Origin of the sequence: Thiothrix eikelboomii, from assembly GCF_900167255.1 — a bacterium.
GTDB lineage: Bacteria > Pseudomonadota > Gammaproteobacteria > Thiotrichales > Thiotrichaceae > Thiolinea > Thiolinea eikelboomii.
In genome coordinates this window covers 1-55774 of record NZ_FUYB01000023.1, presented here as the reverse complement: position 1 = coordinate 55774, position 55774 = coordinate 1, and the positions used below count along the sequence as shown (strand labels likewise).

At 46.6% G+C, this 55774-nt stretch carries 60 protein-coding genes; 32 read left to right on the top strand and 28 right to left on the bottom strand.

Annotated features, from left to right (window positions below):
• The first annotated feature begins 1 nt into the window (after position 1).
• The 20 genes from rpsM (at position 2) to B5D50_RS17235 (ending at position 16995) form a co-directional block, all read left to right on the top strand.
• Complete coding sequence (gene rpsM, locus B5D50_RS17330) at positions 2–358, top strand: 30S ribosomal protein S13 (RefSeq protein ID WP_078923915.1); 357 nt, start codon at positions 2–4, stop codon at positions 356–358.
• 23 nt (positions 359–381) lie between these two features.
• Positions 382–789 carry a 30S ribosomal protein S11 gene (rpsK, locus tag B5D50_RS17325; RefSeq protein WP_078923914.1) on the top strand — a complete coding sequence of 136 codons (408 nt, stop codon included), beginning with the start codon at positions 382–384 and terminating at the stop codon, positions 787–789.
• Positions 790–804: 15 nt separating this feature from the next.
• A complete protein-coding gene (gene rpsD, locus B5D50_RS17320) occupies positions 805–1425 on the top strand; it encodes a 30S ribosomal protein S4 (protein WP_078923913.1) in 621 nt (206 codons plus the stop codon).
• Between the two features lie 36 nt (positions 1426–1461).
• Positions 1462–2466, top strand: coding sequence for a DNA-directed RNA polymerase subunit alpha (locus B5D50_RS17315; protein WP_078923912.1), 1005 nt, complete (start codon positions 1462–1464; stop codon positions 2464–2466).
• 35 nt (positions 2467–2501) lie between these two features.
• The gene (rplQ, locus tag B5D50_RS17310) at positions 2502–2882 is read left to right on the top strand and encodes a 50S ribosomal protein L17 (RefSeq protein ID WP_078923911.1); all 381 of its coding nucleotides are present in this window, start codon (positions 2502–2504) and stop codon (positions 2880–2882) included.
• A 137-nt stretch (positions 2883–3019) separates the two neighbouring features.
• On the top strand, positions 3020–3397 hold the full coding sequence (locus tag B5D50_RS17305) for a hypothetical protein (RefSeq protein WP_078923910.1): 378 nt from the start codon (positions 3020–3022) through the stop codon (positions 3395–3397).
• Positions 3398–3406: 9 nt separating this feature from the next.
• Positions 3407–4369, top strand: a complete 963-nt coding sequence (gene bioB, locus B5D50_RS17300) for a biotin synthase BioB (protein WP_078923909.1) — start codon at positions 3407–3409, stop codon at positions 4367–4369.
• Between the two features lie 206 nt (positions 4370–4575).
• Complete coding sequence (gene mnmG, locus B5D50_RS17295; protein WP_078923908.1) at positions 4576–6471, top strand: tRNA uridine-5-carboxymethylaminomethyl(34) synthesis enzyme MnmG; 1896 nt, start codon at positions 4576–4578, stop codon at positions 6469–6471.
• The gene (gene rsmG, locus B5D50_RS17290) at positions 6471–7091 is read left to right on the top strand and encodes a 16S rRNA (guanine(527)-N(7))-methyltransferase RsmG (RefSeq protein WP_078923907.1); all 621 of its coding nucleotides are present in this window, start codon (positions 6471–6473) and stop codon (positions 7089–7091) included. The genes mnmG and rsmG overlap by 1 nt, the downstream gene beginning before the upstream one ends.
• Before the next feature lie 22 nt (positions 7092–7113).
• On the top strand, positions 7114–7908 hold the full coding sequence (locus tag B5D50_RS17285; RefSeq protein WP_078923906.1) for a ParA family protein: 795 nt from the start codon (positions 7114–7116) through the stop codon (positions 7906–7908).
• On the top strand, positions 7902–8771 hold the full coding sequence (locus B5D50_RS17280) for a ParB/RepB/Spo0J family partition protein (RefSeq protein WP_078923905.1): 870 nt from the start codon (positions 7902–7904) through the stop codon (positions 8769–8771). The genes B5D50_RS17285 and B5D50_RS17280 overlap by 7 nt, the downstream gene beginning before the upstream one ends.
• 131 nt (positions 8772–8902) lie before the next feature.
• Positions 8903–9181 (top strand): 30S ribosomal protein S20, encoded by a 279-nt coding sequence (gene rpsT / locus B5D50_RS17275; protein ID WP_078923904.1) that lies wholly within the window; start codon positions 8903–8905, stop codon positions 9179–9181.
• 74 nt (positions 9182–9255) lie between these two features.
• Entirely contained in the window at positions 9256–9861 is a 606-nt protein-coding gene (coaE, locus tag B5D50_RS17270; protein ID WP_078923903.1) for a dephospho-CoA kinase, read from the top strand.
• Positions 9862–9920: 59 nt separating this feature from the next.
• On the top strand, positions 9921–10670 hold the full coding sequence (zapD, locus tag B5D50_RS17265) for a cell division protein ZapD (protein WP_078923902.1): 750 nt from the start codon (positions 9921–9923) through the stop codon (positions 10668–10670).
• 11 nt (positions 10671–10681) lie between these two features.
• The gene (locus B5D50_RS17260; RefSeq protein WP_078923942.1) at positions 10682–10987 is read left to right on the top strand and encodes a DUF1244 domain-containing protein; all 306 of its coding nucleotides are present in this window, start codon (positions 10682–10684) and stop codon (positions 10985–10987) included.
• 17 nt (positions 10988–11004) lie between these two features.
• Positions 11005–11241, top strand: coding sequence for an exodeoxyribonuclease VII small subunit (locus tag B5D50_RS17255; RefSeq protein ID WP_078923901.1), 237 nt, complete (start codon positions 11005–11007; stop codon positions 11239–11241).
• Positions 11241–12122 carry a (2E,6E)-farnesyl diphosphate synthase gene (gene ispA / locus B5D50_RS17250; RefSeq protein WP_200807131.1) on the top strand — a complete coding sequence of 294 codons (882 nt, stop codon included), beginning with the start codon at positions 11241–11243 and terminating at the stop codon, positions 12120–12122. The genes B5D50_RS17255 and ispA overlap by 1 nt, the downstream gene beginning before the upstream one ends.
• A 54-nt stretch (positions 12123–12176) precedes the next feature.
• Positions 12177–14069, top strand: coding sequence for a 1-deoxy-D-xylulose-5-phosphate synthase (gene dxs, locus B5D50_RS17245; RefSeq protein ID WP_078923900.1), 1893 nt, complete (start codon positions 12177–12179; stop codon positions 14067–14069).
• 109 nt (positions 14070–14178) lie between these two features.
• Positions 14179–14817, top strand: coding sequence for a DoxX family membrane protein (locus B5D50_RS17240; protein WP_078923899.1), 639 nt, complete (start codon positions 14179–14181; stop codon positions 14815–14817).
• 297 nt (positions 14818–15114) lie between these two features.
• Positions 15115–16995, top strand: coding sequence for a peroxidase family protein (locus B5D50_RS17235; protein WP_159448671.1), 1881 nt, complete (start codon positions 15115–15117; stop codon positions 16993–16995).
• A gap of 54 nt (positions 16996–17049) precedes the next feature.
• Here the strand turns inward: B5D50_RS17235 and B5D50_RS17230 are convergent, their stop codons facing one another.
• From B5D50_RS17230 to B5D50_RS17220, 3 genes are all read right to left on the bottom strand, one after another.
• A complete protein-coding gene (locus B5D50_RS17230; RefSeq protein WP_078923897.1) occupies positions 17050–17550 on the bottom strand; it encodes an invasion associated locus B family protein in 501 nt (166 codons plus the stop codon).
• A gap of 46 nt (positions 17551–17596) precedes the next feature.
• Complete coding sequence (locus tag B5D50_RS17225) at positions 17597–18259, bottom strand: lysozyme inhibitor LprI family protein (protein ID WP_078923896.1); 663 nt, start codon at positions 18257–18259, stop codon at positions 17597–17599.
• Positions 18260–18362: 103 nt separating this feature from the next.
• Positions 18363–18848, bottom strand: coding sequence for a paraquat-inducible protein A (locus B5D50_RS17220; RefSeq protein ID WP_159448670.1), 486 nt, complete (start codon positions 18846–18848; stop codon positions 18363–18365).
• A gap of 122 nt (positions 18849–18970) precedes the next feature.
• Here B5D50_RS17220 and gloA point away from each other — a divergent pair, with 122 nt between their 5' ends.
• Both gloA and B5D50_RS17210 read left to right on the top strand, forming a co-directional pair.
• On the top strand, positions 18971–19357 hold the full coding sequence (gene gloA, locus B5D50_RS17215) for a lactoylglutathione lyase (RefSeq protein ID WP_078923894.1): 387 nt from the start codon (positions 18971–18973) through the stop codon (positions 19355–19357).
• A gap of 14 nt (positions 19358–19371) precedes the next feature.
• A complete protein-coding gene (locus B5D50_RS17210) occupies positions 19372–20280 on the top strand; it encodes a GIY-YIG nuclease family protein (protein WP_078923893.1) in 909 nt (302 codons plus the stop codon).
• Here B5D50_RS17210 and B5D50_RS17205 read toward each other — a convergent pair.
• Positions 20265–22076, bottom strand: a complete 1812-nt coding sequence (locus B5D50_RS17205; RefSeq protein WP_078923892.1) for an endonuclease/exonuclease/phosphatase family protein — start codon at positions 22074–22076, stop codon at positions 20265–20267. The genes B5D50_RS17210 and B5D50_RS17205 overlap by 16 nt on opposite strands.
• A 135-nt stretch (positions 22077–22211) precedes the next feature.
• On the opposite strand from B5D50_RS17205, the gene B5D50_RS17200 reads away from it, so the two are divergent.
• Positions 22212–22607 carry a DUF3461 family protein gene (locus B5D50_RS17200; protein ID WP_078923891.1) on the top strand — a complete coding sequence of 132 codons (396 nt, stop codon included), beginning with the start codon at positions 22212–22214 and terminating at the stop codon, positions 22605–22607.
• Here the strand turns inward: B5D50_RS17200 and B5D50_RS17195 are convergent.
• Complete coding sequence (locus tag B5D50_RS17195) at positions 22604–22837, bottom strand: RND transporter (RefSeq protein ID WP_078923940.1); 234 nt, start codon at positions 22835–22837, stop codon at positions 22604–22606. The genes B5D50_RS17200 and B5D50_RS17195 overlap by 4 nt on opposite strands.
• Before the next feature lie 148 nt (positions 22838–22985).
• Between B5D50_RS17195 and B5D50_RS17190 the strand changes: the two genes are divergently transcribed.
• Positions 22986–24149 carry a benzoate/H(+) symporter BenE family transporter gene (locus tag B5D50_RS17190; protein ID WP_078923890.1) on the top strand — a complete coding sequence of 388 codons (1164 nt, stop codon included), beginning with the start codon at positions 22986–22988 and terminating at the stop codon, positions 24147–24149.
• Between the two features lie 103 nt (positions 24150–24252).
• Here B5D50_RS17190 and B5D50_RS17185 read toward each other — a convergent pair whose 3' ends face one another.
• Genes B5D50_RS17185 through B5D50_RS17160 form a run of 7 tightly spaced genes read right to left on the bottom strand, consistent with a single transcriptional unit; the run spans position 24253 to position 30782 of the window.
• Positions 24253–25416 carry a MalY/PatB family protein gene (locus tag B5D50_RS17185; RefSeq protein ID WP_078923889.1) on the bottom strand — a complete coding sequence of 388 codons (1164 nt, stop codon included), beginning with the start codon at positions 25414–25416 and terminating at the stop codon, positions 24253–24255.
• A 36-nt stretch (positions 25417–25452) separates the two neighbouring features.
• On the bottom strand, positions 25453–26355 hold the full coding sequence (yddG, locus tag B5D50_RS17180; RefSeq protein ID WP_078923888.1) for an aromatic amino acid exporter YddG: 903 nt from the start codon (positions 26353–26355) through the stop codon (positions 25453–25455).
• A gap of 14 nt (positions 26356–26369) precedes the next feature.
• Positions 26370–26555, bottom strand: a complete 186-nt coding sequence (locus B5D50_RS20670; protein WP_234975921.1) for a BBE domain-containing protein — start codon at positions 26553–26555, stop codon at positions 26370–26372.
• A 56-nt stretch (positions 26556–26611) separates the two neighbouring features.
• Entirely contained in the window at positions 26612–27796 is a 1185-nt protein-coding gene (locus tag B5D50_RS17175; RefSeq protein ID WP_234975920.1) for an FAD-binding oxidoreductase, read from the bottom strand.
• Positions 27797–27819: 23 nt separating this feature from the next.
• Positions 27820–28962, bottom strand: coding sequence for a choline ABC transporter ATP-binding protein (gene choV / locus B5D50_RS17170; protein WP_078923887.1), 1143 nt, complete (start codon positions 28960–28962; stop codon positions 27820–27822).
• Complete coding sequence (choW, locus tag B5D50_RS17165) at positions 28963–29814, bottom strand: choline ABC transporter permease subunit (RefSeq protein WP_078923886.1); 852 nt, start codon at positions 29812–29814, stop codon at positions 28963–28965.
• Positions 29815–29837: 23 nt separating this feature from the next.
• Positions 29838–30782: a choline ABC transporter substrate-binding protein gene (locus tag B5D50_RS17160; RefSeq protein ID WP_078923885.1), complete on the bottom strand. Its 945-nt coding sequence runs from the start codon at positions 30780–30782 to the stop codon at positions 29838–29840.
• Positions 30783–30929: 147 nt separating this feature from the next.
• Here B5D50_RS17160 and betB point away from each other — a divergent pair, with 147 nt between their 5' ends.
• Positions 30930–32396, top strand: a complete 1467-nt coding sequence (gene betB / locus B5D50_RS17155) for a betaine-aldehyde dehydrogenase (protein WP_078923884.1) — start codon at positions 30930–30932, stop codon at positions 32394–32396.
• A gap of 124 nt (positions 32397–32520) precedes the next feature.
• Here betB and B5D50_RS17150 read toward each other — a convergent pair whose 3' ends face one another.
• Both B5D50_RS17150 and B5D50_RS17145 read right to left on the bottom strand, forming a co-directional pair.
• Positions 32521–33978 carry a DegQ family serine endoprotease gene (locus B5D50_RS17150; RefSeq protein WP_078923883.1) on the bottom strand — a complete coding sequence of 486 codons (1458 nt, stop codon included), beginning with the start codon at positions 33976–33978 and terminating at the stop codon, positions 32521–32523.
• A gap of 105 nt (positions 33979–34083) precedes the next feature.
• Positions 34084–36030, bottom strand: coding sequence for an alkaline phosphatase D family protein (locus B5D50_RS17145; protein ID WP_200807130.1), 1947 nt, complete (start codon positions 36028–36030; stop codon positions 34084–34086).
• 109 nt (positions 36031–36139) lie between these two features.
• Between B5D50_RS17145 and B5D50_RS17140 the strand changes: the two genes are divergently transcribed.
• Positions 36140–36823, top strand: a complete 684-nt coding sequence (locus tag B5D50_RS17140; protein ID WP_078923881.1) for a response regulator transcription factor — start codon at positions 36140–36142, stop codon at positions 36821–36823.
• The gene (locus B5D50_RS17135) at positions 36804–38204 is read left to right on the top strand and encodes a sensor histidine kinase (RefSeq protein ID WP_078923880.1); all 1401 of its coding nucleotides are present in this window, start codon (positions 36804–36806) and stop codon (positions 38202–38204) included. Before B5D50_RS17140 ends, B5D50_RS17135 begins: the two co-directional genes overlap by 20 nt.
• An 11-nt stretch (positions 38205–38215) precedes the next feature.
• Here the strand turns inward: B5D50_RS17135 and B5D50_RS17130 are convergent, their stop codons facing one another.
• The 4 genes from B5D50_RS17130 to B5D50_RS17115 form a co-directional block, all read right to left on the bottom strand.
• A complete protein-coding gene (locus B5D50_RS17130) occupies positions 38216–38482 on the bottom strand; it encodes a helix-turn-helix domain-containing protein (protein WP_159448669.1) in 267 nt (88 codons plus the stop codon).
• Between the two features lie 117 nt (positions 38483–38599).
• Entirely contained in the window at positions 38600–39370 is a 771-nt protein-coding gene (locus B5D50_RS17125) for an autoinducer binding domain-containing protein (RefSeq protein WP_078923878.1), read from the bottom strand.
• Between the two features lie 57 nt (positions 39371–39427).
• Complete coding sequence (locus B5D50_RS17120) at positions 39428–40114, bottom strand: class I SAM-dependent methyltransferase (RefSeq protein ID WP_078923877.1); 687 nt, start codon at positions 40112–40114, stop codon at positions 39428–39430.
• A gap of 25 nt (positions 40115–40139) precedes the next feature.
• On the bottom strand, positions 40140–40703 hold the full coding sequence (locus tag B5D50_RS17115; RefSeq protein WP_078923876.1) for an N-acyl amino acid synthase FeeM domain-containing protein: 564 nt from the start codon (positions 40701–40703) through the stop codon (positions 40140–40142).
• A 202-nt stretch (positions 40704–40905) separates the two neighbouring features.
• On the opposite strand from B5D50_RS17115, the gene B5D50_RS17110 reads away from it, so the two are divergent.
• Positions 40906–41298, top strand: a complete 393-nt coding sequence (locus B5D50_RS17110; protein WP_234975919.1) for a hypothetical protein — start codon at positions 40906–40908, stop codon at positions 41296–41298.
• A 38-nt stretch (positions 41299–41336) separates the two neighbouring features.
• Here the strand turns inward: B5D50_RS17110 and B5D50_RS17105 are convergent, their stop codons facing one another.
• Genes B5D50_RS17105 through B5D50_RS17070 form a run of 8 tightly spaced genes read right to left on the bottom strand, consistent with a single transcriptional unit; the run spans position 41337 to position 50893 of the window.
• On the bottom strand, positions 41337–41765 hold the full coding sequence (locus tag B5D50_RS17105; RefSeq protein ID WP_200807129.1) for a RidA family protein: 429 nt from the start codon (positions 41763–41765) through the stop codon (positions 41337–41339).
• A gap of 17 nt (positions 41766–41782) precedes the next feature.
• On the bottom strand, positions 41783–42616 hold the full coding sequence (gene kynA / locus B5D50_RS17100) for a tryptophan 2,3-dioxygenase (RefSeq protein ID WP_078923874.1): 834 nt from the start codon (positions 42614–42616) through the stop codon (positions 41783–41785).
• Positions 42613–45432, bottom strand: coding sequence for a kynureninase (gene kynU / locus B5D50_RS20390; RefSeq protein ID WP_159448668.1), 2820 nt, complete (start codon positions 45430–45432; stop codon positions 42613–42615). Before kynU ends, kynA begins: the two co-directional genes overlap by 4 nt.
• A complete protein-coding gene (locus tag B5D50_RS17090; protein WP_078923873.1) occupies positions 45432–46598 on the bottom strand; it encodes an acyl-CoA dehydrogenase family protein in 1167 nt (388 codons plus the stop codon). Before B5D50_RS17090 ends, kynU begins: the two co-directional genes overlap by 1 nt.
• Entirely contained in the window at positions 46599–47411 is an 813-nt protein-coding gene (locus B5D50_RS17085) for an enoyl-CoA hydratase family protein (RefSeq protein WP_078923872.1), read from the bottom strand.
• Positions 47389–47859, bottom strand: a complete 471-nt coding sequence (locus B5D50_RS17080; protein ID WP_078923871.1) for a MarR family winged helix-turn-helix transcriptional regulator — start codon at positions 47857–47859, stop codon at positions 47389–47391. Before B5D50_RS17080 ends, B5D50_RS17085 begins: the two co-directional genes overlap by 23 nt.
• Positions 47856–48611: an SDR family NAD(P)-dependent oxidoreductase gene (locus tag B5D50_RS17075; protein WP_078923870.1), complete on the bottom strand. Its 756-nt coding sequence runs from the start codon at positions 48609–48611 to the stop codon at positions 47856–47858. The genes B5D50_RS17080 and B5D50_RS17075 overlap by 4 nt, the downstream gene beginning before the upstream one ends.
• Positions 48608–50893, bottom strand: coding sequence for a bifunctional salicylyl-CoA 5-hydroxylase/oxidoreductase (locus tag B5D50_RS17070; RefSeq protein ID WP_078923869.1), 2286 nt, complete (start codon positions 50891–50893; stop codon positions 48608–48610). Before B5D50_RS17070 ends, B5D50_RS17075 begins: the two co-directional genes overlap by 4 nt.
• Before the next feature lie 179 nt (positions 50894–51072).
• On the opposite strand from B5D50_RS17070, the gene B5D50_RS17065 reads away from it, so the two are divergent.
• Together B5D50_RS17065 and B5D50_RS17060 are read left to right on the top strand one after the other, a co-directional pair.
• Positions 51073–51879, top strand: coding sequence for an alpha/beta hydrolase (locus tag B5D50_RS17065; RefSeq protein WP_078923868.1), 807 nt, complete (start codon positions 51073–51075; stop codon positions 51877–51879).
• 76 nt (positions 51880–51955) lie between these two features.
• Positions 51956–52843 carry an Rpn family recombination-promoting nuclease/putative transposase gene (locus B5D50_RS17060; RefSeq protein WP_078923867.1) on the top strand — a complete coding sequence of 296 codons (888 nt, stop codon included), beginning with the start codon at positions 51956–51958 and terminating at the stop codon, positions 52841–52843.
• 200 nt (positions 52844–53043) lie between these two features.
• On the opposite strand, the gene B5D50_RS17055 is transcribed toward B5D50_RS17060, so the two are convergent.
• A complete protein-coding gene (locus tag B5D50_RS17055) occupies positions 53044–53712 on the bottom strand; it encodes a class II aldolase/adducin family protein (protein WP_200807127.1) in 669 nt (222 codons plus the stop codon).
• Entirely contained in the window at positions 53702–54253 is a 552-nt protein-coding gene (locus B5D50_RS17050) for a chorismate--pyruvate lyase family protein (RefSeq protein WP_078923866.1), read from the bottom strand. Before B5D50_RS17050 ends, B5D50_RS17055 begins: the two co-directional genes overlap by 11 nt.
• 348 nt (positions 54254–54601) lie before the next feature.
• Here B5D50_RS17050 and B5D50_RS17045 point away from each other — a divergent pair, with 348 nt between their 5' ends.
• Both B5D50_RS17045 and B5D50_RS17040 read left to right on the top strand, forming a co-directional pair.
• On the top strand, positions 54602–54787 hold the full coding sequence (locus B5D50_RS17045; protein WP_159448667.1) for a type II toxin -antitoxin system TacA 1-like antitoxin: 186 nt from the start codon (positions 54602–54604) through the stop codon (positions 54785–54787).
• On the top strand, positions 54788–55774 hold a 987-nt coding region (locus tag B5D50_RS17040), incomplete at its 3' end, for an RNA-guided endonuclease TnpB family protein (RefSeq protein ID WP_143594405.1).

The window sequence follows — 55774 nt, the reverse complement described above, 5'->3', positions numbered from 1 at the left end:
AATGGCTCGTATTGCGGGTATTAATCTTCCTGTAAATAAACATGCAGTTATTGGTTTAACTGCTATTTACGGAATTGGGCGTCCGCGCGCTCAAGACATTTGTAAAGCGGCTGGCATCACGCCGCAAACTAAGATTCGTGACTTGAGCGAAGAAGAACTTGAAAAAGTTCGTGCTGAAGTTGCTAAGTTCCTGGTTGAAGGTGACTTGCGTCGTGAAATTTCCATGAACATCAAACGTTTAATGGATATGGGCTGCTATCGTGGCGTCCGTCATAGACGTGGTTTGCCAGTACGTGGACAACGTAGCAAAACTAATGCTCGCACCCGTAAAGGGCCGCGCCGTCCAATCCGTAAGTGATCAGGTTACAGGATAGTTAAGTCATGGCAAAACAGCCAACCAAAAAGAGCGCTGCGAATGCACGCGCTAAGAAGATTAAAAAGACGGTTACTGATGGTGTTGCACACATCTTCGCGTCTTTTAACAATACTATTGTTACTATTACCGACCGTCAAGGTAATGCCTTAGCATGGGCGACTGCAGGTGGTTCAGGTTTTCGTGGCTCACGTAAAAGCACGCCATTCGCAGCGCAAGTTGCCGCTGAGCGTGCGGGTACTGCTGCTAAAGAATATGGCCTGAAAAATCTGGACGTTGAAGTGAAAGGTCCAGGTCCTGGTCGTGAATCTGCAGTGCGTGCCTTAAATAATGTAGGCTACAAAATTACCAACATTACGGATGTAACACCCATTCCTCATAATGGTTGCCGTCCGCCTAAGAAGCGTCGTGTGTAACGGGAGCAGTTAACAATGGCAAGATATATTGGACCGACCTGTAAACTGAGCAGACGCGAAGGTACAGATCTGTATCTCAAGAGCCGAGGTGTGTCTCTTGAGAAAAAATGTAAGTTAGATAAAAAGCCGGGGCAACATGGTGAAGGCCGTGGTCGTCTATCTGACTACGGTGTTCAGTTACGTGAAAAGCAAAAAGTACGTCGTATTTACGGCATTCTTGAGCGTCAATTCAGTAACTACTTTAAGAAAGCGGCTCAACAAAAAGGCTCTACGGGTGAGAACCTCTTGCGCTTACTTGAAGGCCGTTTGGATAATGTCGTTTATCGGATGGGTTTCGGTGCAACTCGTGCTGAATCACGTCAATTGGTAAGCCATAAAGCAGTTTTAGTGAATGGCAAAGTCGTTAATATCGCTTCTTATCAAGTGAAAGCAGGCGATTTAATTTCAGTACGTGAAAAGGCTAAAAAGCAAGTTCGTGTGCAAGATTCAATTAAAGTTGCTGAGCAGTTAGGTTTCCCGTCGTGGGTGGATGTTAACGTGAAGGAATTGCAGGGAACTTATAAGTCTGCGCCTGATCGTGCAGATCTACCAGCTGAAATTAATGAGTCACTGATTGTTGAATTGTACTCTAAGTAATTTTCAACCGACTCGTCAACGATTACAGGGACTAGCATGACCTCAAAAACGATTGATTTACTGAAACCACGTAATGTCCAGGTTCAGGAGTTGGGGCTAAATACATCCCGTATCACTCTAGAGCCATTGGAGCGCGGTTTTGGACACACGCTGGGCAATGCCCTGCGGCGTATTCTGTTGTCCTCGATTCCGGGCAGTGCAATTACGGAAGTCCAAATTGCGGGTGTTGTGCATGAGTACACAACGATTGAAGGTGTGCAGGAAGACGTCGTTGAAATCCTGCTCAATCTGAAAAAGTTAGCTGTGCGCTTGAACTCACGTGATGAAGCGACTTTAACACTGAAGAAAAAAGGCAAAGGTCCGGTGACTGCTGCTGACATTGAATTGGATCATGATGTCGAGATTATTGATCCTCATTATGTCATTGCGCATATCACTAAAGATGAGGTTGAGTTGGAAATTAATCTGACCATTACGAGTGGTCGTGGTTATCAACCTGCTTCGATTCGGCGTGGGCCAGATTCTCCAGAGTTACCTTTAGGCACTTTGGTCTTAGATGCTAGCTACAGCCCTATTTTACGTGTTGCCTATAATGTAGACAGCGCGCGGGTTGAGCAACGCACCGATATGGACAAGCTCATTGTTGAGATTGAAACCGATGGCTCGATTGATGCGGAAAACGCATTAAGCATGGCTGCGCAGATTCTGCAGCAGCAATTGGCCGTTTTCTTTGATCTGCATATTGAAGAGCCGATTCGTCATATCGACAATCAGCCTGAGGTTGATCCGGTATTGTTGCGTCCGGTGGATGATTTAGAACTTACAGTGCGTTCTGCTAACTGCTTGAAAGCCGAGAATTTATTCTATATCGGTGATTTAGTGCAGCGCACAGAAACTGAACTATTAAAGACGCCAAACTTAGGTAAGAAGTCTTTAACGGAAATTAAGGATGTGTTGGCTTCTCATGGTTTAACTCTGGGAACTAAGCTGGATAATTGGCCGCCTGCTGGTCTCGATCACAAAGATAGTAAAGTAGGTTAACTGCCTCGTTAACCTAGCGCCTGAAGGATTTTAAAATGCGTCATCGTAAAACTGGTCGTCAATTAAGCCGTAACAGCAGCCATCGTAAAGCTCTGTTACAGAGCCTGACCAACTCATTGTTACGCCACGAAGCGATTAAAACTACTCTGCCCAAAGCAAAAGAATTACGCCGTGTTGCAGAGCCTTTAATCACTCGCTCTAAAGAAGACTCGGTGCATAACCGCCGGATTGCTTTTGCACGTTTACGTGATGAAGCGGTTGTCGCGAAGTTATTCACTGAGTTAGGCCCACGTTATCAACAACGTCCGGGCGGCTATTTACGGATTATTAAGTGCGGTTTCCGTGCGGGTGATAATGCGCCAATGGCTTATGTCTCTTTAGTGGATGGTGCTGGCGAAGCTCAAGTTGCTGAATAAGCCTTAGGCTCAAACGCTAAAAATAAAAAGCCGGTTTAATAACCGGCTTTTTTCTTGCAAGCTATTTGTTCTGTATCATTGACAGAGCGACCCAGCCTACTAGACTTAAGCACTTTCTAATCAAGGATACGGCTATTATGAGTACTGAAACCGAAGTGATTACCGCTGAAAGTTCACGCAAGACCGCGCGGATTTTCTATTTCGGGAATATCCTTGCGGTACTGATCCCTTTTCCGTTTTTTATTCTTTGGTTTGGCGCTTCCATGTTTGTTTATGCGATGTTCCGCCATCATCCTAATCCACGAGTCGGTTATTACACACAAATAGCTGCCTATCATTACTATGGTTTAGCGGGCTTGTTAGTACCGATATTAACCTTTGCGCCCGGTGATTTTTTTGTTAAATATTGGCTGCATTTGTGGATAGTTTGTGCAGCTGTGATTATTCCGCTAGCTATTGTGCAGATTCTGAAGATCAATAAAGAGCAGTGGCAGGATGTTAAAATTGAAAAGTGAGGTTTGAGTGTGACTGAATTACGCCATGATTGGAAGCTGGAAGAGATTCAAGCTTTATTTGCCTTGCCTTTCAATGATTTGATGTTCAAAGCTCATCAAATTCATCGCCAACACTTTATCGTGAATCAAGTGCAAATTAGTACGCTCCTCAGTATTAAAACGGGTGCTTGCCCTGAGGATTGTAGTTATTGCTCGCAAAGTGCACGGTACGATACCGATTTGCAAACTGAGCGTTTGATGCCCTTAGATGAAGTGATTAATGCAGCAAAAGCCGCTCAAGCTAATGGTGCAACCCGCTTTTGTATGGGGGCTGCTTGGCGTAATCCCACTGACAAAAATTTAGAGCGGGTGATCGACATGGTTAGTTCGGTGAAAAATTTAGGGATGGAAACCTGTGTCACTTTAGGGATGCTGACTGATCGCCAAGCACAACGCTTAAAGCAGGCAGGCTTGGATTACTATAATCATAATCTGGACACTTCACCGGAGTTTTACGGTCAGGTCATTACGACCCGTAGCTATCAAGATCGCTTGGATACGCTAGACTATGTACGTAATGCAGGCATTAATGTGTGTAGTGGTGGTATCTTAGGGATGGGTGAGACTGAACGGGATCGTGCACGACTGTTGCAGCAATTAGCCAACATGGCGCAACATCCTGAATCGGTGCCGATCAATGATTTAGTGCGGATTGAAGGCACGCCCTTAGCCGCGAATGATAAATTAGACCCCTTGGATTTTATTCGGACGATTGCGGTGGCACGAATTATGATGCCAAAGTCTTATGTGCGCCTATCTGCAGGGCGTACCGAAATGAGTGATGAAACCCAAGCATGGTGCTTTTTTGCGGGTGCGAACTCGATGTTTTATGGTGATCGCTTGTTGACAACGGATAATCCAGACGAGAACCATGATATGCAACTGTTTGCGCGTTTGGGTATTCAACCCGAGGCAGCTACTAGTAGGGGATAAAGTTAAGGTTTAGCGGCTACTCACTCGTGTTGCCCTGTTTGATTGTTGAAGTCTTATCAGATTCAACAGAAAAGCGTGACCGAACTGAGTTAAGCCTTGCAGAGATTTATGCAGGTGTTTTTACAGCTTGAGTTCGAAAGGGTTTGAGGCTGAGCTGGCTAGTCTTTAGAATAGAGTGTTTTGACTAATGCGGTTAAAAGTAAGTAATGCGTTATCCCCAAACCTTTGATGTGATTGTAATCGGTGGCGGCCATGCTGGTACCGAGGCAGCCTTAGCAGCAGCTCGTATGGGGCAACGCACACTTTTACTCACCCATAATATCGAAACCATAGGGCAAATGAGCTGCAATCCTGCGATTGGTGGGATTGGTAAAGGTCATTTAGTCAAAGAAGTCGATGCCCTCGGTGGGGCGATGGCACATGCGGCGGATCGGGGCGGGATTCAATTTCGTATCCTCAATTCCAGTAAAGGCCCTGCCGTGCGGGCAACTCGCGCTCAAGCGGATCGCGTGCGGTATAAAGCTGCGATTCGGACTATGGTTGAGAACCAGCCTAATCTACAAATTTTCCAGCAAGCGGCGGATGATTTAATCATTGAAGGTGAGCGTGTTGCGGGTGTGGTCACGCAAATGGGGGTGAGCTTTAGTGCTCGTGCAGTGGTACTGACGACGGGTACTTTCTTAGGTGGCAAGATTCATATCGGTTTGGAGAACCATTCCGGTGGGCGCGCAGGTGATCCACCCTCAATCGCTTTGGCACAACGGCTGCGTGAATTGCCTTTTCGGGTAGACCGCCTAAAAACCGGTACTCCACCCCGTATTGATGCGCGCACGATTGATTTCTCTAAGTTGCAAGCCCAACCGGGGGATACACCCACTCCAGTATTTTCTTTCTTAGGGAAAGCGGAAGAGCATCCCCCTCAAATTCCTTGTTATATCACTTATACGAATACACTTACCCACGACATCATTCGTGGCGGTTTAGATCGTTCGCCCATGTATACTGGGGTGATTGAAGGGATTGGTCCGCGCTATTGCCCCTCAATTGAAGATAAGGTGGTGCGCTTTGCTGATAAAGACCGACACCAAATTTTCCTTGAGCCAGAAGGCTTGGATACTCACGAAATTTATCCGAACGGAATCTCCACCAGTCTGCCGTTTGATGTGCAATACGCTTTAGTACGCTCAATGGAGGGCATGGAAAAGGCCCATATTGTGCGCCCCGGCTATGCGATTGAATATGATTTTTTTGACCCACGTGATTTAAAACCGAGTTTAGAAACTAAGCTGATTCAAGGCTTATTCTTTGCAGGCCAAATCAATGGCACAACAGGCTATGAAGAGGCCGCCGCTCAAGGTTTATTGGCAGGCATGAATGCAGGTTTATATGTGCAAGAGCGTGAAGCTTGGTATCCATTGCGTGATCAAGCCTATTTAGGTGTATTGGTGGATGATTTGATCACCTTGGGTACGAAAGAACCGTACCGAATGTTTACCAGCCGAGCCGAGCACCGTTTGCTGCTTCGTGAAGATAATGCAGATTTGCGTTTAACCGAACAAGGGCGTGCCTTAGGTTTAATCGATGATGAACGTTGGGCTGCTTTTTGCATCAAGCGGGAAGCGATTGAGCGTGAACAACAGCGCTTGCGTACCACGGTTTTACAGCCGAGTCATTTGAGTGCTGAAGAGGCGCAGCGCGTCTTTGGTGATGCCTTGGCTCGTGATTATAAGTTATATGATTTACTGCGTCGCCCCAATGTGAGCTATGCGAATTTGACCAGTTTGGAGTCGGTAGGAACGACGGTGACTGATCCGGCGGTGGCTGAGCAGGTCGAAATTCAATGTAAATACGCAGGCTATATTGAGCGGCAACAGGATGAGATTGATAAGCAACGTCGCCATGAAGAAACGCGCTTGCCGGTTGATTTTGATTATAACAAAGTCAGTGGCCTCTCCAATGAAGTGCGTCAAAAATTAATCGCGCAACGCCCAACCAGCCTTGGGCAAGCTTCACGGATTCCGGGGGTGACACCCGCCGCCATTTCCTTATTGTTAGTGCATTTGAAAAAGCAGTCTTTAGCTGCCTTGCGTGAGAGTGCTTGATGGCAATAAGTTGGTCGGGTGTTCCGGCTGAGTTAGGCTTAGTGCTGAATACTCAGCAGGATCAGCAATTACAGCAGTATATTGAGCTGCTGCTGCGTTGGAATAAGGTTTATAATCTCACAGCGGTGCGTGACCCTGAGCAAATCCTGCCCTTACATCTTTGGGATAGCCTGAGTGTTGTCCCCTTTATTGAAGCAGAGCCTTGCTTAGATGTCGGAAGTGGTGCAGGTTTGCCGGGCATCCCGTTAGCAATTATGCGCCCCACCCAGCAATTCACTTTGCTCGATACCAACGGTAAAAAAACTCGCTTCATCCAACAGGCTGCATTAGAGCTAGGCTTGACTAATATTCAAGTGGTACAAGTACGAGTTGAACAGTGGCAGCCAAAACAAAAGTTTGCGGCCATTATTAGTCGAGCTTTTGCCTCGTTAGCTGATTTTGTTACTGTCAGCGGCCAGCATTTGCAGGCAGCGGGTCGGCTTTATGCTATGAAAGGGCGGTATCCTGATACAGAAATTGCCGAACTACCCCGAGGCTGGAGTTTAGCCTCGAGTCATCCATTAAGCGTCCCCGGCTTAAATGCTGAGCGCCATTTACTAGAACTTACCCGTACTGCTTAGGCAGTGCTTGACTGAGATAAGCATGAGCAAGGTAATTGCAGTTGCCAATCAAAAAGGTGGGGTTGGCAAAACCACGACCAGTGTAAACTTAGCCGCTTCGTTAGCAGCCATGCAGCGTAAGGTCTTGCTAATTGATATGGACCCACAAGGAAATGCAACCACAGGGATGGGCTTGGAAAAGCATAATCAGCTGGTTTCGCTGAATGAGGTACTGCTCAATCAAGCGCAGATTCATGAAGTGATTCAATTTATTCCTGAGTTAAAGCTGAGTATGTTGCCCGGTACACCCGATTTAACTGTCGCTGAAGTCGAGTTAATGCGACAAGATCGACGTGAGTATCGTTTACGTGAGGTGCTTGAGCCTTTACGCGAGCAATTCGAATTTATTTTCATCGACTGTCCACCGTCGTTAAATATGCTGACAGTGAATGCCTTGGTGGCGGCGGATAGTGTGCTTATTCCCATGCAATGTGAATATTTTGCTTTAGAGGGTTTAAGTGCGTTAGTGAATACCATTGATGAAATTCAAAATTCCGCCAATACGGAGCTGACGATTATGGGGCTAGTGCGTACCATGTTTGATCCACGCAGTAATCTCGCCCGCGATGTATCCGATCAACTGCAAAGCCATTTTAAGGATAAAGTCTATAATACCTCGATTCCACGTAATGTCCGCTTAGCTGAAGCGCCTAGTCATGGTTTACCCGTCTTAGAATATGATAAAAACTCGCGGGGGGCTTTAGCCTATTTAGCTTTAGCGGCGGAGATGTTACGGCGTAACGGTGCCAGTATGCCGCAAGAGGCTGCCTCATGGTAAAGAAGCCGGGCTTAGGGCGGGGCTTAGATGTGCTGTTAAGTTCAGCCCGTAAATCGACTCCACCAGAAGATGAAGTGGTGTTACTGAAGCTCCCTGTTGAGCACATTCAGCCGGGTATTTATCAACCCCGCAGTCAAATGGATGCCCAAGCCTTACAAGAGTTAGCGGATTCGATTAAAGCTCAAGGCTTGGTACAACCGGTAGTGGTCAGGCGTTTGACTCTAGGGGGTTATGAGTTAATTGCTGGAGAACGGCGTTGGCGTGCTGCTCAATTAGCAGGCTTAACTGTGATTCCAGCGGTGATCCGCGAGATTCCTGATCAAGCTGCCGCCGCGATGTCGCTGATTGAGAATATTCAGCGCGAAGATCTCAATTCCTTAGAAGAGGCATTAGCTTTGCGGCGTTTAATTGATGAATTCGGTTTAACGCATCAGCAAACCGCAGAGGCCGTCGGACGCTCGCGGGCGGCTATCACTAATTTATTACGTTTATTAGAACTTAGCCCAGAAGTAAAGCAGCTGTTAGAGCAGCGTCGTTTAGACATGGGGCATGCCCGTGCTTTATTAAGCCTTGCACAAGAGCATTTACAAATTCAGGTGGCACATAAGGTTGTGCAGCGCCAATTATCCGTGCGTGAAACAGAGCGCTTAGTCAAAAATCTGCTTGAAGGCAAGCCCGCTCGCAAAGAGTCAGTGATTTCGGTGGATATTCAGCGCTTAGAACAGCAGTTAGCTGAACAATTAGGCGCGAAAGTTGCTATTCGCTATAATAAGCGTGGACGCGGTACGATGGTGATTGAATACAATAATCTAGATGAATTAGATGGAATTTTGAGCCATCTACGGCCTGTAGATGAGGTGTAGACGACGAATAGACTGAGCTGACTCACCATTGGACTCTTTTTTTAAACTCTATTCGATTAATCCTTGAAGCGAGCTTTGAATATCTGCATAATGTGCGGCTTAGTTTTAGATCGGTTTTGCGGAGAAGACCCTTGCCTAATATAAAGTCAGCGAAAAAGCGCGTTCGTCAGGATGAAAAGCGCCGTATGCATAATAAACACCTGCGTTCACGCATGCGCACTTCTGTTAAGGGCGTTCTGAATGCAATTGCTGCAGGTGATCGTGAAGCTGCGTTAGCAGCCTATCAAGCTGCAGTACCAGTGATTGATTCAACAGCGGATAAAGGCATTATTCATAAGAATAAAGCGGCACGCTTCAAAAGTCGCTTGAATGCTCACATTCGTGCGCTGCAGGCACCGGTCGCTGCTTAAGCTAGCGCTGGTGTGTAGCAACCAGTTCCTAGGCCGGTTTGGAAACAAACCGGCCTTTTCGTATTGAGATTCTCATGTTGAAAGTCGGTTTGACAGGCGGGATAGGCTGTGGCAAAAGTACTGCAGTTACGCTATTTCGTGGTTTAGGTGTGCCGATTGTCGATGCGGACCAGATTGCACGCGAAGTCGTCCAACCCGGTGAGCCAGCCTTATTACAGGTGGCTAAGGTGTTCGGTGCGGCAGTGCTCACCGCTGAGGGTGAGTTAAATCGTGGATGGCTGCGAGAATTTATTTTTAAAGAACCGAAGGCGCGGACTCAACTAGAAGCTATCTTGCATCCTATTATTCATAAGCGAATTGGACAAGCGATGCAGGTTGCGTTTGAATCAGGGGCGGCTTATGTGTTGGTTGATGTACCCTTGCTAGTCGAACAGGGTTATCAAACGCTATTTGATCGGATTGTGGTGGTCGATTGCTTACCGCATCAGCAGCTTGAGCGGGTGAGAGCAAGGGATCAGACGGCTGATAGCCAAACCCAGCAAATTATGCAAATACAGGCATCACGTGATTTAAGGCTGCAAGCGGCCAGTGATCTATTAGATAATACTTCGACCCAAGCCGTACTGGAATTCCAAGTCAACCAACTTCATAAGAAATTTCTCGGTCTCTCCAGTAGTTAATTTGCCGTTTAGGCAGGTTTATTTTAGTATTTAACGTTAATCTTATTGAGTTAGGCCTTATGACCATCTACGAACAACCGCTCAATGAAAAGATCAGGCTTTTCCTGCGGCTTGAGTTTTTGGTTAAGCGCTTTCGCTATCATCTAGTGCAAGCGGATCAGGCGGATACTTTAGCCGCTTTAGATATTCTCTTGGATTTGTATAATCTATCCGCTCGGATTGATATTAAAAGTGATGTGATCAAGGAATTAGATCGCGTTGCCCAATCAGTACGGCGTGATTTCGATGTTCAAAATCAACAAGATCAAACCCTCGAAGCCCTCAATCAGCATGCTAATGAGCTGTACCATTTACGCGGAGCTTTAGGTCAACACTTACGCTCACACATTTTTTTCAGTAGTTTAAGGCAACGTACTTCTTTGCCCGGTGGTATGAATGGGGTCGATATTCCGCTTTTGAATCAATGGCAAGAGCAAGAGGCACAAGTGCGAGTTGCCGATTTAGTGAGTTGGGGTCAACCTTTTGTCATTGCATCCGATGCGATTTCCTATATTCTGAATCTCATGCGCACTTATTGTGATGGCGAAGAATACACCGCCCGTGATGGCTTTTTTCAAATGTCTTTGGGTTTAACCAAGGCCTATCAGTTATTACAATTAGAGTTGCCTGCGAATAAAAATATTTACCCAGAAATCAGTTCGGGCAAGCAGCGCTTTTCTCTGCGGTTTGTGGAGGTGGACATGCTGTCAGAGCGTGGGAAGCAATTGCCGGAAGATGTCACCTTCCGTCTGAAGTTATGCGCGTTTTAAAGGATCAAATGATGGATGAACAGACTCGCTTAGAAATAGAGGCAGCGGCTTGGCGTAAATTAGTTGGACACTTCCAAAAACGCACGGATGTGCAAAATATTGATTTAATGAATCTGGCCGGGTTTTGCCGTAATTGCATGTCAAAATGGTATCAGGGCGCTGCCAACGAACGCGGAGTAGCTTTGGATTATGAGCAGGCGCGTGAGCTTATTTATGGCATGCCTTATACTGAATTTAAAGATCGTTACCAACAAGTAGCAAGCCCTGAGCAATTGGCTGCTTATGCTGCAGTCCGTCCCGAACAAAAAACGGAATAAGGGTTGCAGTGTGATTTATGGCAAAAAAAGAAACGACTAAGCCAGATTTCGAACAGTCTTTGCAAGAGCTAGAAGCACTCGTGCTAAGAATGGAGAGTGGTGATCTTTCTTTAGAAGCTTCCCTCAAAGAGTTTGAGCGGGGCGTACAATTGACTCGCCAATGTCAAGCAGAACTCACGGCTGCTGAGCAACGGATCAAACTGTTGGCAGCGGATGGTACACACACTGAGTTTAAAGAAGATAAGGCGCAGTGATGGTGATTAGTCCTGCTTTGCAAGCGTATCAAACCCGTATCGAGGCCGTTTTAGAGCGGGTCTTGCCCTCGGTTGAAATCTTGCCTCAGCGTTTGCATACGGCGATGCGCTATTCGGTGTTGAATGGTGGTAAGCGTATGCGCCCTTTGCTGGTTTATGCAACGGGTGAAACTTTGGGCTTAGCCCCAGAAATTTTAGATTTTCCAGCTGCAGCCATTGAACTGATTCATGTGTATTCGCTGATTCATGATGATTTGCCCGCGATGGATGATGATGATTTGCGGCGTGGTAAGCCTAGTTGTCATTGTGCCTATGATGAAGCGACGGCTATTCTAGCAGGCGATGCGCTACAAGCTTTGGCCTTTCAATTGCTGACTCAAGCCGATGAACCCATCTCGGCTCAGCAACGTCTACGCATGATTCAGCAGCTGAGTATCGCTTCCGGTTCACGCGGCATGGTGGGTGGGCAAGCGATTGATTTAGCGGCAGTTGGTCAAGCCCTAACTGAGCTTGAGCTTGAGCAAATGCATATCCATAAAACTGGGGCTTTAATTCGTAGTTCAGTCCTGTTAGCGGCTTATGCTGCACCGGCTTTAGTTGAGCGGCAGCTGATACAACTGGATCATTATGCCAAGTGTTTAGGCTTAGCGTTTCAAGTTCAAGATGACATCTTAGATATAGAAAGCGATACTCAGACTTTGGGTAAGACACGTGGTGCTGATGCGGCAGCTGGCAAACCGACTTATCCTTCAGTGATGGGAATGAGTGCGGCTAAGCGCAAATTAGATGAATTATATTTAGAAGCAGTCGCTGCTTTAGAGGGGTTGAATGCCCCTTTATTATTGGAAATCGCTGAGTTTACCGTTAAACGGGTGCGGTAAGTGTTAGCCAACCCTTACTGCTAGTAAAATTATTCGTATTGAGTGAGGTCGCGCATGCTTGAATCTATCCAGTCGCCAGCTGATTTGCGCCGTTTGGAAGCGGATGCCTTGCCTGATCTCTGTCAAGAAATTCGTGATTTTCTTCTCAGCAGTGTTTCGACAGGTGGTGGGCACTTTTCGTCTAATCTAGGTACAGTTGAACTTACGGTTGCCCTGCATTATGTCTTTAATACCCCGCAAGATCGCCTCGTTTGGGATGTTGGGCATCAAGCCTATGCGCATAAAATTCTGACGGGTCGCCGCGAGTTAATGCATAGCATTCGCCAAGCCGAGGGTTTGGCGGGTTTTCCTAAACGCAGTGAAAGCCCTTACGATACCTTTGGGGTGGGGCATTCGAGTACTTCGATTGCAGCGGCATTAGGGATGGCATTAGCCGCTAAGCAAAAAGGCGAAGCTTGGCAAGCGATTGCTGTGATTGGCGATGGGGCAATGACAGCGGGTATGGCTTATGAAGCGCTCAATCATGCAGGTGATTTGGATGCGGATTTGTTGGTCGTTCTGAATGATAACGAAATGTCGATTTCACCGAATGTGGGTGCCTTACGTAAATATCTGACGCGGTTACTCTCAGGGCGTATGTATTCGAGCATGCGCGAGAATGGCAAGAAAGTCTTATCCAGTAGTAAATCGCTTTCCAAACTTGCCAAGCTCACGGAAGAGCATATGAAGGGCATGGTGCTACCCGGTACTTTGTTCGAGGAAATGGGCTTTAAATATTATGGCCCGATTGATGGGCATGATGTGAGTGAGATGGTCAGCGTGATGCGCAATCTCAGTCAGATTAAAGGCCCACGCTTGCTACATGTGATCACGCAAAAGGGCAAGGGTTATGAGCCAGCTGAAGATGATCCTTGTACTTATCACGGGGTTACACCGTTTAATTTAAAAACAGGCTTGGTGGCAGGTAAAAAAGCGGCAACGCCCACTTATACCGAAGTGTTCGGGGCTTGGTTATGTGATATGGCGGCTCTTGATCAGCGTTTGGTAGCGATTACCCCTGCGATGCGTGAAGGCTCGGGTTTAGTCAAATTTGCAGAGCAATATCCCGAGCGTTATTTTGATGTGGGGATTGCTGAGCAGCATGCCGTCACCTTGGCGGCTGGTTTAGCCTGCGAGGGTATGAAGCCGGTGGTGGCGATTTATTCAACTTTCTTGCAACGTGCTTATGATCAGTTGATCCATGATGTGGCCATTCAGAATTTACCGGTGGTGTTTGCGATTGATCGTGCGGGTTTAGTGGGCGCGGATGGCCCGACACATTCGGGGAATTATGATCTGTCTTATTTGCGCTGTATCCCGAATATGTTGGTGATGACGCCCGCCCATGAAGATGAGTGTCGGCAAATGCTATTTACCGCTTTCCAGCAAAAAGGACCCTGTGCGGTACGTTATCCACGAGGTAAAGGCATTGGCGTGTTACCCGAAAAAACAATGCAGGCTTTAGCCATTGGTAAAGGCGAGTTATTGCGTGAAGGGCACTCAGGCATTGCTATTTTATTATTTGGTTCTTTACTGGCTGAGGCTCAGCAGGCTGCAGATAGTTTAGATGCGAGCTTGGTGAATATGCGGTTTGTTAAACCCTTAGATGAAAGCCTGATCCAGACAATGGTAAAAAGCCATACGCTACTGGTGACCTTAGAGGACAATGCGGTGCAAGGTGGGGCAGGTAGTGCAGTCAATGAGTATTTGACTCGGGCGGGCCTTACCGTGCGGGTACTGAATCTAGGCATTCCCGATACTTATATTGAGCATGCCTTGCGTGAACAGCAATTGGTTGCTTGTGAATTGGATGCGGCCAGTTTAATACGTCGTATTCGTGCTAGCTATGCGCCTAAACCAGAGGTTCAACCTAAGCTGATGGCTGTACCCCGTCAAGTAGCGCATTAACTGGCTATTTCGGCGGAAGTTGCCTCAAAAAAATGCTGCCGATGCGTATATACTCCAGCTAGGGTGTGCTCTTTAAGCGGCCAACGCTTTTCTTTTTTTAGGAGTTATCATGAAATTTCTGCTGGGTTTCTTTAGCCTGAATTGGCTAAGGGTGTTCGATTTCTTAGCGCCTTTAGCGATTCGTCTCTTATTAGCACCGATTTTCTGGGTGGATGGGGTCAAGCGCTTAGGTTTATTTAGTGCTGCTGATTTTGTTTGGTATAACCCTTTGACTTGGTGGAACCAAGAGGCTTTTATGGCTGGTGCGAGTGCGATGAATGACACGATCTTAAGTGGCTTGGGGGCGACAGGTTCAGCGCTGGTGGGTGGGCTTGAAGTCGCTGGGGCTATTTTATTGATTTTAGGTTTTGCAGTGCGGTGGATCGTCTTAGGTCTGTTCGTAGTCGTGGTTGTTTTAGGCTTACAAGCGGTCGGTGGCTTGACTGGGGTTGGGCCTGCGGCTAAACAATTCTTCCTTGAACATGGTTACACCACGCTGGGTTCGACACCCTTTGCTTTATATACCACGTATTTTGTGCTGCTCCTCACGCTATTTTTTATGGGGGCAGGGCGTTGGTTTAGTTTGGATTGGTATATCTATCGTAATTTTGCTCGTAAAGTGGAAAATGCAGAGGCTGCTCGGCATGATCCGTTTGAGGTTGATGCCACCGATGAGCCGGGTTTAAGAACGAGAATGAATAAAGTTTAAGTTTTGTAAGTAAACTTAGGCTGGTTGGCCTAAGCAAAATAATCAGGTTTAAGGCTGCTGCTTCGGCAGCCTTATTTTTTTCAAGTGTTTAGTGATTGATCCTTAAATCTTTTCAAGTTCTCTCCATACTTTCTCAAAGCTCTTTTCAGGTTACTGCCAATTCCCTTAATTTTTACCAGTTATCTTAAGAATTTGAACGGCAAAGAGTAGCGATATTGTCGTCTTACCAATGAATTTTTGATGATAGTCCTGCTGACTGATCACCGATACTTCAGTCTAAATCAAGGAAAGATCAATATGCGTAATTTAATCAATCATAGACCTACTCAGCCAAGCTCTAATCATTTCAAAAATGCAGCTGGTTTAGATACCCCACTCACGAATAGTTTTGCAGTCCAAAATCTGACAGGCGTCGATAGTTTTGCAACTAGTTTCCGGGGGGGTAATGGCAATCATCCAATTTTTAATATTCTACTGAATTTTTTAATCGAACTACTGAAACAACTGTTGGAGCAAATCAACCAACAGCAACCGCAAGAATACCGCAGTGCAGACGGTAGCGGAAATAATCTACAAAACCCTGATTGGGGTAAACAAAATACCTCGCTATCAAGGCTAGCTCCTAAAGATAGTAGTCGTGAACCGGGTGGCTCCACAGAAGTTAATTTGCCGAGCGCTCGTGAGGTGAGTAATGCCGTCGCGGCGCAAACAGAAAGCACGGCGAATCGTAAAGGTTTAAGCGATATTTTCTGGATGTGGGGTCAGTTCTTAGACCATGATATGTCCTTAGTACATGCTAATACGGGTGTGGGTATGGGGATTCCTGTCCCTGCAGGTGATCCCTATTTTGATCCGCAGGGGACGGGTACCGCCACGATTCCAGTAACACGCAGCAATTCAGTAGTCGATGCCAACGGGATTGCCCAACAAACCAATAGCATTACAGCTTATCTTGATGGTTCTAATGTGTATGGCTCAGATCAAGCGACGGCTGATGCTTTACGCTCTTTTGCAGGGGGTAAATTAAAGACCAGTGAAGGTAATTTACTACCGAAAGATGCCAATGGTGCTTTTATCGCAGGTGATGAGCGTTCTAATGAGAACCCTGCTTTAACCTCGATGCACACCATTTGGATGCGCGAGCATAATCGAATTGCGGATGAATTAGCGGCGAATCATCCTACTTGGTCTGATGAAAAGCTTTATCAAGAAGCGCGCCGGACGGTGGTCGCAGAAATCCAAGCAATTACTTATAACGAGTTTCTACCCAATTTATTAGGTGAAGATGCCTTAGCGACTTATCAAGGCTATGATCCAATCCAAAACGCAGCGATAAATAACGAATTTGCCGCCGCTGCCTTCCGCTTCGGGCATACGATGCTTTCCCCGACTTTATTGCGTTTGGATGAGAATGGTAATGAGCTGGCTGAGGGCAATGTCGCTTTACGGGATGCCTTTGGCAAACCCAGTTTAGTCACTGAATCCGGTATCGAACCTTTCTTGCGAGGCGGTATGTCTCAAACGGCTCAAGCCTTTGACCCGATGGTGATTGATGATGTGCGCAATTTCTTATTCGGTCAACCCGGTGCGGGTGGCTTAGATTTAGTGGCTATCAATCTGCAGCGCGGACGTGATCATGGGTTGGCAGGTTACAATGATGTGCGGGAGTCTTTGGGGTTATCACGGATTGAAAGTTTTGATGATCCTATTTGGCAAGGCGATTTTGGGCAGAAATTAGCACAAGTTTATGATAGCCCAGATGAGGTCGATTTATGGGTGGGTGGTTTAGCAGAGAAATACACGGGTGATTCTTTGGCAGGTGAAACACTGACCACTATTTTGACTCAGCAGTTTGAAGCTTTACGGGATGGGGATCGCTTCTGGTATGAAAATCAGTTCTCAGGTCAACAGTTGCAGGACTTAAATAAACTGACTTTAGCCGAGGTGATTCAACGCAATACGACGATTCAAAATGTTCAAGACCATGCTTTCTTAGCATCTAATCTGCATTTACAGGCACAAACCACTGGTCAAGCCGCAACAGCCGCCGCTGAACCTATGATGGCGACCGCAAGAGGTGCTGCTCCAGCGACTACAGCAGTAGAGCCTGTGACTACACCTGACCCCGAGCAAATTCGCTTATTGCAAGACGCATTAGCCAAAGGTTTATTAGGTTAACTGAGCATCAACGAGCAGGGCGGGTTACTTGCCCTGTTACTCGCTTAAGGCTTACTAGCGTAGTGCTTTTAAGCCTGCAGTTATCCCCATTAAGGATAAAGGTAAGTCGACAGGACGTTTATGCGGGGTGGATAAATAGCTCAACTGTGCCGTTTGACCGCGTTGAAATTGCTGCAGAATGCTGGCGGTGAGTTGAAAGCTCGCCGTACAGCGTTGTTGCGTGCATGAACCTTTAAAGCGTGTAATCGGGCCTTGGTTCATACTCAAAGTAAAGCCTGCGGCGAGGTGAATATTCGGTGGCAATTCAAAAGCCATACTAGGCAGGCTTTGTCCCGGACGGTAGCCAATCACGCTAATCATGACCTTTTGCTCACCATCTTGGAGGACTTGTTCTAAATAGCAATGGCGACCTTGTCCTTGGGCTAGGCTTTGACAATTGCCACCCCAATCTTGAAAACGTTTACCCTGAATAGTGCCTGCAGCAAAGGCTTGTGTGCTCAATACGAACAATGAAAACAAGCCAGCAGTGACTAGCCCGATTGGATGGAAGCCCATGTTTTATCTCCTATTTTTTATAATACTAGGGCTAGTTTAGCATGTTTTATTCCAAGAGCGTGAGGCTATCAAAAGCATCCATTTCACCCATTTCATTGCCTGCGCCATCGTATTGTTTTGCGCGGCCAAGGCTTACTTGCACTTTCTTTTGCAGAAAACTTGCGGGCATTTCTGCCACTTCATTCCAGCTAGCGCATTCTGGTGCAGTGCATAAGGCCACATGATCTTTGCCTTGTTCATCTTTCACCGTCAGATAGCAATTATCACCGCATTCATAGCTTGCAATCGTTCCGACTAAGGTCTGGCCAGTGGGTGTTGCGGTTGTTTCAGGATCAGTCGCAGGCTCGTTCGGCTGTGGGGTAGTTGATGAGGGGGGCGGTTTAGTCGTATCAGGTCGATTGGCAACTAAATTGATCAGCTCACTTAAGCGTGCAGCATAGCTATTCGTGAGGCAGTCAACATCAGTAGCACACAGATCACGAGATTTAAGCCAGTTGAGTTGGGCAGTTTTTAAGGCTTTGGCATCAGCACTAGTCGCTGCTGCTTTATTGAAGCTGAGGACTAAAATCTCATCTAAATCTGAAAGGCTGGTGGTGTTACAAATTGTTTTTTCTGCATCGGTTTTGGCTTTAGTGCAATCAAAACCCGCTGCATAGGCAGTCAGTGGTAGGCAAGCACTGAGGCTCAGGCATAAAATGAAGCGTTTCATCAGGTTTCCTCGCTGTTAGCTTGAAACGGTGGCGTGATTTTAGCAAATTAGCACTCAATCAATCTAAGGTTAGTGTAGTGTAGGCTGGAGACTTAACGTGGTCTTAGCCTAGTTTTGCTGGTTTTTTGCTATCTAAATACAAGTATAAACTTAAAATTTGTACCAAAATCACTGAGCTTGCGAACAAATATAAACCATAATGGACGGTAATATTGGCTAAAGCCCCTAGTTTCACGGCTACAAATAATAGGGCAACGACAAACACATCGAGCATCGACCATTTTCCCCAAACCGCTAAAACTTGCAAAAAACGTCGATGCCGTAATTGATAAGCTTCCGGGCTATTGGCTACTAGCGCTAAGCCGAAAATTTTGACTAAAGGGGTGAGAATGCTAAATAAAAATAGAAAAATGAATAGGAAATGCTCGCCTTGCAACCAGAGGTCATATAAGCCGGAATAGAGTGAAAACTGATTTTTAAATATCCAAAATTTTTCTAATTCCATCAAGGGCGCAAATACCCCCGTCGCAAATAGGCAGATCGAGACTAGCAGCCCCAGATTAATCAACCAGCGCGCTATCAAATTCACGGACCATCCTTTCATTAACTAGAGGTACTTATGGTAGAGCTTGAGCTGAGCTTGAGAAAGCATTTTTCCAGCCGAGCCTGTTTGCGTTATGATCCTTATTTAAACGAGTTGAGGATCAAGCCATGCGAATTTTGCACACTATGCTTAGGGTCGGGGATTTAGAACGCTCTGTAAACTTTTACACGCAAGTGCTGGGGATGCGTGAGTTGAGTCGGCAAGATTATCCCGCCGGTGAATTTACTTTAGTTTTTTTAGGTTATGGTGAGAAATCCCAAGCGACTGTGCTGGAGTTAACCTATAACTGGGGGGTGGCTGAATATGAGTTGGGTACGGCTTTTGGGCATATCGCGATTGAAGTGCCGGATGTGTATGCAGCTTGTGAAAAGATGCGAGCAGCAGGGGGCACCATTATTCGGGAAGCAGGCCCGATGAATGCAGGTTCAACCATTATTGCTTTCTTAGTCGATCCTGATGGTTATCAAATCGAACTGATTGGTCAAAAGCCTTAGGGTTTGCAACAGGTATGCAAAGCCCTTTTTCGATCACTGTTTTTGCGACAACGGGCGATCCGCAAGGGATTCGTCATGTGGATAAATCAAATTGGTCAGGTTATGGCGTAGTTTTTTCCAAAGAGCTGTTTGCGCATTTGAAATACGAACCCGGCTTTAATCAAGCCGGTGTTTATGTCTTAGTGGGCAATGCAGCTGAGGAAACTATTTATATTGGTGAAGCTGATCCACTCGGCGAGCGTCTGCGCAAACATGTCGCGAATAAAGAAGGCTGGGATTGGGGGATTTATTTTTTCGATCAGAATCATAAGATCGGTAAAACTGAAGTCCAGTTTTTAGAGCATGCTTTGGTCAGTCTGGCGCAGCAATACAATCGGGCAGTACTGTTAAATAAAAATACGCCTTTGTCTCCCACCATGTCACCGGTTGCTCGTGCCACGGCACAAGCCTTCTTTGCGGATATGCTGTTGATTTTGCCGATGTTGGGGATTAATGCTTTTACCCCACCTAAGCCTGAGGACAAACTGACTGAATGGCAAAGACGCCTATTAGCCAGCCAACAGCTGACACTAGAGGCTTTTGATACCCTCGTCGTGCCAGTGAAAGAAGAGGGCATGCAGCAGCGTTTTCTGGAGGCTAAGCAATGGTTTGCAGTACGGATTCAGCAAAAGCATTTGCACAAGCTTAAGCATTTAGCGGCTTATCAAGTTGCTCCGGTCAGTGCTATTACGCATATTGCAGATATTGAAAAAATCGAGCCGTATGAAAATACGGGCAAATACCTGATTAGTTTTCGCCAGCAAGCCAGCATGATCAAGCCTGTTCTACGCCGAGAGGGTTGCCAGCTGTCTATGCAAACCCCACGCTATGCGCTGCGTGATACGATTTTAGCCGCAAAATACCTTGATCAAATTTGGCGCTGAGCCTTGTTGGATTTGAGCACCATCGCGTGCATCAGCTCTTTATTATTCAGCAGAGGCAGGACTTTATCTGGGGTATCAATCAGTGGATTGCGAATACCTAAGCGCCCATAAACCCACTGGTTATAAGCGATTTCCCAAGCACTTGGCGCATCAATCTTCGCCCAATGCACTAGCTTATCAATATGGCGCTCATACAGTTCATCAATGCCATACACTAAGAGCATATACAATAAGGCCCGCGCTACATCGCCCCGATTACGCGAAGGAATCACCCACTCGTGTTCGGCATCAAACCCGGTACTATCAAAGGTTTCTGGGTGTAAATCCAGATTGAACGGGCGCACGATTTTATCGCCATCAAAATCAAAGGCAAAATTTGAGCGCTTCGCGTTCAAACCGCGCTCAGAGGGAGCGAAATTCAGCGGATTGGTGGTTGCTCCATTTCGGACATGGCGCGGTTGATGGGTATAGGCTAAATAGCGATCCAGAAAATCAAGAGGGATAATATGCTCGATACTATGCTGCTGCTTTTGATACAGTTCATCGACGGGCGAGCTGCCATAGATTGAAGGAATCCAACCATAGGCGGTATCAAAGAAGAAAGACCAAAAATTATCCCATTTATCTGCACTGCTCCATTGCCGGAAGTGTTTGCTGGATTGATAGATACCCCCTGCTAAATCAATAAAGTCTTGACGGGTGGCTAACTGCTTAGCATCTCGATACTTAATAGGGCGACCAAGTTGGGGTTCATTGGCTCGATCATGAGTAGGGATCAGTGTAATGCAAACTTGCCCATGATCTGACTGCAAGCGATTTGGTACACCATCATGGTCTAAATGCTGATTCCAGACCTGATAATCCATGACTTCAGCGACCGCACGACCATTCTGGGGATTGAGCGCATTGGAAACTAAAATGTGATCTAAGCAGCTGCCTGCACCATGATGAATATGGGTAAATGGGCGCACCGTTTGGCGGGTGGTCGGCGCAATCCGAAAGCTATCACTGAGGCGATAATCATGTAGTTTGGGGATAAAATCTTCCGGCCATGCTTCTTGCTCAATGCCACCAATGGCATAGATTTTTTCTTGCATGCTCAGAGCTTCAAACGGCGTTGAATGTTGGTCATCGTTTAAATCACCTAAAACCACAATTTGCCGTTGTCGATGGGGGGTTAGATCATGGCTGACACGGTGATAAACCAAGCTGGCCTCAGCTCCCCGTTGTAAAAGTGAGGCGACATTCGCTCGTGATAAGCGTAGCAAAGTATCTCGCCCACGTTCTTCCCAAGGAATCTCATCCTGATAACTAATATCCAAGCTAGCCGCCCGTTTAGATTTAAGGTGTAGCACATAAACCGTCACTTCGCCCAATAGCGGTGTTTCCACTTCAGCACATACGGGTAAGCGGCTAAATTGAAAACCATCGGGGAGGAAAAGTTCCGTTTGAACGGCAGGATCTAAAGGGACGCTGCGAATATTGTTTAAAGGGAAGCGTGAAGCTAAAGCGACAATCGAGCTGATAAAAACCTGAGGATCTTCTGGCAAGGTAGCGGGTTGATCGACGATCGCGAAATAAGGATAACCTACTTCAGCACATAACTGTTGCAAGGCAGCAAAGCTAAATACTTCTTGAAAGCCAATCACATCCGCATCCATCAAGCTTAAGCGTTGGCTAATCCACGCCTGCTTTTGAATCCATTCGGCTTCAGTATAGCTAGCGCGTGGTTCGCGCTTATACCAATAATACTCGGGGGCAACATATTGAAACAGATTGAAGCTAGCGAATTTCATAGGTGTTCCTACCACGATGCTCAGGCAAACTATGGTAGCACTTTTGCATCGAATACTAAGCAGGGATTGTTCAGGCTTGCGCGGCAGTTATTAGGCTACACTAGCTAAGCAATTGATATTAACCCAAGGAGCAGCATGATGAGTCAATATTCAACTTTGAATTCGATGGGTGTACAGAATCCCTTGCAGATTATTGGTTATACCCTCACTCAACCCCTCCCCGATATGGATATTTTGCGGATTCGTTATGAGCGCCCGAAGGGTTCATTTTTACCCGTGGTGCGCAGTTATACGTTTGGTCGTTCACAGCGCACTCAAGTCAGTGACGGAGCCATGAATCAAGCAGCACTGATCTTTGAAATTTCACCGGTGCTTTCCAAAGCTATTTTGGAGTTGGATTCGATTGTGCAAGCTAAACAAGACCGCAGCGAACTCAAGCTGCAAATTTTAGGTGAGCTTGAGCGCGTGCAAGAAGAGCTTAATGCCGAATTAAACAGTTTAAGGCAGTTGATTGAGCGTTTAGACTCTTAACTCATCGGCTTGCGTACTAGTAGCAAACGTAGGATGAGTAAGATCCAAGGTGTGCCATGTAGGATTAAGTCGAAGATATCAATCGGTCGACTTAAAGTACCGTGAGCGAGCATCGTGAGTTTTTCCCATACATGTGGTACTGGGAAAAAGGGTGCTAGGCCTAAGGTCAGGCAGGCGATCAGCAGTAGGGATAGTGGGAGTTTGCTGAGTAAATGACGGAGTGTTTGCATTAAATACCTATAAAAACAAGCATCAAAAATAGTCAACACTAGCTTTAAACTAGCGGGTTCAGCAAGGATTAGCATAGCCTTAGCACTTTGCCAAATGAGGGCAATGATTGAGATACTTAAGTGAGTTCTATAATTTAGAGTTTCAGGCATGTTTAAAGGCTTTACCTTAGCGCATCTCAGTGCCGGTTTTGTTGCGGTCTTAGTCGGTTATACGAGTTCAGCTGCGATTATTTTTCAAGCCGCTCATACGGTGGGGGCGACTGAGGCGCAGATTGCTTCATGGATGTGGGCTTTAGGGATCGGGATGGCGGTTTCGAGTATCTCGCTCTCATTGTATTATCGCATCCCGTTATTAACCGCGTGGTCAACACCGGGGGCGGCATTACTGGTGACGAGTCTTGCAGGTGTGTCACTGCCAGAGGCGACGGCTGCCTTTATTCTCTGTGGCGTATTGATCGCTATAATTGGCTATGCAGGTTGGTTCGAGCGCTTTATGCATTGGATTCCTTTGCCTTTGGCCTCAGCGATGCTGGCAGGTGTCTTGCTGAAATTTGGTTTGAATGCCTTTGTCTCTTTGCAGCAAGAACCCCTGTTAGTCGGTGGGATGTTGGTGACTTTCCTCTTAATGAAACGGTTATTAGCACGCTATGCTATTCCGCTTACATTATTAGTGGGTATCTTGATTGCTTGGTTCAGTGGCTTAATGGATTTAAGTAAACTTTCCTTGCAATGGGCGCAGCCAGTTTTTGTGATGCCCGCGATCCGTTTGGAAGCTTTAGTGGGGGTGGGTTTACCCTTGTTTATTGTGACGATGGCTTCACAGAATATTCCAGGGGTAGCTGTTCTCAAAGCTAATGGTTATGAAGCACCGTTGTCTAAAACCATTGGCTTGACAGGATTAACAACCCTGATTCTCGCCCCTTTTGGTGGCTATGCTTACAATTTGGCAGCCATTACCGCCGCTATTTGTATGGGTGAAGAGGTCGATAAGGATAAATCCAAGCGCTATTTAGCGAGCTTCAGTGCGGGCTTATTTTATCTGCTGGCCGGTTTATTTGGTGCGAGTATCACCAGTTTATTTTTATCCTTTCCTCAAACCTTAATTTTAGCGATTGCGGGTTTTGCTTTAATTGGCACGATTGCGAATAGTTTACAGGCTGCCTTGGCTGACAGTGTTGAGCGGGATGCTGCACTGATTGTATTTTTGGTGACTGCTTCAGGAATTAGCTTATTAGGGTTGGGCAGTGCCTTTTGGGGCTTGATCTTTGGTTTAATCGCCCGCTTTTGGTTAGTAAAAAAGCGAGCGGTTTAGTGCAGTTTAAATGGGTAGGTTAGTTGTAACTACTCAGTCCATCCGCAAACCACCCGCCACCTTTAGCATAGCTGAGTTTTTAGGAGACTGAGTAGTTATACAGTTAGTTAAACGCTGCTTGTAAGCGCTCCAGTGCTTGCTCAATCCGACTACGAGGAGTGGCAAGATTAAAGCGTAAATAGCTTTCGCCACCGCTGCCAAAGCTCGAACCATAGCTAGTGGCAATACCGGCTTCTTTTTGTACTTTCTCAATTACTTGCGCGGGTGTTAAGCCAGTGGCGGCGAAATCAACCCAAGCCAAATAAGTCGCTTCTAAAGGCATGGAGCGCAAACCTTGAATTTGCTGAATACCCGCATCAAATAACTGACGATTGGCATCTAAATAATCCAACAAGCTCGCTAGCCAAGCTTCACCGTGTAAATAAGCAGCAGTAGAAATTAAAATGCCAAAGCGATTCGGTGAGCTGCCTGCGGCCAGCATCGCTTGAGTAAAGCGCTGGCGCAACTCGGGATTCTCAATAATCGCATTGCCCGTTAAGCCACCTGCAATATTAAAGGTTTTAGTGGTGGAGGTGAGCATAATCAAGCGTTCCCGGATAGCAGGAGCGGCAAGAGGCATGACACAGTGTTGATGGCCTTTGAAGACTAGATCATGATGGATTTCATCGGAGACTAATAATAAATTATGCTTTAAACAAAACTCAGCCAGCTCCACTAATTCTTCCACCGACCACACACGCCCCCCCGGATTATGTGGCGAGCAGAGAATCAGCATTTTCTCATGGCCTTGTAGTTGCTGCTCTAAAGCGTTGAAATCCATTCGATACAAACCGGCTGCATCAATTCGTAAGGGGGATTCAACCACTTGACGCTGATTCGCCTTAATGGTGCGGGCAAACGCATGATAAACCGGCGTGAATAAAATAATTCCATCGTTAACTTGGGTGAAAGCTTGAATACATAAAGCCGTGCCTGCGACTAAGCCATGTACAGTACTAATCCACTCGGGATCAACCTCCCACTGATGGCGTTCTTGCATCCATTGGCAAATCGCCGCTTTATAAGCAGATTCATCCCCAAAATAACCATGCACACCTTGTTCAATTTCAGCTTTTAAAGCAGCCTTAACAGCAGGCGGGGGGCGAAAATCCATATCGGCGACCCACATGGCAAGACCTGTTTCGGGTGAAACCCCATAAAACTGCTGCATGGAATCCCACTTCATACAGTGCGTCTGGCGGCGGTCAATTAGTTCGTTGAAATTCATCTTTAAAAATCCTTGGTGACAATAAGTTTTCAGTCACTACTCATTAGACTTATTAGCTTTTAATGAGTATTGGGTTCGGTTGGATTGACTAGCCAGCACAGCACCACCCACAATAGCCGCACAAGCGATTAACACATTTAAACTCGGTTCGGCTTTACCCGCAAGCATCAGTAATACCACTGAAATCAAGGGGGCGGCATAAGACAAAACACCTAGCAACTGAATATTGCCGTGTTTCACTCCATAATCCCAAGTAAAAAATGAAATCCCAATCGAGCCAAAACCTAAACCCAGCAAACCCAACCATTCAAGATAATCTGCAGGCCAGACAGTTTGTTCAAAGAGTAGATGGCAGATTAAGCCTAATACAGCGGTCGCTCCACAGAACCAACCGACCGCATCGGTAGGGACATTTTTTACAAAACGGCTGGCTACGGAATAAGCTGCCCACCAAATAGCACAGGCAAAAGCGGCTAAGTAACCAACTAAATACTGAGTACTGAAATGGCCACTGCCACCGCCGACTAAGATCCAACAACCCGTTAAAGCGATGATGGCCCCTATGATTGAGTATTTAGTTAAACGCTCACCGGGCAATAACGCTGAAAACAGGACGATAAACAGTGGCCATAAATAAGCAATTAAGCTGGCTTGCACCGGAGGCGCTTTGGACATCGCCAAAAAATATAAAGCGTGATAACCAAATAACCCGCCCAAGCCAATCGTCCAAGCCAACCAAGGTTGGCGCGCATATTCCAAGCCAGATTTACCTTGTCGCCACCAATTGACCAGCATTAAGAAAAAAGACGCTGAAAAAGTCATTGCCAGCATTTGAAACGGAGGGATTTTGCCATTGGTTAAGCTGGTGAATAGTGCCAACATGCCCCAAAGGACAATAGAAATAAAACCGATCGCCGTAGCGCGGTTTACTGGATTCATAACACACTCCGAATTTAAAGACGTATACTTTGAGGATGCTGGATACGATTCTGCGGGTCAAGCTTGCGCTTTAACGCTTGTAGGCGTGGATAAGACTCTGCGTAGTAAGCGGTTGCCCAATTTTTTAAACCGAGATCGGGATAGTTTGCATAATGTGCTCGAATCCCTGCCTGCGTGAAGCGTGCTTGAACTTGATTCACTAAGTTTTCAGCCTTAGGCGTATCATTGGCGCGTTCGTAATAAACTTGAAATTCACCTAAATATAAGTAGTTACGATGGGGATAGGCGGCACTGCTGGTACTAAACCCATCACGAATTCGCCCCCTAAGGTATTAATCTGCAGGAGGTTTTGCCTTAAAGGAGCGGCTTGCATTTGTGTAAATAAAGCAGGTAAAACACTCTTAATATCTGCATAGCGCTGGTAATAGCCTGCTGAAACATTTTTGAAATACATAGGTTCAGTGCCACCTCGAAAGCGCTGAATGCCCCGCAAGAATTCATCTTGCTGCGCCCCTTGAACGGTGGTTGCATCTTTGCCTAATTGCCGCAAAATAGTCTGTAAGGCTGGACTGGAGCGTGCAGCTAGGTCGGTAATTAAAATCGTCAGTTGTGTGGGGCCTAAGACCCAAGAGGAATAGCAAGTGGTGGGTAGGTTTGGCATTAAAGCAAACCAGCGTTCAGCTAAAGCACTCACTTTGTTCGCTGTTAAACTGCGATATTTAAAGCGATAATTCGTAAACTGTGCCGGACTCGGGTGAGTTTTGAACTGTAGCTCAGTCACAATCCCTAAGCTACCATTATTCCCACCTTTGCAAGCCCACAGCAGTTCAGGATTATCGTTTGAGTCTAAGAGTTTGCCTTGACCGTCGACCATTTTTACGCGGGTTAGGCTGTCACAGGTTAACCCTAGGCTGCGAGAAAAAAAGCCATAACCACCCCCTAAAGTTAAACCTGCTACCCCCACTCCTGCACACGAGCCTGCTGGAATTAACCGTTTAAACTGCGCAAGATAAGCATAAACCTCGCCTAGTTTGGCACCGGGCTGGGTGATGAAGGCTTGATTGGTGGCGGTATACTTAAAGCTTTTCAATAAAGATAAGTCAACCAACAAACCTTTATTATTCAAGCTATAACCTTCAAAGCAATGCCCACCGCTTTTGACCGCAATCGGTAAGTTGTTGGCTGCGGCATACTGTATCGCAGTTTGCACACCTTGATCAGATAAGCACACGGCAATCAGGCTTGGCATTAGGTTAATGCGCTTATTGAAAATTTGCCGTCGTTGCGCATAGTCAGGGTCAGTGGGTTTGAGGAAGTACAGATGTCCAGCTCTTTGTGGCAAGCGAGTATCAGCAACTGCCCACTCTGCTTGCTGAGCCACAGGGATAGCTAAGGCCGTTAACAGGGTTTTTAAGGCCTCGCGTCGTGTCAGGTCTAACATACTGCACTCCGGGGTAAGCTAGATTACATGGGCTGTTCAGTACTCAATGCCGTTTGGCGCAATAAGCTATGCAAAATATCTTTATGTGTGATGACTCCGACTATCTTGCCCGCTTGAGTCACACATAAGGGTTGGTCGGTTTGCTCAGCCACCTCAACTACATCCTGCATCCAAGTATCATAGTCGAGGGTTTGCAGGGGATACTCTTGGTTCTGCAAGCGGAGGCTAATCGGTGTATTCGTGGCATCAAATTGCAAAATCCAGCCCTCATCTAGACTGATTTGGTCTTGAGTACGATTAAATTGTGTCAGGGGGCGCATCAGGACACCCGCATATAAAACATGCAGTGGATTAATATTGGCAACAAAACGACGCACATATTCATTGGCAGGTTTGAAAATAATATCGCGGGCAGTTCCCGCCTGAATAATGCGCCCACTTTCCATAATCACAATCTGATTACCTAACTTGAGGGCTTCATTCAGGTCGTGGCTGACGAAAATAATCGTGCGTTTGAGGGTTTTTTGTAGCTCCAGTAATTCATCCTGTAAGCGATCACGGATCAGGGGGTCGAGTGCAGAAAAGGGTTCATCCATTAATAGAATATCTGCATCAGTAGCAAAGGCACGCGCTAAGCCAACTCGCTGCTGCATACCGCCAGACAACTCATTCACTGGCTTATCCGCCCAATCGGATAGATTCACTAGGGCTAATTTTTCATTGGCAATGCGCTGCACTTCATCTTTAGGGACACCTTTCACTGCTAAGCCAAAGCCAACATTTTCACGCACTGTGCACCAAGGCAATAAGCCAAATTGTTGAAATACCATCGCAATTCGATCACGGCGTAATTCACGCAATTGACGGCTGGAGATGTTAGCCATATCGACCGTTGTGCCTTTATGTGCAATCAATAGCTCACCACGAGTCACGGGATTTAAACCATTCACGCACCGCAGCAGCGAGGATTTACCAGAGCCAGATAAACCCATCAGTACACAAATTGTACCCTCTTCAACGCTGAGGCTAGCATCAGCTACCCCTAAGACTGAGCCTGTTTCCGCGAGGATTTCACTGCGAGTTTTACCCTGATCCAGTAAAGCTGCCGCTTGTTTTTGATCTTTGCCAAAGATGACATCGACATGTTTGAATTCAACAGCAGCCATTTACGGTGCTCCTGCGGGTTGTTTGGCGGGTTGTTTGAAAAGGCGATCGAGCAAGATAGCTAAAATCACAATAGCTAAACCTGCCTCAAAACCTTTTTCAATATTCACCGTATTCAGTGCTCGTACCACGGGTTTACCCAAGCCATCCGCCCCGACTAGAGCGGCAATCACCACCATTGACAGCGAGAGCATAATGCATTGAGTCAAGCCCGCCATAATCGTTGGCATCGCATAGGGTAATTCAATCCGCCAAAGCAATTGATGCTTGGAGCAACCAAAGGATTTGCCCGCTTCAATTAAGGTATTCGGCACACTCGAAATCCCCAGCCAAGTCAAACGTACCGGCGCCGCCAATGCAAAAATGATGGTCGAAATCAGCCCAGGCACAACGCCCAAACCAAATAAAATCAAGGTCGGGATCAGATAGACAAAGGTCGGAATCGTCTGCATCAAATCCAAAATTGGCCGTAGGATGGTATACAGCAGAGGATGATGTGCCGCTGCAATTCCTAGCGGCACACCAATCAACATACAGAACAAAGTTGCGTATAAAACTAACACTAAGGTTTCTAGGGTTTCCTGCCAATAGCCTAGATTGATAATCAGCAGTAAGGACAAGACCGCAAAAGCCACCAAGCCCCAACTGCGATGCAACCACCAAGCTAAGCCAGCAATGCCTGCAATCAGTAGCCAAGCTGGTAGCCAAACTAAAGCTGCCGTTGTTCCATTGAGGATAGTTTCCAGTACCATCGACAAACTATCAAAAAAGCCAGCCGCCTGTTGATTGAGGAGGTCAACACCTTGGCCTAACCATTTACCAATCGGCAATTTATGTTCTGTGAGCCAATCCATAGAAACCTACCTTGGTGTTTGGTTTAGAGTTCCAGTGCTTTTTTCACAGCCTCTGCAGCATCCTTACCCTCTTTGGTTGTGACACCCTCTAACCAAGGCTTGACTGCATCAGGATTCTTTTTCAACCACTCTTTGGCGGCCTCATTAGCTTCTTTTTTCTCATCCAAAATCGCGCCCATGATTTGGTTTTCCATCGGCAAAGTGAATTTCAAATTGCTAATCAGTTTGCCAACGTTCGGACATTCTGTGATGTAGCCTGCCCGCACATTGGTGTAAATGGTGGCACCCCCTAAATTCGGGCCAAAGACCTCATCGCCCCCCTCTAAATAAGCCAATTCAAATTTAGAATTCATAGGATGTGGTTCCCAACCCAAGAATAACACCCCTTCTTGGCGCTTAATGGCGCGCTCAACTTGGGCGAGCATGCCTTGCTCGGAGGACTCGACTATTTTGAAAGATTTAAGGCCAAATTTGTCGCCATCAATCATGCCTTGGATTAAACGGTTACCATCATTGCCCGGCTCGATACCATAGATTTCACCGTTTAAGTCATCTTTGAATTTGGCAATATCCGCAAAGTTTTTTAAGCCTTTGTCATATAAATATTTAGGCACTGCCAAAGTGTATTTCGCACCTTCTAGATTAGCGCCTAAGGATTCGACGGTTTTATCGTCCAAGTAAGGTTGGATGTCGGCTTTCATGGTCGGCATCCAGTTACCTAGAAATACATCAATATCTTTATTCTTTAAGCTGGCATAGCTAACCGGGACAGAGAGTACTTGGGAGCTGGGTTCATAACCTAGTGCAGTCAGCAAAGTTGAGGCCAGAGCAGTGGTGGCAGTGATGTCAGTCCAGCCCACATCTGCAAAGCGTACTTTGCTGCAAGTTTCTGGTTCAGCTGCTTGCACACCGACTCCCCAGGTAGCTGCAAGGATCAAGGCAACTGTACTCAGTTTTTTCAAACGCATATATTCCTCCTAAGTGACGATTATTGGTCTGCTAATGCAGGATTTTTAAACCTAACATTCTCCTCTAACAGCAGTTTATACTTGCCAGCATGAAAAGCAATCCAAACCAAATTCAAACCAAATTCAAACTACAGAGCAGGAAAACCTATGTCTTACTCAAGCCCACACCGCCTTTATATCGGCGGTCAATATCAAGAGGCTAGCTCTGGCGAAACCTTTGACTCGATTAATCCAGCGACCGGTGAGGTATTAGCCACTGTTCAACAAGCCTCTGTCGCCGACGTGGATAAAGCCGTGCAAGCTGCTGAAGCTGGATTTTTAGAGTGGTCAAGCTTGAGTGGTATGGAGCGTGGACGAATTTTAAATCAGGCGGTGGCCTTATTACGGGCGCGTAACGACGAATTGGCTTGGCTAGAAGTCCAAGACACAGGCAAGCCTCTGCAAGAGGCACTTGCTGTCGATATTGTGACGGGTGCGGATGTGATTGAGTATTATGCAGGCTTAGCCGCTAGTATTCAGGGTAGTTATCAAGATTTAGGCAAGGGTAAGTTTTTCTATACCCGTCGTGAGCCTTTAGGCGTTTGTGCGGGGATCGGTGCTTGGAATTATCCGATTCAAATCGCCTGTTGGAAATCAGCAGTAGCCTTGGCTTGTGGAAACTCAATGGTCTATAAACCCTCCGAACTTACCCCATTATCTACCTTGAAACTGGCAGAAATCTATACGGAGGCAGGTTTACCTGCGGGTGTTTTCAATGTGGTGCAAGGTGATTATCGGGTGGGGACGGCTCTAACCCAGCATCCACAAGTGAAAAAGGTATCCTTCACGGGGTCAACGGCGACGGGTAGTAAAATTCTTACCAATACAGCCAGTAGCATCAAAGAAGTCACCCTTGAGCTAGGGGGTAAATCGCCTTTGATCATTTTTCCTGATGCTAAACTAGATAATGCGGTGCATGGCGCTTTACTTGCTAATTTTTATACCCAAGGCGAGGTGTGTACACATGGGACTCGCGTGTTTGTGCACGAAAGTATTTATGACGAGTTTTTAGAAAAAACCGCTGCTATCACCCAATCAATGGTGATTGGCGACCCAACTCATCTACAAACCCAAGTAGGTGCTTTAGTTTCAGCGACTCATCTACAAAAAGTTTTGCACTATATTGATTTAGCCAAAAAATCCGGGGCGCGTTTAGTGTGTGGGGGTGAACGTGAAACGGCGAAGGGTTTAGATAAAGGTTATTTCGTACAGCCGACTATTTTTGCTGATTGTACGGATGAGATGCCACATACCCGCGATGAAATTTTTGGCCCGGTGATGTCCGTACTCAAATTCAAAGATGAAGATGAAGTCATTCAGCGGGCGAATAATACCCACTATGGCTTAGCAGCCGGCATTTTTACGATGGATTTATCTCGAGCGCATCGCGTGATTGCACAGCTGCAGGCGGGGATTTGCTGGATTAATACCTATGGACCCTCACCTGCAGAAATGCCGGTCGGTGGTTATAAACAATCAGGGATTGGGCGCGAGAATGGCTTAGAAACCCTTAAACATTATACGCAAGTGAAAAGTGTGTTGGTAGAATTGGGTGATCTACCTAGGCCGTATTAAGGCGGGTTTTCGGGTAGTAGAAAAAAAGACGCCCTGTCAAAAGACAGGGCAAGCGAGGGAGTAAGGTCTATGAAAAACAACGAAAAAATAACGAAAAAGCAATGAAAATCTATCTAAATCTAAATTAAGAACGCCCAACAGCAATAAAGCGCTTCTCATTATCCCGCTGAATTAACATAGCGAGCGGTTTATCAGTAGGGGCTTTATCCACGACCGTTTTTAATTCATCAGGTGATTTGATTTGGGTGTTATTCACCGAAATAATCACATCACCGGTCTGTAGGCCAGCACGGCTGGCGGGGCTGTCGACACGCACTTCCCGAACGACCACACCATCCGTACCGATATTAGCATCCTTGCGTTCTTGATCAGTTAATCCTGCCACCGCTAAGCCTAAGGCACCTGTGCCTTCCGTACTGTTCTGAGCCAGTTCTTGAGCTTCACCAGCGTCTTTATCTGCGAGCTTCTCAATCGTTACATTAAGCATCTTCTCAGCACCATTGCGTAGCACTTTTAAGGGAACAGTGCTACCGATGCCAGTCGTACCCACTAACAAGGGTAAATGATCTGCCGAGTTCACTTCAGTATTATTGAAGCCAACAATAATATCGCCAGCTTGTACACCGGCTTTATCTGCTGGACTAGCGGGCAGTACGCTAGCTACTAAAGCACCTTGCGGTTTATTCATTGAGAAAGAGTTAGCTAACTCTTGATCTAGGTTCTGGATTTGCACCCCCAACCAACCACGACTCACGACCCCAGCCGTTTTGAGCTGCTCAGTAATATTCTTGACAAGGTTAACTGGAATGGCAAACGAGATACCCATATAGCCACCACTGCGACTATAAATCTGTGAGTTGACCCCGACCACATTGCCATTCAAGTCAAATAAGGGGCCGCCAGAATTCCCCGGATTGACTGCCACATCGGTTTGAATGAAAGGCACATAAGTCCCATCCGGTAAACTACGAGAGAGTGCACTTACAATCCCTTGAGTTGCAGAGTGATCTAAGCCAAACGGTGCACCAATGGCCACTACCCATTGACCCACCTCTAATTTATCAGAGTCACCCAGATTGACCATTGGTAAACCCGTTGCCTCGACTTTAAGCAGTGCCACATCACTATGTTTATCTTTACCAATGACTTTAGCCGGTAGCTCGCGCTTATCATTTAAAGTCACCTTGATTTTGCTGGCGTTATCAATGACATGGGTATTGGTAACAATATAGCCATCTTGTGAAATGATAAAGCCTGAACCCATCGCTTGTGCATCACGCGGTTGGGGCATACCACGCGGCATATTGCGGAAGAATTTCTCTAATTCTTTTGGCAGGCCTTGCCCATCTGGAAAAGCGAACATTTCAGGCTCAGCGGTTTGATTCGCTTGGTTATCCACTTCCACCGAAATATGCACGACCGCATCCCGATTATTTTTAATCAATTGCGTCAGCTGAGGTAGGGCATCAGCATGCACTACCGGAGTGGCCAGTGGAAAAGCTAGGCTACACACCAAAGCACTGGCCGCTAGTACCGAAAGTTGTTTCTTGTTAAACAGTCCAACAGGCAGTAAGTTTGACATTCAGTAAATCCTCAAATGCGTTCAATATAGGTTGATCTTGCCTGAGTCAACCTTACCGTGGATTTTCCAAATAGTTAAAAAACGTTAACCTTAAAAGACTTATTTTTAATCCATCCAATCGCTGTCATAACCTTGATTGAATTGAATACATTCATCACGGCTTGACAGAATTTCAATCCGCTCGGGTGCACCCGCTGCATCAAAAAAGACTCGGCCGATCCCACTGCCATTATATAGGCGCTGATGTCGATAGCGGCCTTCGTGTTCACTCGGGCGGCGCTGTTGAATGCGCATATGCCGCCGCCGAGTCAACCAGTTGAGCGGTGAATAACTCGCAAATAGCCAGCGATTGAGTTTATCGAAATGCTTGAGCAGTTTTTCGGGGAAAGCATTTTTAATGCCTGAAGCGGTAATTTGCCAAATATGGGGCGTTTGCTCATGGTGGCGTAAGCGCCCATCATACACAAAAGAATAGTGCACATCGCCTGACAAAATAGTGAAATTGTGCGGGGTGCGCCGATGGCGGAAAATATTTAAAATCACATTCGCTGAACCTGGATGCGCCATCCAATTTTCTGCGTCTACTATCAGCGAGCCACCAAACCAAGTAAAGATGCGCTGTACGACTTCAATCAGCTTGACCCCAAAAATAGGCGCGGGCGAGACTAAAATGACGGCTGTTTCATGGATTAATTCTTGTTGCAAATCGCTTAGCATTTCCCAATCCATCAAGCCAGAAGGATCAGCAGCGCGAGTTTCTGAGCGCCAGCGCTGAGTACGGGTATCCAAGACGACGATTTTAGGTTGGGTTGCTAAGCTATAATGCCAGCCCTCCATTTTCAGCAGCTGATCAATTAACAAATCATGTAAAGCCCCTTTGCCAGTACGAAATAAGGCTTGAATGTTTTTAATTAAAGGCTCTGGAAAACGATTAGGGGCATTACCCCAGGCTTGGCAGAGAAAATAAGCAATTAAAGCATTGCCTAAAATACGCCGTGATAAGGGGTGTCCATACGCACTTTCCTCCCAATCCCGCGATAGATTCCAGTCATCGGTGATGTCATGATCATCAAAGATCATATAGGTAGGAATACTTGCTAAAACCCGTTGTACTTTATCTAGGCCTTGGGCAAATTGTTGAATGGCAGGCAATTGTGCTTGGTAGCGCGTTAAGGCTTCGCCCTCTAAGCCGGATAAATCATTTAAATCGACTAAAGGCCATAAGCTCGGTGACCAAACCAGTAAATACATACTGAGTACTTCAGCTAAGGTCGCCAGATGATTATCCGCATTCGCTGAAGTGAAAATCGGCTTCTTAGCACCGCGCAAAATTTTCCGTAAGCCTTGCCCACCGGGGCTGGAGGGTAAAAGTTCTAGGCGGCGGTAATAGTTTTTACGATTACCATGTAGGCTACGACTGTGTTGGAGTTCAGTTTGATCCAATGATTCTTCATACAGCCCTAGTTGAGCAATCACAGTATGAATTGCATGCAACATCGGGCCTGCGACATCATCATTATAAACTTGATCGCCCGTCATGATGAGCAGTGAGGGTTGTTCGCTGGGTGTCTCTAAACGGCGGGCTTCCGCTAGTTTTTGATCAACGACGAGTAAAGCATCCCCCCCTCGATAATGCGGTTTGCGACAAGAGCCATGTAAAACTTGGGTAATTTTCGGTTTAAAGGCAAAGCGTGGGCGAGTTTCTCCGGCATAAAGAATTTGTGGCGCCGTTGTTGCTAACCAATTAAAACCCGTGTCATGTGCTAAACCAATGTCATAACTCAGCCAAGTATTTTCTGGCAAGCTTTCCGGTAGTTGGATCACTAACAGATGTAAAAAGGCTTGCCCACCCAATACGACTAAACCGGCATGATCCGCAGGGAAATCAGCTGAAGTGAGTAGCTGCTCGGCTTGATAACAATTGACCTGTAGCGTGCAGGGATGGGAGCAGACTAACCAAAGCACCAGCTGCTGTTGACTGACATGGCGTAAAATAGGACCTGCTAAAATCGAGGGCAAGGAGTTAGTGGTAGCGGCGGTTGTTGTCATCATGCACGGCAATATAGGGGTGTCAGGATTATATTCAAAGTTATCATTTTCTGTTGCCACATTAACAAATGTTCATGGCAAGCCTAAGTGTAGCTAGTTATGCTTACTCATCATGAACATATTACTGATTGAAGATGATACTCATACTGCCAGCTTTATCCAAAAGGGTTTGGCTGAAAGCGGTTATATTGTTGATCATGCTGCGGATGGTGAGGATGGTCTGCATCTTGCCAGTACCGGTCAATATGATGTGTTGATTGTCGATCGCATGCTCCCAAAGCGAGACGGCTTGTCAGTGATTCAGGCTTTGCGTACTCGTGGCTTAACGACACCGGTATTAATCCTAAGTGCTTTAGGTGAAGTCGATAATCGTGTTGAAGGCTTACGGGCTGGCGGTGATGATTATTTAGTAAAGCCTTATGCCTTTAGTGAATTGCTGGCACGTTTGCAGGCCTTGTCACGTCGTACCCAGCCCTTACAGGAGCAAACCGTATTACGCTTATTGGATTTAGAAATGGATCTCATGAAGCGTCAAGTCAAACGTGCCGGTACGGTGATCACGTTGCAGCCGCGTGAATTCACTTTGCTCGAATACTTAATGCGGCATACTGGGCAGGTCGTAACACGCACTATGCTATTGGAAAAAGTTTGGGATTATCATTTTGATCCCCAAACCAATGTGATTGATGTGCATATTAGCCGCTTGCGGGGCAAGATAGACCGCGATTTCGACCCGCCATTGCTGCACACCATTCGTGGGGCAGGTTATATGCTCTATGATCCGACGGCTGCTTAATACCACTGTTTTTCGTTTATCTCTGGTTTATGCCTTGCTGTTCAGCCTAGTGGCGGGGGCGGCGATGGCTTCTATCTATTGGGTGGCTGCGGGGCAAATCCGTGAGCAAACCGATGCGCGCTTAGCTTTGCAAAGTGATTTGCTATTGAGCCTAGTTAAAAGTAGCAACTCCCTGCAAATCTTGCGTGATGCCATTCAAACTCGGAATGAAGAGCATGATGAGCAAGGTGAGCCACATTTCTATGTGTATGCCCTTACCACCAATACCAAGTTACCCTTCACTAAAAAAATGGAGGCGGAGTATTTTACCGAAGGGGGGCGGCGCGTGTTTGGCAGCTTGATGTTTAGCGATGTGCTAGACATTGTGGATCTTGAAATCCAAGTCAAGCGGGATGCCTATGCGCGGGTTATTATCACTCGCTTACCCGGAGGTGCTCAGCTGTTAGTGGCGGCGGATATGAGCGAGCAGAATACTTTACTGCGCAAGCTCTATGAGAGCATGTGGTTAGCCGTAGGTTTAATGTTTTTATTAGCTGTAGTGGGCGGTTGGCTCATGGGTTACGGCGTGTTGCGGCGGATTGATAGCATTCGCCAAACGGCTGGTGAAATCATTAATGGTGACTTGAGTCAGCGAATGGTCGTGACGCGGCGTAATGACGAATTTGATCGTTTGAGTTTAGTGCTCAATAGCATGCTGCATCGCATTGAAAGCCTGATGAAAGCGACCCGTGAAGTGACTGATAACCTCGCACATGATTTGCGTAATCCGCTCAATCGCTTACGTAATCGCTTGGATACCAGTCGTTTCCAACCGATGGATGCGACGCATTTTCAGCAAGTTCGGCAAGATGCTTTGCAAGATGTGGATGATTTAATTAAAACCTTCAATGCATTATTGAGTATCGCGCAAGCAGAATCAGGAGTGCATCGTGATGACTGGACCTCCATTCAACTTGATCAGTTAATTAGTGATTTAGGTGAATTGTATGAAGCAGTGGCTGAAGAGGAGGGGATTCAGTTTAGCTATACCGCACAGCCCGGTTTAGTCTTGCAGGCCAATCGACATTTGATTGCACAGGTTGTGACCAATTTACTGGATAATGCCGTGAAATATACGCCTAGGGAGGGTGAGATTAAGCTGGTTGCTGAGCAACAAGGCCAGACGATCTGCATTATAGTGAGTGATACCGGCCCTGGTATTCCGGCTGAAGAGCGTGAACGAGTGTTTAAGCGGTTTGTGCGCTTAGATAATGCGCGCAGCACACCGGGCAACGGCCTTGGGCTTAGTTTGGTCAAGGCGGTTGCAGATTTACACGGTGCTCAGGTGGAGTTAGCGGATAATCAACCGGGTTTGAAGGTGATTTTGCGCTTTACTGTTTAACTAGCCCGTTTTCAGACAAAATGATTCGTACTCATTTCATAAGCGTGCACTCGTTTGCGACCCGAATAAAAATAAAGGTTTAATAAATGTGGCGCGGGTGTATCTAAGGTGCGCGCCACCCGCATGAGTGTAGATAATTTTGCTTCCTGAATATCCGCACGCATGAGTTTGTGCCAAGTTTGGCGCGAAACACCAGAGCGCTCTGCTGCTGCTGTGACTGACAAGTTCAGGGCATCCATGCGTTCTTGTATATATTCAGCTAAGTCGATTCCCGACATAACGTACCCCTCTTTCAACATATCTCCCGACAGCTGAGAGTGTTACTGTTTGTTACTGGGGCTTCAATATGGAAATTTCCACATTCTAAACAGATGCTTAAATACCCGCCTAAACGCTTAGATCAAATCCAGTAAATGTAGCTGTCCGATGAGATACATCAGCTTATCTTTGGTGATACCGCCCATCCGAGCACGTAGCTCATCCAGCATATTCGCGGCATAACGATAGGAAATACCTCGATCAATTTGCTTTAAGGAGTAACCTAAGGCCAGATGCCTAAGAATTTGAATTTCTTTAGGTTTTAAAGTTTTCAAAAAAGGTTGCACAAACATCGCTGAGGTTTTCGTATTGTGAAAGCTGATGTCGTGAAATAATTGTGTGCAACGCAGTAAGGTTTCAAGATTTTCTTGCTTAAGCTTTTGGAAACCAACATCTTTTTCTGCACTAATCACACTCATGCCACCAATGCCAGACTCAGGGCGTAGCGTCGGGATCGTGAGTGCATTACGGATGCCATACTCCTCCCGTGCGGTTTGAATCACTCTATTTTCATCACAAGTCACTAAGCCGCCCAGTTCATGTTCGCGCCAATCCATCACTAGAGGAACCTGTGCACTATGCCCTAAACGAATCGTAAAGTCCTGCTCATGAAAATTAGCTTGGGCATAGTGGCTTAAAAAGGAAGTTGGATATTCTTGGGTATGCAGAAAAATAGGTGGGAAGGTATTACTCAGTTGCCACAACACGCTCGGAAAAAAAGTATAAGTCGCCCCATCGAAGCCCAAACCCATAATATAAGTCTCATAGACGTGAAAACGCTCAGGTACCGTTTCAACCCGATACAAGTCATCAACAAAATGACCCAACAAGGCATGCTTCAGCGGCATGAGCGTTTCCTACCTCTACATATCGCAATGGGTTTGCGATTTTAATTTAACTTTGCTTTAACTGTATTTTTTTCGCAGTACTAAAAAATTCAATCCACCTTGGAAGTGCTGTTGATGACATTCTAAAACTTCAAAGCCGACTTGCTGAGTTTGCTTGATCAAATCATCCATGCTAATGAAATTAGCTTGGGGATTAGCCGCTAACTGCAAGTTATAGTCTTGAAAGGCTTGAAAATCAGGGTGAGCCACTAATTCCTTACGCGCATCTTTGGCCAGCTTAGCTAAACTTAAGCTCGGGTTAGGGCTAGCCAACACAAACTGTCCGCCTGTCACCAGCAGATCAGCAATATGTTTTAAAGTGACTAAAGGTTCAGGCCAAGAATAATAGCTTTGAATAGATACTGCTGAATCATAGAGACCCTTGGCATCTTCAATTTTACAATGTTGGACACTGAACTGTTCGCGTTCTAAAGTACTAATGACCCACTCAGCAGCTGTCACCATTTCTGCTGAATAATCAACCCCAGTATAATGGCTAACTTGTTCATTATCAGCCAAAAAAGGGGCTATTTTCGCACTACCACAACCACAGTCTACTACCTTACCGGTTAAATGCAAGCAGGCCTCGTGATAAACTGCAAGTTGCATTGAAGTGGTCACTGCCGCAAATAAACGTGCATAGCTATTCCAGTCTGATTCAGGGTAGCGGTATTTTTGTTTTTCGTTATTATCTAATGCTTTCATCAGCAAACCTTATTTTTATGCCTAATTAGGCAGGTGAATAAATAGGATCATTCGCTTTAATTTCCCATTCTAACAGGGAGAAGCAATAATCAGTGCCATAGTGATAGCCGACATCTTTGCGAATCAAATTAGCGCTTAAGGCTCGGCGATAAAAACCAATATTTTTATCTCTTGTTATAAAAATCAATGAGTTAATCGAGTTTTCGCGAGCTAGTTGATAATAAGTTCGTAAATAAGTGGGCAAAATACCGCGTGCTGAATTAGAAATCGCAAAACGGCTAGGTTCGGCTATTCGGCCACGGTGTCTCCGCAGTAAATTAATTTCCTCGTGTATGATTTCATCAGCAGGTAAACCCCTTTCGCTATCGAGTACTAAACGTCCCGTACTGGTAATATCGCCGGTTTCGTCTTCACTATATAAAATGCAGGAATAATCATCATAAGCATCATTCGCTGCATCGTGCATCGTGGGATAATATTTGCCATATTCACTTTGTCTTAGCTGCCAAATTTTTGCTAGATCCGTGCCTTCGTGCACGACTTTTAAAGGTTGTGAAATACAAGTGTATTGATAGTTTATTATGTTCATTATGGTTGGATCTCTTAAGCCTATACCGATCCAAGCGCTTGGTAAATCAACTGCATGCCTAATTATTATGCTTGATTTTATAGCACATCTAGAAAAACACACGACAAACGGTCAAGCATTCCCTGCGTGTTTTTAACAGCTTCAGCTAAACTCTTTAGGTTGGTTTAGTTCTAAACTATTGATGATAAGCGAGGAGTAAGTGATGAGCATAAAAGTCAAGCAGTCAAAGCCTTGGGTTTTGGCGGTATTCGTCGGTATGTTGACGACCCCTGTTTGGGGTGATCAATGTGAGCTGATTTCACCTGAACAAGCAGGGCAGGCCTTAGCGTTTTTAAAACCGGGTGCAACCATTGTCGAGTTTTGTGAGCCTTGTGGTGATAAGGATTTCTACTCTAAACCTCAGCAGGTGATTAAGGATATTCAAGCGGTTGCAGAGCAAGAGTATTGGGCGGTGAAGGTGAATGGCAAAGGTGTTGATTTGGCATATACCTTCGTGCGTAATACAGAAGGTTCATTCTTAAATGTCTCAAAATTAGCCAACTGCCCGTCTGACGATGTATCCGTGGGTTTTCCGGCAAGTGGTCCAGTGAAATAATTAACTAGGGGTGCGAGGCGGGATACTCTGGCTCGTGCTCACTCCGGCAATACCGCCGTCGCCTCAATCTCCACTTTAGCTCGATCTTCAATTAAAGCCACGACTTGCACCATCGCCATTGCAGGAAAATGTGCGCCTAACACTCGTTTATAGACGCGGCCAATTTCACGTAAATTCGCCAAGTATTCGCGCTTATCGGTGATATACCAAGTTAAGCGCACGAGATGCTCGGGTTTAGCTTGGGCTTCTTTTAACACTTCAACGATGTTTTTTAGGGTTTGCTCAATTTGCTCGACAAAATTGTCGGTTTCAAATTCTTGTTGGCCATTCCAACCGATATGCCCCCCTAAAAACACCATGCGGCCTTTTGCCACCACGCCATTTGCATAACCAAGCGCAGGTTTCCAGTGTTTGGGATGCAAGAAATCATGAGGGGATGCTTGCGATTCAAGGGGTGGATGCATCATTTTTACCTTTACGCTGCTTATAAAATAGTACGGACATGCCAAAGTTCAGGGAAGAGTTCCACTTCCAGCATGCGCCGCAAATAGGACACACCGCCTGTACCCCCCGTACCGCGTTTAAAGCCAATAATGCGCTCGACAGTGGTGACATGATTAAAACGCCAACGGCGGAAATAATCCTCGAAATCAACCAGCTTTTCAGCCAATTCATACAAGGTCCAATAGTGCTCAGGGTTTTGATAAACCAGTTTCCACGCTTGCATCACCGCTTCATTAGCTTGATGTGGCAGGCGCAAATCGCGTGCTAGTACGGCGGGTGGCAATGGAATATCTGCTGCCACTAAGCGCAAAGCTTCATCATATAAACTCGGTTGAGCTAATTCATTTTCTAATAGCTGTAAAATTTCGGGATGATGAGCATGGGGGCGGAGCATGGCTTCATTCCGATTGCCGAGAATATATTCGATCTGTCGATATTGATGGGATTGAAACCCTGAACTTTGCCCAAGCTGCTGCCTAAATTGAGTATATTCGCTGGGTGTCATAGTGCGCAGTACATCCCAAGCATTATTTAGCTGTTCAAAGATGCGTGCCACTCGCGCCAGCATTTTAAAAGCGTTTGGCAAGCGCCCCTCCCGCAATGCTTGGCGAGCCGCCACTAACTCATGCACCGCCAGTCGCATCCAAAGCTCTGAAGTTTGATGCTGAATAATAAATAGCATTTCATCATGCTTAGCAGTCAGTGGTTTTTGTGCCGTTAAGAGGGTGTCGATCTGTAAATAATCGCCATAGGACATACGTCCATCGAAGGTCATTTGCGCCCCTTCATGCGCTGGGTCATAAGGAGTCTTCATGTCACAGCTGCCTTTTGTTGATAGGCGGGTTGATCCCATAAGCGTTCATTTAACACTTTGGCCAAGATCTTAACGGCTTGTTTCACCTCAGTTTCATCAATATACAAAGGAGTGAAACCGAAGCGAATTAAATTGGGTGCACGGAAATCGCCGATAACGCCATGAGCAATCAGTGCTTGCATCACGGCATACCCTTGTTCACAGCGGAACGAGACTTGTGAACCGCGTTCGTGGGGATTACGTGGGCTAGCGAGCGGTAGGCTCGGGCAGTGTGCTGCCACTAATTGAATAAATAGCTCGCTCAAGTGAATCGACTGGCTACGCACTTCTGCCAAGGTTACTTCATCCCAGACATCTAAGGCTGCTTCTAAAACCGAGAGCGCCAGCACAGGTGGTGTACCCACCCGCATACGTTGAATGCCTGCCGCCGGCTGATAGCCAAGATCAAAGGCAAAAGGTGCTAGATGCCCCATCCAACCCGATAAAGCGGGTAGCGCCAGATCAGCATGTTGAGGGGCAACATAAATAAAGGCCGGTGAGCCAGGGCCGCCATTCAAATATTTATAAGTACAACCAATAGCAAAATCAGCTTTTGCCTCGGTTAAATTCACCGGAACTGCACCTGCTGAATGGGCCAAATCCCAGATCGTAATAACACCATGCTCATGCGCTTTTGCGGTTAATCGCTGCATATCGTGCATGCGCCCACTGCGATAATCGACATGAGTGAGCATGAGTACTGCCACCGTCTCATCAATCAAGGCTTCGACAGTTTCAGGCTCAGGGGTCTTGAGCAGATGGCCTTGACCGAGCGATTTCAGTAAACCTTCTGCCATGTATAAATCAGTTGGGAAATTGCCACTATCCGATAAAACTATTTTGCGTTCTGGATTGAGTGCCAGTGCAGCAGCTAAGGCTTGATAGACCTTGATGGATAGTGTATCGCCCATTACGATGGTGTTATCAGCTGCACCTAAGAGTTTAGCGATCCGATTACCTACTCGGCGCGGTTGCTCAAACCAACCTGCGGTATTCCAACCGCGAATCAATTGCTCACCCCATTCTTGCTCAAGGACTTTATCTAAATGTGCACTCACATTGATCGGTAAAGGTCCCAATGAGTTGCCATCTAAATAAATTATCCCTGCTGGAATTTTGAAATAGGTTTTAGTTTTTACAAAGTCCGTAGTGGTCGCCGCTGTCGGTGGGCGTAATTTAAAGCGCTGAATCTTGCCAGTAGCGGTTTTTGGTAAAGCCTCTGTAAAGATAATGGAGCGTGGGTATTTATAAGCTGCGATGGTCTGCTTCACATGGTCTTGTAGGATTTTGATGGTAGTAGCATCACGAGGCAGATGCGCCTCTAAGACAACATGCGCTTGTACAATAAAGCCACGCTCTGGATCAGGCGCACCAACTACCGCACATTCAACAACATACGGATGTGCGAGTAGGGCGGCTTCTACTTCCGGGCCAGCAATATTATAGCCAGCAGAGATAATCATATCGTCATTGCGTGCTGCAAAATGGAACAGGCCGTTTTCATCTTGAATGAAGGTGTCACCGGTGATATTCCAACCTGCCTTCACATAATTGGCTTGGCGCTTATCAGCTAGGTAGCGACAACCCGTTGGGCCACGTACTGCTAAATGCCCCGGTTCACCGCGTGCTAGCTCCTGCAGATGCTGATCCACAATTTTGGCTTCATACCCAGAGACTGGATAACCGGTTGAGCCTGCTTGTGCCGAGTCAAAACGATTGCTGATAAAAATATGCAGCAGCTCAGTTGAACCAATCCCATCAAGAATGGGTTTACCGGTTTTACGTTGCCATTCAGCAAATACCGGTGCTGGCAAAGTTTCCCCAGCAGAAACGGCACAACGTAAAGAGGATAAATCCGCACCTTCATCCATCGCCCGCATCATTGCCCGATAGGCCGTGGGTGAAGTGAAGCAAATAGTCGCCTTATAGCGTTCAATAATCTCGATCATATTGGGCGGAGATGCGGTTTCGAGCAATGTAGCCGTTGCCCCATACCGTAAGGGGAAAATCGCTAAGCCACCCAAACCAAAAGTAAATGCTAGTGGCGGAGAGCCAACAAAAATATCTGCTGGTGTTACACCCAGTACTTCTTTGGCATAGCTATCCGCAATAATTAGCAAATCGCGGTGGAAATGCATCGTCGCTTTAGGTTCACCCGTTGTACCTGAGGTAAAACCGAGCAAGGCAACATCATCTCGCCCGGTTTGCACGGAGGTGAATTTGACCGGTTTGCTTAAAGCCGCCCGATCCAGCTCAGCATCATGATTCGCGGTACCATCAAAGCCGACGACATATTTTAAATAGTGACTGTTTTTGGCACATTCGGTGAGTTCATCCATTAAGCGCGTATCGCACAGAGCATGAGTAATCTGTGCTTTATCAACGATCTGTTTTAGCTCACCTGCACGTAGCATGGGCATGGTATTCACGACCACAGCACCTGCTTTGGTGGCAGCTAACCAGCAAGCGACGAGGGCTGGATTATTGGCAGAACGGATCAGAATACGATTGCCGGGTTGGATACCTAAGTCTTCAATTAAGACATGGGCGAGGCGATTCGTCCAATCCGCCAGTTCTTTATAAGTGCGTTGCCGACCATTGCCAATCAAGGCAATCTGATCACCAAAGCCTTGTTCAACCATCTTATCTGTAAGTTCTACCCCTACATTCAGATATTCCGGGTATTGAAACTGATCGAGCAAAAATATCGGTTGTTGGTCTTCGGGTGGCAAATGGTCGCGGGTGAAACTGTCTAGGTGGCCTGTGGGTCCAAGCATCACGATCCTCCTTGCTCAAAATTAAGCAATGTTTGGCGAGCTATGACGGTTTTTTGTACGTCCGATGCACCTTCATAGATTCGCAAAGCGCGAATTTCTCGATAAAGGCTTTCGATAATTCCGCCTTTGCGTAAGCCGTCACCGCCGTGTAATTGCACCGCCATATCAATCACTTGCTGGGCTGTTTCGGTGGCAAAGAGCTTAGCCATTGCCGCCTCACGGGTAACACGGGCAGCGCCTTGATCTTTCGTCCAAGCCGCGCGATAAATCAATAAAGCGGCGGCATCAATATTCAAAGCCATATCGGCGAGATGCCCTTGCACCATCTGTAAATCAAACAAGGGTGCTCCAAATAATTCTCGCTGTTGGCTACGTGCTAAGGTTTCATCTAAAGCCCGCCGAGCAAAGCCTAAAGCAGCTGCACCGACGGTAGAGCGGAACACATCCAGCACAGACATGGCAATCTTAAAACCCTCTCCGCGTTTGCCAAGCAAACTCGTGGCGGGTAAACGCAGCTGATTGAAGCGCAAGCGTGCTAAGGGATGCGGTGCAAGGGTTTCAATCCGTTCAACGATTTCTAAACCTGTGCTATCAGCAGGAAGAATCAAGGCTGAAATTCCACGTGCACCCGCTGCTTGCTCGGGGCTTTCAGTGCGCGCAAATACCACATAAATATTGGCAATCCCACCATTGGAAATATAAGTTTTTTCACCATTGAGAATAAATTGCTCGCCATCCCAATGGGCAGTCGTGGTCATACTCGCTACATCCGAACCAGAAGCGGGTTCGGTAAGAGCAAAGCCAGCTATCGCTTGGCCATGACGAGTTTTATCCAGCCATGCTTGTTGTTCGGGGGTACCAAATAGGCTAATCGCACCTGTGCCTAAACCTTGCATGGCAAAAGCAAAATCCGCTAAGCCATCGTAGCGTGCAAGGGTTTCACGCATCAGGCAAAGCGTGCGCACATCCATGCTTTCGCCCGTTTTAGCGCCCGTGTATTCTAAAAAACCTGCAATACCTAGACTTTGCACTAAAGCTTGGCAGGCCCTATCGGTGTTGTGGTGATCGGCTGGTAAGTGTTGTTGGCACCAAGCCTCTACGCGGGCAGCCAGTTCACGATGTTTGGGTTCAAAAAACGGCCAATTTAAGAAGCTTGAATCTGCCATTTAATGACCCTCAAAAACGGGCTTTTTCTTATTCACAAAGGCATGATAAGCCCGCTCAAAATCTTGAGTTTGCATACAGATAGCCTGTGCTTGAGCTTCGGCTTCGATGGCTTGTTCGGGCGACATATTCCACTCATGCGCGAGTTGGTTTTTGGTCATGCTGTTTGCAAACGTCGGGCCAGCCGCAATACCTTGCGCTAATTGTAGGGCTTGAGTCTCCACTTCAGTGGCCGGATGCAGTGAGTTAAAAAAGCCCCATTGATAGCCTTCTTCCGCGCTCATCATCCGTCCGGTATACAGCAAATCAGCCGCCCGCCCTTGGCCAATAATTCGGGGCAGAATGGCACAAGCACCCATATCACAGCCCGCTAAACCAACCCGTGTAAATAGAAAGCCTGTTTTAGTTTCAGGTGTACCCAAGCGCAAATCAGCAGCCATCGCAATAATTGCACCTGCCCCCACACAAATTCCTTCCACTGCAGCAATGATTGGTTTGCCACAATGCAGCATGGCTTTGACTAAATCGCCCGTCATGCGTGTAAAAGCTAATAAATCCTTCATGTCCATTTGTATCAGCGGACCAATGATTTCATGCACATCACCACCCGAACAGAAATGACCGCCATTCGAAGCAAATACCACAGCATCTACATCATCCGCATAAGCCAGCGCACGGAAGGTATCGCGTAGCTCAGCATAGCTTTCGAAGGTGAGTGGATTTTTACGCTCAGGGCGAGCTAAGCGCATGACAGCCACTCGATCTTGCATCTGCCAACGAAAATAACGAGGTTCAAGCGCGGCCATGTTTTTCATGGGGGGTCTCCTTGTGGGCATGTACTTTTAATAGTTGGAGTAACTCCTCAATATCTTCAGAGCTAAAGTCAGCGAATAGTTGATTGACTTTGGCCTCATGCGCGCTCGCGATCTGTGTAAATTGCGCAGAACCTTGCTCAGTTAGAGAGACTCGCAAACTACGCCGGTCGTTGGCTTGCTGCTCACGTTTGGCGATGCCATCAAGGACGAGTCGATCGACCACGGTAGTGACATTGCCATTAGAGACCAGCAAATAGCGTGAAAGCTCAGTCATGGTGAGTCCTTGAGGGACGCGGTATAAAGCTGCCATCACATCAAAGCGCGGTAGGGTCGTGTCATGCTCAACCCGCAGAAATTCGCGCAGCTCCGCTTCAGTACTGCGCGTTGTGCGTAATAAGGATAGCCACAGCCGTAAACGCTGCTTGGAGCTAGACTCGTCTTGATTCATAGTTCACCTCCGGCAATCGCTAGGGCTTGCCCATTAATACCCTCTGAACCAGCGGCACAAAGCCATAAGGCAGCATGGGAGACTTCAGCGGGTTGAATTAAACGCTGTTGTGGATTGGTCGATGTTAAGGCAGCCAGTGCAGCATCACGGCTACGCCCCGTCTTTTGCATGATATTCATAAGACTACGCTCGGTCATTTCTGTTTCCAGAAAACCGGGGCAAAGTGCATTCACAGTAATTCCTTGAGTGGCAACTTCCAAAGCTAAGGCGCGGACTAAGCCAATGGCGCCGTGCTTAGCGGCAGTATAGGGTGCTACATACGCATACCCTTTTAAGCCAGCGGTGGAAGCAACCACAATCAATCGTCCCCAAGAGCGCGCTTGCATTTGCCGCAAGCCCTCCCGTAGAGTTAAAAACACACCCGTCAGATTGACCGCTAACAGCATTTGCCAAGTCGCTAAAGATGTTTTAGTGAAAGGCGCAGACTCAGCCGCCCCTGCATTGGCAATTACAATATCTATGGCCCCTGCTTGAGCAAATAAGGCTTGGACGCTGGCTTCATGAGTCACATCCGCAGCAATCCCACGGATAGCACTATGTTGGGCAGCCACTTGCTCTAAGGCCTCCATCCGTCGCCCAGCAATAATGACCTCCGCTCCGGCTTGAGCAAAGGCTAAAGCCATATTGGCCCCTACGCCAGAGCCACCGCCTGTAATCAAAACCCGTTTACCCGCTAAGCTTAGTGTACTCATGCCGGCAAGTTGTCCTTAGCGCGATCTTTTAAACGGAATAACTGATCACGTCCACCACGATAGGGAGCGGGCCATGTTGCTTCGCTGTCATTGATTTGCATCGCAGCATGTAGCGTCCAATACGGGTCGGCTAAATGCGGGCGCGCTAAACAGACTAAATCGGCTCGACCTGCCATCAAAATTGAGTTCACATGATCCGGTTCGTAGATATTGCCCACCGTCATGGTTTTAATGCCAGTGTCATTGCGAATCCAGTCTGAGAAAGGGGTTTGAAACATACGCCCATAAACGGGTTGTTCCGCTTTCGTGACTTGTCCGGCAGAAACGTCAATAATGTCAGCCCCCGCTGCATGGAAGATCCAAGCGATTTCGACAGCAGCTTCAGGGGTAATGCCTGCTTCACCTACCCAATCATGCGCAGAAATCCGTACTGACATCGGCTTGTTTTCCGGCCACACGGCACGCATCGCTTTAAACACTTCGAGTGGATAGCGCATGCGATTTTCTAAGCTACCCCCATATTCATCAGTACGGGTATTGGTCAGCGGTGAGATAAAGGAGGAGATCAGATAACCATGTGCAGCATGAAGTTCGATCATGTCAAAGCCCGCCCGCTCAGCCATTTGTGTGGCTGCTACAAATTGAGCACGCACTGCGTCCATATCGGCTCGATCCATCGCTTTAGGAACTTGGTTTTCAGGCGTTAAAGGAATGGCAGAAGCGGAAATCAGCGGCCAATTGCCAGCCTCTAAAGGTGCATCAATCTTTTCCCAGCCCAATTGAGTTGAGCCTTTACGCCCCGAATGACCAATCTGGCAACAGATTTTCGCCTCGGTTTCTTGATGCACAAAATCCACTAAACGTTTCCATGCGGCTTCATGTTCAGGCGCATATAGACCAGGGCAACCGAGGGTGATGCGTCCGGTCGGGCTAACGCAGGTCATTTCAGTGTAGACCAAACCCGCACCCCCTTTAGCCCGTTCGGCATAATGCACCAAATGCCAATCAGTCGGGCAGCCATCAACGGCTTTATATTGCGCCATTGGTGAAACCACGATGCGATTTTTGAGTTTCATCTCGCGCAATTGGAAGGGTGCAAACATTGGGGCACGTTTTGAACCGGGGTTGCCAGCTTGTGCTTGAAACCACCGCTCAGCAGTTTCCACCCATTTAGGGTCACGTAGGCGCAAGTTTTCATGGCTAATCCGCTGTGAGCGAGTCAACAAGGAATAGTTGAACTGCACGGGATCAAGATCCAGATAGCGTTCGACTTGCTCAAACCATTCCATCGAATTACGTGCAGCGGATTGTAAACGTAATACTTCTAAGCGGCGCTCTGCTTGATAGCGTGCGAAGGCTGATTCCATCTGATTTTCGCTGTGTAAGAGCTTGGCTAAAGCAATCGCGGATTCAATCCCCAATTTACTGCCTGAGCCAATCGAAAAGTGTGCAGTGGCGGAGGCATCACCCAGCAGTACAATATTTTTATAATACCATTGCTCACACAGAACTCGAGGGAAGTTTAACCACGCAGAGCCGCGTAGATGACGCGCATTGCTGATTAAGTGATGGCCGCCTAGATAGTTTTTAAAGATACCTTCGCAAGTGGCAATACTTTCGTCTTGGGTCATATCCCCAAAGCCGAATTTGTTCCAAGTCTCTTCTCTACATTCGACAATGAAGGTGGCAGTGTCGGCATCAAACTGATAAGCATGCGCCCAAACCCAGCCGTGTTCAGTGTGCTCGAAAATGAAAGTGAAAGCATCGTCAAATTTCTGATGCGTACCCAGCCAAACGAATTTACATAAACGCAGATCAATATTCGGCTTGAAGTGTTCTGCTAGTACGGTGCGCGTCTTGGAGTTTAAACCATCGGCAGCGACGACCAGATCATACTCATGGATGTAATGGTCCGCGCTTTCAGCTTCGGTGGAAAACTTAAATTGAACGCCAAGCTGCAGGGCGCGTGCTTGTAGGTCTAACAGGAATTGCTTGCGTCCGATCCCACAAAAACCGTGTCCTGAAGAAACGGTCCTGACCCCAGCCTGATAAACCGCTACATCATCCCAATAGGCGAAGTGTGAGCGGATGACTGCTTCGCTGACTGGATCATTGGCACGTAGATTATCGAGAGTCTCATCCGAGAGTACGACCCCCCAACCGAAGGTATCATCGGACTTATTCCGTTCGATGATGGTAATATCATGAGAGGTATCCCGAAGCTTCATACTAATGGCAAAATATAAGCCGGATGGGCCACCACCAAGAACCAGAATTTTCATAGCTCCAAGCTCTCCTCCAGGTTGATATTGATAAGCATGGCACTGGTTGGTAAAAATTTCAAGTTTAAATATTTTAAATATAAAATAATTTTAGAGGCTTGACTCAAGCTCATCAGCTGCCTAACTATAGAGTTTGAACCAGAGTTTCAAGAGCAACGCTGACCGTGGGGAGACGCAAAATGATCACAGACTGGGACGATGCTTATAGCAATGGAGCTTATATTGAGCACGCAGCAAGCTATCCAGCATTTTGGGCAGACGCTGCTGCACAATTTCGCTCAACAGCGCGTGCCGAATTAGATCTTGCCTATGGTGCAGGGGAGCGTGAGCGCTTTGATTTATTTTATCCTGAAGGTAGACCAAAAGGGTTGGCGGTCTTCGTACATGGTGGCTATTGGCTCGCCTTTGATAAAGCTTCGTGGTCGCATTTAGCAGCAGGTGCCGTGGCTCAAGACTATGCGGTTGCCTTACCGAGTTACCCGCTTGCCCCTCAAGTTTCTATTCCAGAAATTACTCAAAAGATCACGCAAGCGATTACCCAAGCTGCTCAATTAGTCAGTGGGCCGATTCACTTAGCAGGGCATTCGGCGGGTGGGCAGTTAGTGACGCGCATGATCTGTATGGATTCGACTTTACCTACAGCGATACAAGCACGGATTAACAGTGTTGTTTCAATCAGTGGCTTGCATGATTTACGCCCTTTAATGCGTACTGCTATGAATGCTAAATGGCAGTTAACGGCTGAAACGGCAGTACAAGAAAGTGCAGCGTTACAGCGACCCTTGCCAAGTATTCCGGTGACTTGCTGGGTAGGTGCGTTAGAGCGCCCAGAGTTTTTGCGGCAGAATGATTTGCTCGCAAATATTTGGACTGGGTTTGGGATTGATATTCGTGCGCATCGTCAAATCGGGCGGCATCATTTTGATGTAGTGGCGGATTTGGTGGATGCAGACTCGGGCTTGGTGAGTGCTTGGTTGAGTTCATAGCTTAAACAGCACATCAAAGCTGACGGAAGTTTCATGCTAAACTTAGAGCCATACAAGCCCTTATAGGACAGTTGGTATGCAATCCGTTTACCTCAATCCCTTAACCGATTTTGGTTTCAAAAAGTTATTTGGTGAAGAGCCACATAAAGACTTGCTGATCAGTTTCCTCAATACTTTATTGCCTGAACGTCATCAAATCGCTGAGTTGCAATACACCAAAAACGAATATCAATGCATTAGCCAAATGGATCGTAAAGCGATTTTTGATCTGAATTGCATTAGTAATACAGGTGAGCGCTTCATCGTGGAGCTGCAAAAAGTGAAACAACTGTTTTTCAAAGATCGCAGTATTTATTACTCAACCTTTGCAATTCAGGAGCAGGCCCAACGAGGCGATTGGGATCATAAGCTGGAGGCGGTTTATACCATCGGTATTCTTGACTTCATGATGGACGATGAACAACAGGAAGTGATCTATCATGCTCAACTCAAAGATCAATTAAATCGTGTATTCTATGAAAAGCTAAATTTTATCTACTTAGTTTTACCACGTTTTTGTAAAAGTGCTGAGCAATTAAAAACTCTACAAGATAAATGGCTGTATGTGTTCAAGCACTTACATGAACTAGACACGATGCCCGAAGTGCTGCATGAAGATATATTTCAGCGCACTTTTGCGATTGCCCAACTTGCTCAATTTAGCCCTGAAGAGCGCAAGGCTTATGAGGATAGTATCAAGTATTATCGTGATTTAAAAAACTCCTATGATACGGCACATCAAGAAGGTTGGGTTGAAGGTTTAGAGGCGGGAGAACAGATTGGAATAGTGAAAGGCCGAGCAGAAGGCGAACAAAGAGCCATTGTAAAAATGGTTCAGGGAATGCACGCTAATGGCTTGGATTTAAAAACGATTGCCTCTGTGATAGGGCGCACAGAAGCTGAAGTCAAGAGTATGTTGTTTTAGACCTTCTAAACTTAAAGAGGAAATGCATGTTAAAACCCAGCGTTCAATTAAGCCGCGCAGATTAGCTTAGTTTAGAAAATCAAGGTGAATTAAAGCATAAGTATGATGCAGGCCAAGCCTTGACGATGGCAGGTGGTAGGTTTCGTCATGCCCGTTTAGCTGGGAATATTTATACCCGTTTAGCCAGTGCTTTAGCTAAGTTAGTTTCCTTCAGCTTGACCAAGGCCATAATTGGCTAATTTCGCATGCACCTCCGCCATTTGTTCCTCCGTTAAAATTACTGCATCGCCCAATTGCAAGGCGTGATAATACTGCTGCGCGAGTGTTTCTAATTCGGTTGCTAGCCACATCGCTTTAGGCAGGGTTTCACCTGCAACCAACATCCCGTGATTGGCGAGTAAGCAAGCTTTGCGGCCTTCCATCGCTTTAAGTATTTGATCAGAGAGGGCTTGGGTGCCATAAGTAGCGTATTCTGCACAGCGCACAGTATTCCCACCAAACAAAGCAATCATATAATGGACGGCAGGAATCGAGCGGCGGGTAATCGCTAAGCTGGTGGCATACGTCGAATGGGTGTGGACGATAGCGCCGATTTCAGGGCGAGAGCGCATCAAATCATAATGAAAGCGCCATTCGCTCGAGGGTTGATACGAGCCTTGCCACTCACCCGGACTCAGGCCATCCAAAGGGATGGCTGCGAGCATCTCAGGGCGCATCGCTGTATAAGCCATTGCGGTTGGCGTGATAAGCAACTGGTTTTTGTAGCGTGCCGAAATATTCCCTGCGCTGCCCTGATTCAAACCCTGTGCATTCATCCATAAGCATTGGTCAATAATCGCTTGGCGCAATTGGTATTCTTCAAGCTCCATCTTGTCCTCCAGAGCGTGCTTGTAAATTGGGAAGGAAAAATTCACTGACCAAAAAAGGATGAGCTGCCCCGATAAATAAAGTTTTCCGTCCTAACAGTGAACTTACGGTGGGTGTTGGTAAGTTCTGAAATAAATCCAAAGAACTGGGCAAGTCTGCAAATAGCATGGTTTGGCGCTTTAAAACTGGCTCAGAAAAAATCCAATGGCCGAGTGGGCGGCTACCTAAGGTTCGTAGTTCTTGATAGCGCCCGTGTAAAGCCGCTTCGGGCAACAGTGAGCAGGCGAAAACCAGTGGTTTATCGCCATCACAGAGCAGAACTTCGCGCTGCAACACTCGAGCTTGTGGCGGCATGACTAAATCCTCACTCATAAAAATAGGTGCAGAAATAAACTCATGCTTGAGTACTTGAACCTTAAATTCATGATGACACACTTGTTGCAAGCGCTGCGTGAGTGAACCGATTGCAAGCAGCCAAGGTGTTTGCCAAGTGGCTGTTTGAGGGGGCATCGTTTGCCAAGTCGCAGTGAAGAGGTCTTTCATGGTTGGTTTAAGGCTCGGAACGGATAGGCGTGTATTCTGCCTGCAAGCATATCAACCTGCCAATACTCGAAAACGGCTAGGCGGTTTATCCTCCGCGCCGTAAAACCCCGTACTTCAGTACGGGGATACAAGGCGGATCGGCGATAGCCGATTAATGCGGTGTGTCCTGTTGCTTAATATATTGCCGACAAAGACTAAACGCATCTCATCCAGAATAGCTTGGGTGAAAACCTTGCGTCGACACTGGGTCACAAAGATCAAAAGACTTGTTTTTGGGTTGTCAATGTTATCCCAATGGGTTAATATTAGACCCATAGGATAGTAATGCCAATACATTGGGATAACAAAATGGATTCTGATAAAGAAGTTCGTTTAAACATTAGAATTGAAGAAAGTTTAAAAAACTTGCTACAAGAAGCTGCAAACCTTGAATCTAGAACCGTCACAAGCTTTGTGATTAATGCGTTAAAGCAGCATATTTCTCAACAGCACCCACAGCTACTCGATCAAAGCAAACCAGAGGCAGCCGACTAAATGCCCTTAGTGAAACGCGCCTACCACTACCGATTCTATCCAACGGCTGAGCAAGTACAGCCGTTGGCTCAGACCTTTGGTTGTGCGCGGTTCATCTACAATTGGGCATTAGCTTTAAAGAAAACGGCTTACGAAACCGATAAGACCCAGATCAACTATGTGGCCTTGTCCGCTAAGCTCACCGCCTTAAAGAAAGCAGGGACGCATGATTGGTTGAAAGAGGTGTCTAGCGTTCCTTTGCAGCAAGCCTTACGCCATTTAGACACCGCGTTTCTAAACTTCTTTAAAGGCACTGCAAAGTTCCCCAACTTCAAGAAAAAGCACAGTCGCCAATCGGCTAGCTTCACCGTGTCGGCTTTTCAGTACCAAGACGGCAAGCTCTATCTAGCCAAACAAAAGCAGCCTTTAAACATTCGTTGGTCACGTCCGTTACCCTCTGCACCGAGCAGTCTTACCGTATCTAAGGATGCAGCGGGTCGCTACTTTGTATCCTGCCTCTGTGAGTGTGAAGTGAAGCGATTACCCATTTCACCGAAAACGACAGGCATTGATCTAGGCATTGCTTCACTCATCACCGATGATGCAAGTTGGGAGTCGGGCAATCCGAGATATACAAAACGCTATGAAGCTAAACTCGCTAAAGCCCAACGCGCTTTAGCTAAGAAAAAACTAGGCAGTCAAAACCGCTTAAAAGCCAAGTTAAAAGTAGCCAAAATTCACGCCAAAATAGCCGATTCACGCCGTGATTTCACCCACCAATTAACGTCACAACTGATTCACGAAAACCAAGTGATCCGTATGGAAACGTTAAGGGTTAAGAATAGGGTGAAGAATCCTAAATTGGCTAAAGCCATCAGTGATAGCAACTGGGGCGAACTCGCACGACAACTGAACTACAAAGCCGCTTGGTATGGGCGCACCGTGGTTCAGATTGACCAATGGAAGCCCAGTTCTAAAACCTGTTCCTGCTGTGGTTTCAAACTCGAT

Bases quoted from the DNA above. Each gene is read 5' to 3' on its own strand.
- B5D50_RS17140 (WP_078923881.1), top strand. From the start codon at position 36,140: ATGAACATATTACTGATTGAAGATGATACTCATACTGCCAGCTTTATC.
- dxs (WP_078923900.1), top strand. From the start codon at position 12,177: ATGCTTGAATCTATCCAGTCGCCAGCTGATTTGCGCCGTTTGGAAGCG.
- B5D50_RS17200 (WP_078923891.1), top strand. From the start codon at position 22,212: ATGATGAGTCAATATTCAACTTTGAATTCGATGGGTGTACAGAATCCC.
- rsmG (WP_078923907.1), top strand. From the start codon at position 6,471: ATGGCAATAAGTTGGTCGGGTGTTCCGGCTGAGTTAGGCTTAGTGCTG.
- B5D50_RS17285 (WP_078923906.1), top strand. From the start codon at position 7,114: ATGAGCAAGGTAATTGCAGTTGCCAATCAAAAAGGTGGGGTTGGCAAA.
- B5D50_RS17305 (WP_078923910.1), top strand. From the start codon at position 3,020: ATGAGTACTGAAACCGAAGTGATTACCGCTGAAAGTTCACGCAAGACC.
- B5D50_RS17195 (WP_078923940.1), bottom strand. From the start codon at position 22,837: ATGCAAACACTCCGTCATTTACTCAGCAAACTCCCACTATCCCTACTG.
- yddG (WP_078923888.1), bottom strand. From the start codon at position 26,355: ATGAATCCAGTAAACCGCGCTACGGCGATCGGTTTTATTTCTATTGTC.
- B5D50_RS17145 (WP_200807130.1), bottom strand. From the start codon at position 36,030: ATGATGACAACAACCGCCGCTACCACTAACTCCTTGCCCTCGATTTTA.
- B5D50_RS17045 (WP_159448667.1), top strand. From the start codon at position 54,602: ATGGATTCTGATAAAGAAGTTCGTTTAAACATTAGAATTGAAGAAAGT.
- B5D50_RS17240 (WP_078923899.1), top strand. From the start codon at position 14,179: ATGAAATTTCTGCTGGGTTTCTTTAGCCTGAATTGGCTAAGGGTGTTC.
- B5D50_RS17230 (WP_078923897.1), bottom strand. From the start codon at position 17,550: ATGGGCTTCCATCCAATCGGGCTAGTCACTGCTGGCTTGTTTTCATTG.
- B5D50_RS17210 (WP_078923893.1), top strand. From the start codon at position 19,372: ATGCAAAGCCCTTTTTCGATCACTGTTTTTGCGACAACGGGCGATCCG.
- mnmG (WP_078923908.1), top strand. From the start codon at position 4,576: ATGCGTTATCCCCAAACCTTTGATGTGATTGTAATCGGTGGCGGCCAT.
- choW (WP_078923886.1), bottom strand. From the start codon at position 29,814: ATGGATTGGCTCACAGAACATAAATTGCCGATTGGTAAATGGTTAGGC.
- choV (WP_078923887.1), bottom strand. From the start codon at position 28,962: ATGGCTGCTGTTGAATTCAAACATGTCGATGTCATCTTTGGCAAAGAT.
- rpsK (WP_078923914.1), top strand. From the start codon at position 382: ATGGCAAAACAGCCAACCAAAAAGAGCGCTGCGAATGCACGCGCTAAG.
- gloA (WP_078923894.1), top strand. From the start codon at position 18,971: ATGCGAATTTTGCACACTATGCTTAGGGTCGGGGATTTAGAACGCTCT.
- B5D50_RS17135 (WP_078923880.1), top strand. From the start codon at position 36,804: ATGATCCGACGGCTGCTTAATACCACTGTTTTTCGTTTATCTCTGGTT.
- coaE (WP_078923903.1), top strand. From the start codon at position 9,256: ATGTTGAAAGTCGGTTTGACAGGCGGGATAGGCTGTGGCAAAAGTACT.
- B5D50_RS17190 (WP_078923890.1), top strand. From the start codon at position 22,986: ATGTTTAAAGGCTTTACCTTAGCGCATCTCAGTGCCGGTTTTGTTGCG.
- betB (WP_078923884.1), top strand. From the start codon at position 30,930: ATGTCTTACTCAAGCCCACACCGCCTTTATATCGGCGGTCAATATCAA.
- B5D50_RS17125 (WP_078923878.1), bottom strand. From the start codon at position 39,370: ATGCCGCTGAAGCATGCCTTGTTGGGTCATTTTGTTGATGACTTGTAT.
- B5D50_RS17175 (WP_234975920.1), bottom strand. From the start codon at position 27,796: ATGTTAGACCTGACACGACGCGAGGCCTTAAAAACCCTGTTAACGGCC.
- B5D50_RS17065 (WP_078923868.1), top strand. From the start codon at position 51,073: ATGATCACAGACTGGGACGATGCTTATAGCAATGGAGCTTATATTGAG.
- B5D50_RS17055 (WP_200807127.1), bottom strand. From the start codon at position 53,712: ATGGAGCTTGAAGAATACCAATTGCGCCAAGCGATTATTGACCAATGC.
- B5D50_RS17280 (WP_078923905.1), top strand. From the start codon at position 7,902: ATGGTAAAGAAGCCGGGCTTAGGGCGGGGCTTAGATGTGCTGTTAAGT.
- B5D50_RS17235 (WP_159448671.1), top strand. From the start codon at position 15,115: ATGCGTAATTTAATCAATCATAGACCTACTCAGCCAAGCTCTAATCAT.
- B5D50_RS17085 (WP_078923872.1), bottom strand. From the start codon at position 47,411: ATGAAAAACATGGCCGCGCTTGAACCTCGTTATTTTCGTTGGCAGATG.
- rpsD (WP_078923913.1), top strand. From the start codon at position 805: ATGGCAAGATATATTGGACCGACCTGTAAACTGAGCAGACGCGAAGGT.
- rplQ (WP_078923911.1), top strand. From the start codon at position 2,502: ATGCGTCATCGTAAAACTGGTCGTCAATTAAGCCGTAACAGCAGCCAT.
- B5D50_RS17160 (WP_078923885.1), bottom strand. From the start codon at position 30,782: ATGCGTTTGAAAAAACTGAGTACAGTTGCCTTGATCCTTGCAGCTACC.
- B5D50_RS17070 (WP_078923869.1), bottom strand. From the start codon at position 50,893: ATGAAAATTCTGGTTCTTGGTGGTGGCCCATCCGGCTTATATTTTGCC.
- B5D50_RS17130 (WP_159448669.1), bottom strand. From the start codon at position 38,482: ATGTCGGGAATCGACTTAGCTGAATATATACAAGAACGCATGGATGCC.
- kynU (WP_159448668.1), bottom strand. From the start codon at position 45,432: ATGCTTGGACCCACAGGCCACCTAGACAGTTTCACCCGCGACCATTTG.
- B5D50_RS17120 (WP_078923877.1), bottom strand. From the start codon at position 40,114: ATGAAAGCATTAGATAATAACGAAAAACAAAAATACCGCTACCCTGAA.
- rpsM (WP_078923915.1), top strand. From the start codon at position 2: ATGGCTCGTATTGCGGGTATTAATCTTCCTGTAAATAAACATGCAGTT.
- B5D50_RS17205 (WP_078923892.1), bottom strand. From the start codon at position 22,076: ATGAAATTCGCTAGCTTCAATCTGTTTCAATATGTTGCCCCCGAGTAT.
- B5D50_RS17050 (WP_078923866.1), bottom strand. From the start codon at position 54,253: ATGAAAGACCTCTTCACTGCGACTTGGCAAACGATGCCCCCTCAAACA.
- B5D50_RS17225 (WP_078923896.1), bottom strand. From the start codon at position 18,259: ATGAAACGCTTCATTTTATGCCTGAGCCTCAGTGCTTGCCTACCACTG.
- B5D50_RS17090 (WP_078923873.1), bottom strand. From the start codon at position 46,598: ATGGCAGATTCAAGCTTCTTAAATTGGCCGTTTTTTGAACCCAAACAT.
- B5D50_RS17150 (WP_078923883.1), bottom strand. From the start codon at position 33,978: ATGTCAAACTTACTGCCTGTTGGACTGTTTAACAAGAAACAACTTTCG.
- zapD (WP_078923902.1), top strand. From the start codon at position 9,921: ATGACCATCTACGAACAACCGCTCAATGAAAAGATCAGGCTTTTCCTG.
- B5D50_RS17255 (WP_078923901.1), top strand. From the start codon at position 11,005: ATGGCAAAAAAAGAAACGACTAAGCCAGATTTCGAACAGTCTTTGCAA.
- B5D50_RS17060 (WP_078923867.1), top strand. From the start codon at position 51,956: ATGCAATCCGTTTACCTCAATCCCTTAACCGATTTTGGTTTCAAAAAG.
- B5D50_RS17075 (WP_078923870.1), bottom strand. From the start codon at position 48,611: ATGAGTACACTAAGCTTAGCGGGTAAACGGGTTTTGATTACAGGCGGT.
- B5D50_RS17260 (WP_078923942.1), top strand. From the start codon at position 10,682: ATGGATGAACAGACTCGCTTAGAAATAGAGGCAGCGGCTTGGCGTAAA.
- B5D50_RS17115 (WP_078923876.1), bottom strand. From the start codon at position 40,703: ATGAACATAATAAACTATCAATACACTTGTATTTCACAACCTTTAAAA.
- B5D50_RS17080 (WP_078923871.1), bottom strand. From the start codon at position 47,859: ATGAATCAAGACGAGTCTAGCTCCAAGCAGCGTTTACGGCTGTGGCTA.
- kynA (WP_078923874.1), bottom strand. From the start codon at position 42,616: ATGAAGACTCCTTATGACCCAGCGCATGAAGGGGCGCAAATGACCTTC.
- ispA (WP_200807131.1), top strand. From the start codon at position 11,241: ATGGTGATTAGTCCTGCTTTGCAAGCGTATCAAACCCGTATCGAGGCC.
- B5D50_RS17315 (WP_078923912.1), top strand. From the start codon at position 1,462: ATGACCTCAAAAACGATTGATTTACTGAAACCACGTAATGTCCAGGTT.
- B5D50_RS17105 (WP_200807129.1), bottom strand. From the start codon at position 41,765: ATGATGCATCCACCCCTTGAATCGCAAGCATCCCCTCATGATTTCTTG.
- B5D50_RS17110 (WP_234975919.1), top strand. From the start codon at position 40,906: ATGAGCATAAAAGTCAAGCAGTCAAAGCCTTGGGTTTTGGCGGTATTC.
- B5D50_RS17185 (WP_078923889.1), bottom strand. From the start codon at position 25,416: ATGAATTTCAACGAACTAATTGACCGCCGCCAGACGCACTGTATGAAG.